Origin of the sequence: Bacillus sp. AY3-1 (genome assembly GCF_008368785.1) — a bacterium.
GTDB lineage: Bacteria > Bacillota > Bacilli > Bacillales > Bacillaceae_G > Bacillus_A > Bacillus_A wiedmannii.
Genome location: NZ_QORZ01000032.1, coordinates 1 through 57,671 on the forward strand (window position 1 = coordinate 1; position 57,671 = coordinate 57,671).

Sequence of the window (57,671 nt, forward strand, 5' to 3'; positions counted from 1 at the left end):
TAACAGGTCCAACTGGTTTAACGGGATCACCGGGAGTAACAGGCCCGACCGGTTTAACAGGATCACCGGGAGTAACAGGTGCGACTGGTTTAACAGGGGCAACGGGTCCAACTGGAGTTATTGGACCAATAACAACAACTAATTTATTATTTTACACTTTTTCAGATGGAGAAAAACTTATATATACAGATTCAGATGGGATAGCTCAATATGGTACAACACACATATTACCTCCTGATGAGGTTTCCTATATTAATTTGTTTATTAATGGAATACTTCAACCACAACCATTATATCAGGTTAGTAATGGTCAGCTAACTTTATTGGATAATCAACCACCAACGCAAGGTTCTTCAATTATTTTGCAATTCATCATTATTAATTAAAAAAGACAGATTCTTAAATAAAAAGAATCTGTCTTTTTGTTCTACATTAAAGTAGTTAAACTAAGTGACGATAAATTCGATTGTAATTGGAATTCCGCCGTCTAATGCATCTCCGCCAGGAATTGTAATAGCACCAGTAGGTCCAGTAGTAATACTGGAGTTCACACTAGGTTGAAGAATGCCGTTTACATAAAAGTTGTAATACGTAAAAGTCGGAAAAGCAGTTGCAGTAGCTGGATTTGTAAGTGCAGGTATTAATATCGTCTAACTTGTTACAATGGTTGTTTGAAATTTAAACTGACATTTGTATATAGCCCTTCCTAATTTTATTAGGAAGGGCTATATTTTATGGAAAGATTGGTGATAAATCAATTGAGAAATTACTCTTTGTTAAGTTGGTATAAAAAAATCAAAATTTATAATTTGTACTCTATTGTTTATGGAGTAAGTTATATCGTTTAAAAAATTACCAATAAACAAAAAAGATGAATTCTATTAAGAACAGAATTCATCCATTAAATAAACAGTGTACAAGGGAAGAAAGATATTTATCGTGAGCGTTGAAATATTATTGTTCAAATTAGTAATAAACTATTTGTTTTTATTACAGTTGCATCCTTTTTTCTTTACATAGCCTTGATCGGCTAAATCTCTTTGCGATTGGGAATTGGAAGATTGAGAATTGGAAGATTGAGAGGATGCTGATGAACTACTATTTTTATTATTAGAGTAGTTTTTTCGATAGTTATAATTACTCATAGTACTATCACCTCCAATTAAATATATAAATATTATATGTATGTACTCTATTAATTGTTACGAAAAAAATAGGAATGGAGGATATACAATAAAAAATCTCCTGCGTATTTTCCGCGGAGATGAATAATTGTCTTTTCAGTATATAAATTAATATCCCCAGTAAAGAGGGAAATAATATGAATCTTGGTAATATAAATTTTGTTGTGGATTAGGAGGCTGAGTTGTTGGGTTTATCGTGCCGCGGTTCTGATTACAGTTTGCTGGAGGACCAATTACTGTAGTGGATTGAATAGGGGATATCGCTTGTTTCCATTGTTGTTCATCGAGACAGTAAGTATGAGCCATCATATTAGCGGGAGTTAATCTTAAAATATCAGAACCAAAAATAACTTCTGGGGTTGGGGCATTGAAAATAGCTAATAAGTGAGTACCATCTGCTGTAGCAATTTCATAATGCCACCACGCTTGTGGAATGTTGGCAACTTGCCCTGGTTTTATCGGTAAGTTTAATATTTGGTTTGTAAAAGGATTAAGTAAGGAAATAACAGCAGATCCTGAAATACAGTAAACAAGTTCAGCTGCATTTTGATGAATATGTGGCTCTACAACATTTCCTGTACTTAAATAGATATCTAATAAAGAAGTATTTTCTAAAGTATTTAATTGTTTTATGCCAAGTACGTTTATATAATTTTGGGCATCTTTCTTAAAAAAATTACTTTTATTTAAATCATGAGTGAAATTTGTTGAGGGGGAAGTGTAGTCGATATTAGAAGTCATTTGTATTACCCGCCTTTCTTATATTTTCATGCAATTTGAATTTAGGATATGAGTCTAGTTATTGAAATGTGAAAGCGTTGCTGCTCTTCGTTTGTAAAGTGATAAAAATGTTCGTTTGAATGCACTATAATTACAAGAGTTTCATTGCGAAAAAAGGTGCTATTAATTACAATTAATGTAAAAGATAGCGCTTTTTTAATTTGGAGTACAAGGGGAGTGCAGAAAATGAACCATACTATTTTAAAAGAGTTGGAAGTTGAATTAAAAAATTACTTTCAACCGTTTTTGAATGCACCTGCAACAATAGAAGAAATTCAATATGCCGAAAGTGAAATGGGAATTGCGTTTCCAGATGAATTACGTAATCTTTATCTTGCACATAACGGTGAGGATAAATCAGGACCAGGGTTGTTTTTTGGTTTGCCATTTCTCTCGTTAGATGAAGTTTTGGATGAGTGGAGAATATGGAAAAGAATTGAAGAGGATGATTTTTTTAATTTTGATGCATTTTCAATACCAACAGAATATATTAAGGAAAGATATGTGAATCACAATTGGATACCTATTAGTAAAGATTATGGCGGTAACAATTTAGGAATAGATTTTGATCCGGATGAAAAGGGGAAAGTGGGACAAGTTATTAATTTTGGACGAGATGAAGAAGTGAAATATGTAATTGCAAATAGAATTTCAGATTTGTTACTATTTATTTTACAAACGCTAAAAAATAAAAATTTCACCATTCATCAAGAGGAAGATTATTTATATTGGAGTTATGGTGCTAATGATAATATACATTTTTTAGACGCTTTATTTAATATTGAATTACCTGTTTTACATCCTCAATTTATATTTCAATCTGAAAATAAGGTGAAAGATTGGTACGATAGTTTAGATGAGAATTGGAGAAATATAGTGGGACCATCTGAACGTGCAGACAAGTTTATTAGAGAGAAGAGATTATATTTAGGTGGAAACGGAATAGAAGATATTAGTCCATTACAGATGTGTACGGAAGTGAGAGAACTAATTTTATCTGGAAATGAAATTAAAGATTTAACAGGATTAGAACGAATGAATTCTTTAAAGAAATTATATTTAGTTAAAAATCCGGTTCAAGATTTAACGCCAATATTACATTTACGGCACTTACAAGAAATGAATATAAAGAATACGAGGGTAAATAATCTATCGGCATTTGTAGAAATGCCATCATTAAAAAAATTAGATATTTCACATACTAGTATTCAAGATTTTTCGTTACTACCGCAGTTTAAAAAGTTAGAATCGCTTACTGTACATATTTCAAATCGCGAGCAGCTCTATGCAATTTCAAAAGTAGATACTTTAAAGCATTTGTATATTTTAGGTTTAGAAAATGTTAGTGAATTGGATTTGCTTGTTTTGCAAAATTTAAATAAGTTAATAACAATTGAATTTGAAAATAGCATCATTGCTAATTTAAATTGTTTTCAACACAATGCGTCAATTCAAAATATAAAATTGACAGATACAAAGGTAAAAGATGTATCGGCATTAGGTAAAATGAAAGGGCTAAAGGAATTAGAATTAGATGGCGCAACAATTGATAACCTTGAAACGGTTTGTTGTTCTCGATCATTGGAAATATTTACAGGATCGTTTGAACAATTTTATATGTTAAAAGACTCATTTGATAGGAAAATAGATTTTTCAAAAATAATAGGGGGGATGTCTGAAGAAGAAAGAGAAATTTGGCACCAGCATGTAATTGATTAGAAAATAACATTATTATGTAAATAAGTTTGTTTGTAGAAGGTGTAACTGTTTGACAGTTGATACTGCAATAAAGTGGTTAGATGAAATAAATTATGTGTAACTGAATGTCACATCCCCCCTTAATCGTTCGTCTTGTATGTAGAACGTATAAGGAGGGATTTTATTATGAAACATTTTGATGTAGCAATTGTTGGTGGTGGGCTTGCTGGATTAACAGCATCTATATATTTAGCGAAAGCTGGAAGGAAAGTTATTGTATTAGAAAAGTCCAGTCACTTCGGTGGCCGAGGGATGACTATAAATAAAAATGGCATTTGTATGAATCTTGGTGCACATGCTTTATATAGAGGTGGAGAAGCGTTTATAACTTTTAATGAGTTAGGTATGAACCTTCCATGTGGGGTCCCATCTACAAAAGCACATGGAATATGGAAAGGGGATATTTATACCATTCCAACAGATTTTCGCTCTATTTTATCAACACCGTTACTTTCATGGTCTGCAAAAGTCCAGTTCGCTCGTCTAATGATTCATTTAGGAAACTTAGATGTAGGAAAAGTTCCGAAAATGAGCCTAACTACATGGGCAGAAAATGAAATTAAAGATCCAATGGTTCGAAACATATTTTATGCATTATGCCGAACAACAACATATACGTATGCTCCTACAATACAATTAGCATCTTCTGTACTAAAGCAAATACAGCTTTCTATGAAAGAAGGAGTACTTTATGTAGATGGCGGTTGGGAGACGATAATAACAAATTTAAGGAATATAGCAAGTACTAGTGGTGTGCAATTTCTGGCTAAAAAGCATGTTTTGAAAATAGAGCATTGTGAAGGGAAACAAAGAATACAATGTTTTGACGATGAAGTATTTGAAGCAGGTGCAGTCATTGTAACAACTCCATCGAAAGAAGCTTGTAAAATTATAAAAGGTGCGGAAGGAACAAGTTTGCATAGATGGAGTGAACAATCAGTACCGGTTACCGTTGCTGCATTAGATATTGGTTTGAGACGATTACCCAATCCTACACATCAATTTGTATTAGGCTTAGATCAATCTATATTTTTCACGAATCAATCGAGAGCAGCTAAATTAAGTGAAGATGGATCAATTGTAGTGAGTCTAATTAAATACCATAACTCTGTACTAGAGCTGAATCATATTCAAGAAGAGAAAGAACAGTTAGAAAATGCAATGGAATTGTTACATCCGAATTGGAAAAGAGAAGTTGTTGCACAGCAATATTTACCGGAAATAACGGTAGTATATGATTTTCCTCATATTGACCGTGTTGAAAAACCTGGCCCTAACATACCTGGAATGCCAGGTGTTTACGTTGCAGGAGATTGGGCTGGGCATGATGAAATATTAGCTGATGCTGCGGTGGCAAGCGGAAAACGTGCAGCGTTACACATATTAAAGCAATCCGAAAGTGAGGCAATTCACCATGGAAACGGAGCAATTATATGAAACGTATCAATTATTATTATTTTCGTTAGCATATAGAATCCTTGGGAGTGTTATGGATGCTGAAGATATCGTCCATGACGTATTTATATCACTTAATAATATGGAGGACGTTCAATCTATAGAAAATATGAGAGCCTATTTATGTAAAATGGTAACAAATCGCTCAATTGACAAATTACGTTCGGCAGCACATAAACGGAACGTATATGTCGGGATGTGGTTGCCAGAGCCATTTGTGGAAGAGGTTGATGATCCATCAGAGTCATTTGTAATGAAAGAATCAATTTCTACGGCATATTTATTACTTTTACAACAATTGTCTGAGGTAGAGAGAGTTGTGTTCATATTAAGAGAGGTTTTCAGTTATGAATACGAAGAAATCGCTTCAATTGTAGATAAGAGTAGTGCGAACTGCCGAAAAATCTTTCAACGTGCACGAAAAAGTATTTTGGATAGGCCGAAGCAGTCAACATTAAGTACGAAGAAGATGGCTGCCTATGTGGAGAAATTTGTATCATCATTGCAGTGTGGGGATGCGCAAGGTATGTTAGAAGTATTAAAAACAGATGCGATATTAAAAGCTGATGGTGGTGGTAAAGCTACAACTGCAATCCATCCAATCTATTCTGCAGATAGAATTATACGTTTATTCTTTGGAATTGGGAAGAAGTTCCCGGAAGAGTACAATGTTGATTGTAAGATGGTAAATGGTGCCCCAGGTGTTATTGTTAAAGTAAATAATAAAGTGACTTATGTACTTTCATTTATATTTGAAAATGAGAAAATCTCAAACATTTATATGATGGTTAATCCTGAAAAACTTATGCACTTAAATGTAACAGTATAAAAAAAGACGCATTTCTTTAGAAGTGCGTCTTTTTTTTATTTCTCTAACATTTCAAGAGGTACATCTTTTTCGCCTGCTACCTCAAATTTAATTTCCCCATCTTCTTCATAAATACGTGAAATAATCGGTATAGTAATCATTAATTTTTTATGCTGTTTGCGCTTTCGAGCAGCATCTAAGCTAATCACGTTCATTGTAAGCATCCTTTCTTCTAGAAATATATAAACAAAAGAAAATGCGTCCGGAAAGGGCGCTTAATTGAATTTGAAATACCGATTCATTTAATTGGGGTTTATATTTTTTAATAACTGCAATTGAATTAAAAATAGTATGAATGGAATAATTGCACGTAGAAATTAACTTTACCAAAAAACGAAACAATATGCTATAAAAAAATTCAAATCTTTGTCATATAACGAGAAAAAGGTTTTTGTTTCGCATATAATGAAAGTAGACGGGCAGCAAGAGCTTTTTCATCATATTGCTTTGGAAAGGCGATGAAAAAATGGATACGTTAGATTCATTATTATTTCAACTTGAACAATATGGAGAAGAGCATGATCGAAATAAAAAAACACGGGAAGAAAAGTTACGGAATATTACTCGTGAGATGGGGCAGTTTTTATCGATTTTAGTAAAAGGGTGTAGCGCAAAAAACATTTTAGAAATCGGAACTTCTAATGGCTATTCTACATTGTGGTTAGCTAATGCGGTAGAAGAAACAAATGGAAATGTAACAACTGTAGAGCTTTCTTCAGAACGAGTTGGAGAGGCACTTGTCAATTTTGAAAAGGCAAACCTTTTACTAAGGATTGATGTTCATAATCAAGAAGCAGGGGCATTTTTAGATGCGCAATTAGATCACTCATTTGATTTTATTTTCCTAGATTCAGAGCGTACGCAATACATGTGGTGGCTTGAGCATATAAAACGCATTTTACAACCAAAGGGTTTTCTTATTGTTGATAACGCAACCTCTCATGCAAGTGAGTTAGCCGAGTTTAGAAAAATGATTGAAGAAGATGAAATGTTTGAAACGGTGTTATTGGCATTTCAAAATGGAGCATTTGTAGCGCTTAAGAAGAGTTAGGATTGAGCCTAATGTAATTATCACATTGACAAAGGGTGTATGTCAAAAGATTGAGTACAGTAGGATGGGAAGGACGTAATTTATATACGTAACATACGAAGAATCCGCCTTCAGCATGTTGTTCTCTAGGTCTTAAGTCTGAGGAAAATAATGTTGAGAACAGGTATACTTATAGTAAGAAACAGGGAATGACTGCATAAACAGGCATTTCTAAAAAAATCGATTTCAAGCAGTTAGAATGTATATGAAATACGATATAATAGATGAAATATAGTGCATATAAATTCGCACATATAAATAAAGGAGCGATTTTGTTGACTGAACTCGAGAAAAAAGAACCTGTATCCATTGTGAAAGATAATAATGTAGAAGTAGTAGTAGATACAGTTATAAAAGATCAAGAATTAGAGGAACTGAATAAAGAAGCTGATCTTTATGTACAAAAATTAAATAGCGAGCAAAATACGGATTTATCAAAAGTATTGTCACAGCTAGGAGATTTAGGGGATAAAGAGCAACAAGCAGCAGGACAAACGTTATCAGCATTAAAACGTCCTGTAACAGCGATGATGAATGGAAAGAATGAAGAAATTCCAAATACATTGTTAGAATTACGCAAAGTGGTATCAGAGCTTGATCCGAATTCATTAAAAGCAAGTGGTATGAAGAAAATTATGTTTAAAGTATTCAAGAAAAATCCACTTGAAACATACGTGCATAAATATCAATCTATAGATAAACAAATTGAAGAGATTATAAGATCCCTTCTAATTGGTCGTGACAACTTACAAGAAGATACAGTTGGTCTTGAAATGCTTAAAGAACAATCGCACGATAAAATTCACGCTCTTGATAAACAAGTATACTTAGGAAGAAAACTCGCTGGTATGCTGGAAGCTGAGAAACAAAATCCAGAACGTCAAAGAGATATTCCATTAATTAACGATGCATTAGAAAAAATTCTAGTACGTACACGAAATATGCAGCAAGCGAAAAGTGTACTATTACAATCTATCGCATCTGTAGACATTATTAAGAAAAATAATGAAAAGTTAACAGAGGCAATTCGTAATGCAATTACGATGACGCAAAACGTTGTAACAGTTTCAGCTGCTATCCAGCTAGCGTTAACAAATCAGCGTAAAACAATTGATGCAGTGAATGCGACAAATGAAGCAATTGAATCTATGGTATTAAGTAACTCACAAGCATTAAAACAAAATACAGAAGAAACAACAAAACTTCTTGAAAATCCTGCTATTAGCATGGATAAATTACGTGAATCATTCCAAAATGTATTTGCTGCGATTGAAGCTTCTGAGAAATCATCAGAACGTATTATTGAGTCAAGTAAGAAGTTTGTAATTGAATTAGACACATTTAATGATGAAATGAAACAAAAACTCATTCAGCGTCCAAGAAAATAACAGACTTTTAGAGGAGGTGAAAAAATGAGTTTCATTCAAACAGTATTAGTACTATTGGGTACATTGCTTTTAATCGCATTTACTGTCGTTGTTTTAGTTGTATATTTCGGACGTAAACTGTATTTTTCATGGACAAAACCATATAAAAGAGCACATGATTCTTTAGATAAGTTATCGAATAAATCATTACCGTTTCTACAAGAATTTACACAACACCCACTCTTTTATCGCTGGATTCGTACGGAAGGAAAGAAAGAACAATATACATTAAACACTCTTTTCTGTGCATCGGGTCAACGTACGAGAGAGCAAGTATTCTCAATGTTACCGAAAGAAAAACAGAAAAAAGTACATGTAATGGCAAAAACAACGAAAAAACTTACAAATGAAGATATTGATATAGCGGCGATGAAAGTAAAAGATTTTTTAAGACAAGAAACGCAGCAAACAGTAAAACCATCAGACCTTTCATTTTATAAATTGTATTTTTATGATCGATATCCAGATGCATTAAATACAATTCAAACGTATAAACGATCAATAAACCCTTCATTACAAAGAACGGTTGATGAAATTACAATTTCAGTATTAAATGCCTTGCCGTATTATCAGGAGCAACGTATGTTTGAACAACAACATAAACTTGAAACGTTCTTAATGAAAGATTTAACAGCGATGCTATCGTTAGTCGTACAATTACCACCTTCACAACGACCAGAAAAAGAAGAAGAATTAAAAATCTACTTGCAAAATTTCCAAAAAGAAATGGAAGTTGTCGAGCGAGATATTCGTGACTCGATTGATCACGATTTGAATGTGAAGATGAGAGCAGCGACTGAGAAGTTTAAAAATAAATAAAAAAAGCGCCTTAAAGCTATAGTTCTTAGCTTTTAAGGCGTTTTTTTATTAGTTGTTATTTTGCTTTAACGGTTGTATGACTAGAAGCAACACTTTCATTATGCAATCGATCAACTGCAGTTACTACATACGTGTACGTTTCTCCAGAAATAGCTGTTTTATCTACATAAATTTCTCCAAGTTTTGTTTTTCTTACAGTAGTAAGTAAATGTTTCGGATTTTCTATATCCACTTCATTTTTGCCATTCACACGGTAAATGGCGTAATAAGCAGAGTCATTATCTCTATTATCAATGATACCTACTGCAATACCTTCATCTCTTGGAATAGCACCTTTTAAAGTCGGTTGTTTTGGTGGATCATGATCAAGCCAAGGCATAGGTGGGATTAATGCAGGATGTTTATATATGTCGTTTGTGAGTCTATCTTTAACCCCTAGAGGATTGTTATTCATATCTTTTAAGCTGAAATGCATACTACCTTTTATTTCAGGATATAACCGGTTTAATGTAATTTGTCTTGGATATTCTTCAGGATCAGACCAAGCGGGGACAGAATTATTATTAATTTTATAGGCTGCCTGACCGATGTATAGGTGAATCGGTTTATTATTTGTTTCTTTTACCCACCAATCTACTAATATGTCATATGCAGCTGGTGTGAAACCAATATTCCAATATATTTGCGGTGTAATGTAATCAATATAACCTTTTTGTATCCATTCACGTGTATCAGCATAAAGGTCATCATAGTTTCTTTGGCCTGCAGTTGTGTTAGAGCCAGTTGGATCGTCAGCTATATTTCGCCATACGCCGAACGGACTTATGCCAAACTTTACGTATGATTTTTCTTGTTTTATAGCAGTATTTAAACCTTTGACAAGTTCATTTACATTGTCACGTCGCCAATCCTCTATATTTGTAAATTTACCTTTATTATATGTTTCGTACGTTTTTTGATCGGGGAATTGTTCACCCGCTACTTTATATGGATAAAAATAATCATCCATATGTAATGCATCAACATCGTAATTTTGTACAATTTCTAAAGCACCTTCTGTTATAAATTTTTTCACTTCTGGAATACCAGGGTTGTAATATAATTTCCCGCCATAAGGTACAACCCAATCCGGATGCTGTTTTGCAGGGTGATTATTCGATAATCGATTTATATCGGTGTGATTCATCGTTATTCGATATGGATTAATCCATGCGTGGAATTCTATATTTCTTTTATGTGCTTCTGCAATCATAAATGCGAGTGGATCATATCCAGGGTCTTTTCCTTGTGTCCCCGTAATGTATTCAGACCAAGGACCGTAATTGGAAGGATAAAAAGCATCAGCAGTTGGTTTAATTTGTACAACGACTGCATTCATACCAGTGTTTTTTACATCGTCTAATAATCTAATAAACTCTTGTTTTTGATTTGCGATAGGTAAGCCAGTTTTTGAGGGCCAGTCAATATTAAGTACAGATGCAATCCATACAGCACGTAATTCGTGTTTTTTATACGTAGTATTTACTTCAGCGTAAGTAGAGTGAGGAGAAATGAAAGAGAAAGGAATAAAAAAGATGACGATACAACATATCACTAATAAACGTTTCATGATTATTTATACGCCTCCCTATTATATGGTTAGCTAATATGATATCCGAGGTGAGGTTGTACTTATAATTGAGAAAAATAAATATTGAAACATTAATTTAATAGGAAAAATATTTTTACTGAAATTTACTTTCAATATAACTAAATTCTTTTACTTCTTCATATGCTTGTTAGTAAAGTGAAACTTCCTTTCATCCGAAGGGGATAATTTATAAGTATAGGAGGATTAATAAATGAAGGTTTTATTCGTTTGTTCTGGAGGGATGTCCAGTGCAATTGTTGTAAACGCTTTAAAAAAAGAGGCGGAGAAAAAAGGTGTAAACATGGAAGTCCATGCCATTGGAACAAGTGAGATAGAGGAAGAAGTAAAGAATGGCTGGGACGTTGTAATGGTTGCACCTCAAGTAAGACATAGATTTGACTCTGTTAAAAAATTCGCAGAAGAGGAATCTATCCCGTGCGGTATCATACCGCCACAAGCATACACGCCGCTTGGCGGACCGACTTTATTAAAAACTGTAAATGATTTAATTCGTTAGGGGGAAGCGTTATGAATAAATTTGTCACGTTTCTTGATAGAAACTTATCTGGACCGATGGCAAGGCTTTCTGAACAGAGGCATTTACAAGCAATCCGTGATGGAGTTATTTCAGCGTTACCATTTATTATTGTAGGAAGTTTCTTTTTAATCGTAGCATTTCCACCATTACCGAAAGATAGTTTCATATCTGTTTGGGCATTAAAAAATCAAACAAGTATATTAATACCATATCGTTTAACGATGTTTATTATGTCTTTATATATAGCATTTGGAATAGGATATAATTTAGCGAAAAGTTATAAGCTAGATGCTTTATCAGGAGCACAGCTTGCAGTATGTTCATTACTATTAACATTAACGCCTGAATTAATTGATAAAAAAGGGTTTATGCTTCCGATGACAAATCTCGGGGGTCATGGATTATTCGTGACAATGATTGTTTCTATTTTATCAGTTGAGATATTAAGATTTTGTAAGACGAAAAATGTAATGATTAAAATGCCAGAACAAGTACCGCCGTCTGTTTCACGTTCGTTTGAAGCACTTATACCTGCTGCATTCGTTATTATTTTAATGAGTTTAGTAACTGTCGTTTTTAGTATTGATTTACATCATGTAGTTGATAAATTAGCGGCACCGTTAGTAAAAGCTGGTGATAGTTACTTCGGTGTAATCATTCCAGTATTTTTAATTACATTTTTTTGGTCATTCGGAATTCATGGTGTGTCGGTTGTTGGAACTGTTGCCCGGCCATTATGGGAAGTATATTTAGGGAAAAATGGTGAAGCAGTTGCTAGTGGCGCAAATCAGTTACCATTCATTTCACCAGAACCATTATACCAATGGTTTATATGGATTGGTGGTTCGGGCGCAACGCTAGGACTTGTATTAGCCATGATCGTATTTGGTAGATCGAAATATTCGAAAGCATTATCGAGAAGTTGTATTGTACCTGGTATTTTTAATATTAATGAACCTGTTATTTTTGGATTGCCAATCGTACTAAACCCAATATTAATTATCCCATTTATCATTACACCACTAGTAACAGCAACTATTGCATACTCAGCAACTGCGATGGGGTTTGTTACACCAACACATATAATGCCTCCATGGACATTACCAGCTCCAATTGGTGCATATTTAGCGACAGGTGGGGATTGGAGAGCGATTGTACTCGTATTTATAAACATAACAATATCATTCCTTATTTATTTACCATTCTTTAAAATGTACGACAAAAACATGCTTGAAATTGAGAAAAATGGTGATGGGGAATCTGTTAATCCGTAAGTTTTATATTTTATTTTTGAGTGATAGGCATTTTGTCTATCACTTCTTTCACATGAAGTCCAGAGAGGGTGAAATGGAATGAATATAAAATTTAGTTATAAAGGTGTATTTTTATTATTATTTGGAGTGATATGTGCAAATTTACTTTTTGTACCTTTATTAAGAATGCTAGATTTATCACAAATGTATAGTATATGGCTCGTTACAAGCATTGCGGCAAGTATTTTGCTTACAGTAGTTGTTTCTTTCATTGATGGATCGTTTGCATCAAAAGCTCAGTTGTTTTATAGATTTATATTATTTTCGATCGGTTGTACGTTTGTAACTTACATGATCGTTTTTTAGTAAAGGGGAGGTCATGCATGTTATGTATATTGCAGGGATAATGTCCGGTACTTCGTTAGACGGAATAGATGTAGCACTCGTTCATATAGAAGGGAGTGGTGTAGGCTCTAAAGTTGAACTCATCCATTTTATTACTGTGCCATTTTATAATGATATGAAAAATGAAATCCAGCAGGCATTATCAATAGAAAATTCAAATGTACAACTCATATGCAGTTTAAATTTCAAACTCGGTTTATGCTTCGCCAATGCTGTAAAGGAAGTTTGTAAAGAGGTCAACTTTCCTTTGAAACAATTAGATTTAATAGGTTCTCATGGACAAACGATTTATCATCAGCCAAAGCAAGATGGTAATATGATTCCTTCCACATTGCAAATTGGAGAACCAGCAGTTATAGCATATGAAACGAATACGACGGTTATTTCTAATTTTCGAACGATGGATATCGCAGCAGGGGGGCAAGGTGCACCACTTGTACCATATTCAGAAATCATTTTGTATCGTCATCCAACTAAAAATAGACTACTACAAAATATTGGCGGGATCGGTAATGTTACAGTAATACCAAGTCACCTAAGTGATAAGAACGTTATAGCTTTTGATACTGGTCCAGGTAATATGATAATTGATGAAATGTGTCAAAGGCTATTTCAGTTGTCATACGATCAAAATGGTAAGATTGCAAAACAGGGAGTAGTTGTAGATGAAATATTGACCTATTGTATGAACCATCCATTTTTGAAAATGAATCCACCGAAATCAACTGGTAGAGAACAGTTTGGAGAAGAATTTGTCAGTGAGTTGTTGAAGCAGTATGAAAAGCATAGTAAAGAAAATATATCGACGACTGTCACGATGTTTACAGCAAGTTCAATCGTTCATCAGTATAAGGAGTTTATTCTGCCGTATTATGAAATCGATGAGGTGATTTTAGGCGGTGGCGGCAGTTATAATCGTACACTTGTTGAAATGATACGGTATGGATTGAAGGATGAAAAATGCGCCATATTCATTCAAGAAGATATAGGCTATTCTTCAGAGGCGAAAGAAGCAATCGCCTTTGCCATTTTAGCAAACGAAACGTATCATCGTAATCCGAGTAATGTGCCAAGTGCAACAGGTGCAAAGCAATCTGTAGTTTTAGGGAATATAACATTCCCTCCAATCTGAAGAGAATGAGGCGAACATATGAAATATATGATTGGAGTAGACGGCGGGGGAACAAAGACAGAAGCAATTGCATTTAATCAAGACGGAAGTGAACTTGAAAGGGCTACGAGTGGTTTTGGAAATATATTAATAGATTTTGAAGAAGCACTTTTTCATATTATGGAAGCGATTGATCAATGCCAGAGAGGGTTATTAAATGGGAATTGCGTTTGTATTTGTTTAGGATTAGCGGGTGTAAGTGGAGCAAATACGAATGAGTTAACATTACGTCTAAAAAAGAAGTACGGAACACAAATTGAAGTTTTTAATGACGCAATGATTGCTCATGCAGCTGCTTTAAAAGGAAAGGATGGAATTTTAACAATTGGCGGTACAGGTGCGATTTGTATAGGAAAGAAAAGGGAAGTGTACGAGTATAGTGGGGGATGGGGACATATTTTAGGAGATGAAGGAAGTGGATATTGGATTGCATTACAATGTTTAAAGAGAATGGCAAATCAATTTGATCAAGGCGTTGCACTTTGCCCATTAAGCTTAAGAATTCAAGATGAGTTTCAACTTTTGACGTCGTCTCATATAAAAAGACTAGTTTATAGTTCATCAAAAGATAAAGTTGCAGCAATCGCACCATTCATTATTGAGGAAGCGAGAAATGGGAATGATGACGCACGTGAAATTATGGTGCAAGCGGCTACGGAATTAACGAGAATTACGTTGAATATTTACAATAAGATGCAGTTTGATTTATCAACTTCAATTGCAGTAAGTGGCAGTATATTACGTTTCGTTCCTGAAATATATGCTGAATTTAAGAAATGCTGCGAGAAAAGTATGGGAGAAGTTATATTTGTATCACCATCAGAACTAGCAGTGAAAGGAACTTATTACTTAATGAAGAATTTATATTTTAATAAATAGCTGCATGAGAATTTTTGTATGATTTGTAAAAATATGATGTTAAAATGTATAAAGGGATGTACAGTAAGAAAAGTACAATATACATAGTCATTGAATATTGTATAAGTACTCCCATGTAGAAAGTGAATGATTACATGATTAATAGTATGCAATTTTTGTATTTGGTGGCTTCTTATTTATTTGGAAACATATTGACCGCTTATATAGTGACGAAATGGAAACATAATGTTGATATTCGGCAGGAAGGAAGCGGTAATCCTGGCGCAAGAAATATGGGGCGGGTATATGGAAAAGGGTATTTCGTCGCTACATTTTTAGGTGATGCGATCAAAGGGGCAATCGTAATTTCTATTGCAAAATACCTTTTTGAAGATTCTACATTTGTAATGTTAGCTTTACTGGCTGTTTTACTTGGACATATTTACCCGATTTTATTTAAAGGCAAGGGTGGAAAAGGGATTTCAACATTTATTGGAGGATTAATTGCATTTGATTATTTGATAGCGCTTACCCTTGTTGCTGTTTTCATTATATTTTATTTAATCTTTAAAGGATTTACTAAGCCAGGACTAATTACAATCGCTTGTTTACCAGTGTGCATGATTTTGTATTCTTACTCTATTGTTACGACTATTTTAAGTGCACTTATCATTGTACTTATTTTATATGTAAATCGAGAATGAAATGAACTTTTTATAAGTGGAGTTAATCTCCACTTATAATTTTTATTAAATACATAAAGGAGAGAAGGCATGGGGTTAATTTATAAAGTTGCTGATCAAGCTTGGGAATTAGAAAGTATACATAAGTTGAATTATAAAACATTTGTAGAAGAAATTCCGCAACATGAAGAAACGAAAGAGCGTGTTCGTATAGATCGTTTCCATGAAGAAAATACATATTTAATTTGTTTACATGACGATAAGTTAGTAGGTATGGTTACATTGAGAGGAAAACGACCATTCTCGTTAGACAATAAAATTCCAAATCTAGATTATTATTTGCAAGAACATGGAGAAAATGTATATGAAATTCGTTTACTTTCAGTAGAACGTGAATATAGAAATGGAAGAGCGTTGTTAGGTTTAATTCGCTTTTTACATCGTTATTTGCTTCTAAATGGATATGAATTAGCACTCATTTCTGCTACAACACGTGAACTACCTTTATATGAGCAAATGGGATTCAAATCTTTCCATACGTTAGTTGGTACAGAAGCAGCAGCCTTCCAGCCAATGTATGTTACCCCTGCTATGTTTGAAGCATCGAGTGTTGGGGGAATTATGACGAAAGAATATACGTTTTTACCTGGTCCAGTAGATATTGAAGAAAATGTTCGAAAGGCATTTTCTACTAAGCCTATTTCGCATCGTTCTCAGTTATTTCAAGTGACGATGGACAATGTGAAAAAACGGTTACTTCACATGACAAAAGCAAAGCATGTACAACTTATGTTAGGAACAGGGACGTTAGCAAATGATGCTATTGCTTTACAGTTACGTTCTTTAAAAGGGAAAGGACTAGTATTAACAAATGGGGAATTTGGTAATAGATTAGTTGGACATGCATCACGCGCGCAATTACATTTTGATACGTATAAAAAAGAAATGGGAGAACCGTTTATTTATACCGAATTAGAAAAAATAATGGGAACTGGCAATTATGAATGGCTTTGTTTTGTTCACCATGAAACATCAACTGGAATGTTAAATGATTTAGACAAGCTAAATGTTTTAAGTAAAAAGTATAATGTGAAGCTATGTGTAGATTGTATCAGTTCGATTGGAGCAATACCGATAGACTTGAAGGATGTATATTTTGCAAGCGGTGTTAGCGGAAAGGCAATTAAATCGTTTACTGGATTATCTTTCGTTTTTTATAATCATAATGTGAAAGTAAACGAGACATTACCGGCCTATATGGACGTTGGTATGTACGAAGAAAATGAAAGTATTCCATATTCTCATTCATGGAATTTAATTTATGCACTGCAAGAAGCATTAAAGAGATTTGAAGATGCAAAAGTATTTGAAAAAATAAACGAGATGTATGCATATATTGAACAAGCTATTACTAATATGGGTCTAAATCTTGTTTCACCTAAAGAACATGCCGCGCCAATTATAGTTACCATTGAATTAAATGAAAATCAGTCTTCTAAGGTGATTGGCGATGCGTTAGCGTTACAAGGATACATTGTTCATTATGAGTCATCGTATTTACAAAAGAATAATTGGATTCAAATTGCATGTTTAAATGATTATAAAGAACGCGATACAAAGAGGATGTTAAATTGTTTGCAAATGTGTATATTACAGAGTGGGGTACATATATAAAGACTTTTTCTTAATATAGATGGTTTCGTATAAAGGAGTTGCTACATACGAAAACTTAGGAATAGACCATTGGAAGAGGTGTTAGTATGATAACTAAAAAACTACCATTACATATAGACGATATTAAAAAAGCTCAAAACATTCTGGATAGAAATGCTCGTAAAACTCCATTAGTAAAATCTTTTTATTTGACTAGTAAAACGGGTGGAGAAATTCATTTGAAATTAGAAAATATGCAATTAACAGGTTCGTTTAAATTCCGTGGTGCGTTTAATAAAATGTCACAGTTGACAGATCAAGAAAAAGAGAGAGGAGTAATTGCTTGTTCCGCCGGTAATCACGCGCAAGGAGTTGCTTTATCTGCTCATTTACTTGGTATTAAGAGTAAAATTGTGATGCCGATTTCAGCACCTCAGGCGAAAGTTGAAGCAACTAGAGGATATGGATCAGAAGTGATTTTATACGGTGAAACCTTTGATGATGCAAAGGCAAAATGTGAGGAGATAATAAGGGAAACAGGTGAAACATACTTACATCCATATGATGATGTAGAGGTAATGGCTGGTCAAGGTACAATTGGTTTGGATATTCTTGATGATATGTGGGATGTAGATACTGTCATTGTACCAATTGGTGGAGGCGGAATTATTTCTGGTATTTCTGTAGCATTGAAATCTTTTAATCCATCCATTAATATAATTGGTGTCCAAGCAGATAATGTTCATGGAATGAAGGCATCTTACGATAAAGGAGCAATCGTAGAACATTATGAGGCGCCTACTATTGCAGATGGTTGCGCAGTTAAAATACCAGGGGAATTAACATTTGAAATTGTAAAAGAATTAGTAGATGATATTGTAACTGTATCAGAAGGTGAATTAGAAGTAGCGATGAAAGACTTATTACAGCGTGGTAAAGCTGTTGTAGAAGGTGCAGGTGCATTAGCTACTGCTGCTCTACTTGCAGGGAAAGTGGATACATATATTAAAGGGAAAAAAGTAGTAGCGGTTATATCTGGTGGAAACGTAGATTTGCAGCGCATTTCAAGTGTTTGTGAGCAGTTTTTTGTAGCTAATGAAGTGAAATAGTATTTAAAAAATATATTTTTATAAATGAGGAGCTAAGAGGAATGATCTTAGCTCTTTTTAATTATGCCTGTGTTGAAGTAAATAATGTCTCCATTTTGATTTTACTCTTTTCTCGAATTTCAGCGTCTGCGTGCCTCATTACAAATTTATGCGCTATAGCAATTGCTAAAACATCATCTAATAAGCCAATCCCAATAATAGCAGCTATATCTGGAATGAAGTCGATTGTTAATACGTAATAGGATAAAGCGGCTAATATGATGAATTTCGCTTTAGTAGGTAACCCCTTTTTTCTCATTGTGTAGTACAAAATAATACTTTCATATACGCTAGATTTACCGAGGTTTGCTGAGCTTTTTTTGAATTTTTTCCAAAGTGTCTGTTTCTCCATATATACACTCCTTTTACAAAAACATCGATTTTTTAAAAGGATAGACAAAGAAGTAGGGAAATAATCAATTTTATTGTTTTTCTTATTGTATATTCCATAAAAATAGGAAATTACCTGTTCAAAATAATAGAATGTTGGTTATGTAATGATTCGCAGTGTTTCGTTACATAAGTATGTACAGTAAAATGTATGTGGATGATTTATTTATTATTAAACATTTAATAACGGGTATGGGGGGAAGAAAAATGAAGATAATAGAACTACCAATTGAATTCGAATTTAACGGGGCAAAACAATGTATTTCTCCGAGCTTAATTATAGTAAACAATGAATTAACTTTAGTAGATACAGGTTATATAAACTTTTTACCTTTAATTGAAGATGCAATTGTAAAACATGGGTATGAGATGAAAAACTTAAAAAATATAATTATTACTCATTATGATGACGATCATATAGGATCTTTATATGATTTCAAAGTGAAATATCCTCACATTAATATTATTGCTAGTGAAATAGAATCCAACTACATTAATGGTGAAATAAAATCAGAGAGACTAGTTCAAGCTGAAGAAATGTTAGAACATATGCCAATTGAAGAGAAAGAATTTGGTGAGTGGTTTATACAGCAATTAAAAAATATAAGACATATTTCCGTCGATGAAAAAGTATGTGATGGTCAAATGATTTTGAATAATGAATGTCAAATAGTAGCGACGCCAGGACATACTTCAGGGCATATTTCATTATATTTTCCAGACTTAGAATGTGTAATCACAGGGGATGCGGCCGTTCAAGATAATAATGAATTAGTAATAGCTAATCCGAATTTTTGTTTAAATATAGAAAAAGCGGAAGAATCTTTAAAGAGAATTAAAAACCTTAAAGCAGCAACGTATTATTGTTATCATGGAGGAAAGCTTACTGTATAAAATAATAAAAAACCGATCTTTCCTATATCAAAAAGATCGGTTTTTTTAATTCATAGATTCTGCAATTTGAATTAAATCCTTTACGTTATATTTTCCTTTTATATAGCGTTTGTTACCAATTGCAATTGTATATTGAAAACCATTCTGCTGAAAGATAAGCTCATATGCTGAATCAAAATGAGGATTATATAATGCTTTTATATTATTTTTTAAGCTGTAGAACTTAGCTCCCCTAAGTAAATAGAAGCATAATTTGTTTTGAACTGGTGAAACAGTGATTTTAAAAATTCCATTAATATCTTCATTGTAGTATTGGAGGTTTAAGTAATCGTTATAGATGTACCCTTGAAATTCGTGAATTTCGAACGGGAATTTTGTAGGAGTAAGTATATGTTCCTTACACTTCATTTCATATTCTTTTACAATAGTAGCTTCTTTCATAAATGGATTAGTTCCATCATAAATTTGATTAATTTGAGATATTTTATTGTTTTTTGTTATTATTTCTAAAATGTAACCGATAGTAAATTCGCCATCAGTTTCTTTGAAATAGGAAATAAGAATTGTAGTATCTTCTTTTGGAGACGGTACTATTTTAATTTCATGAATATGTTTATCTGTTTGGAAAGTAGGTAGTTCAATCCCTTCTGTTACATATGACCGCATTAATTTTTTATCATTTTTGAGTAAAGCTTGTTTAAATTCAATTATCACATTTGTTTGAGATTTTGCCATAATAATTGAGGTCGATTGAAAATATAGTAAGAAAAATATGCAAAATATCTTTATGAATGTAGTGGTCAATTTCATCACCCTGTAACTATATTTCCGTAAATTTGAAATATATATGTATAGGAGGGGAGAAGATGAGTTTATTGCTTGATATAATAATGGATATAATTTTATTTTATCCTCGAAATGATATGAAATTAAAACATCATATTGCAAAATTAAGTGAATTTGAGTGGTTTCGAAGGCTACACGAAGATACAAAGTATACAAAATTAATTTGGAGTAATAGAAAAATTAAAAAGTTCATTTTGTCTTCTACTAACATGGAAGCATTAATAAAATCTGAGAAAAAGCAAAAAGAATTTGTTCATCTAGTACAGGATGAATATAAAAAAAGAAGATAAGAATTTTTTTATTTTTCATATTTGGCGAAACAAATGGTACAATGAAAGCTAATGTGAAAAATAAGGAAAAGAAGTGGTCTATTTGAAAAACTTTTTAGAATTAGGAATTAGTGAAACTTTTAATCATACATTACGTGAAAATGGAATTACAGAAGCAACACCAATTCAAGAGAAGGCAATTCCTGTTATTATGTCAGGTAAAGATATTATTGGGCAGGCGAAAACAGGAACAGGTAAAACGTTAGCATTCGTGTTACCGATTTTAGAAAAAATCGATCCAAAGTCTAGTGATGTTCAGGCTTTAATTGTTGCACCTACAAGGGAACTAGCACTGCAAATTACAACTGAAATTAAAAAAATGCTTGTTCAAAGAGAAGATATTAATGTACTAGCGATATATGGCGGACAAGATGTAGCACAACAATTGAGAAAATTAAAAGGTAATACACATATTGTTGTAGCGACACCAGGTCGATTATTAGATCATATACGACGTGAAACAATTGATTTAAGTAATCTTTCAACGATTGTACTAGATGAAGCGGATCAAATGCTTTATTTCGGTTTCTTATATGATATTGAAGATATTTTAGATGAGACACCTGGTAGTAAACAAACGATGTTATTCTCAGCAACGATGCCAAAAGATATTAAAAAATTGGCGAAGCGTTATATGGATGAGCCGCAAATGATTCAAGTACAAAGTGAAGAAGTAACGGTAGATACAATTGAGCAGCGTGTCATTGAGACGACAGATCGTGCAAAGCCAGATGCACTTCGTTTTGTTATGGATCGTGATCAGCCATTTTTAGCAGTTATTTTCTGTCGTACAAAGGTTAGAGCAAGTAAGCTTTATGATAATTTAAAAGGACTAGGTTATAATTGTGCTGAACTTCATGGTGATATACCTCAAGCGAAACGTGAAAGAGTTATGAAGAGTTTCCGCGAAGCTAAAATTCAGTACTTAATCGCAACGGATGTAGCAGCTCGTGGACTGGATGTAGATGGTGTAACGCACGTATTTAACTTTGATATCCCTGAAGATGTAGAAAGTTATATTCACCGCATTGGCCGAACAGGACGTGCAGGTGGATCAGGTCTTGCAATTACGTTCGTTGCAGCGAAAGATGAAAAACATTTAGAAGAAATTGAAAAAACGCTTGGTGCACCAATACAAAGAGAAATAATCGAACAACCGAAGATAAAACGTGTAGATGAAAATGGAAAACCGGTACCAAAGCCGGCTCCGAAGAAATCAGGTCAAAATCGTCAAAGAGATAGCCGTGAAGGTTCAAGACGTGATTCGAGAAATAGCTCAAGAAGTGATTCAAGAAATAGTTCGAGAAATGAAAATAATCGATCATTTAATAAGCCAAGTAATAAAAAAGGTAGTACAAAACAAGGTCAGCAAAGACGTGGCCGTTAAATAGTTATTATTCAAAAAGAGTCGCAAAGTGTTGCGGCTCTTTTTTTGCTTGTATACAACAAGGGTGATGCCGAGAAAAAACGAAAATTTCATTCACCGTATTTAAAATAAGTTTTAAAACTTAAAAAAAGAATTTTATAGTCCAAAACCAGTAGGGAAAGGGACTACCATGTCGCAATTCAAAAACAAGTGTAACTTACGTATGAACAATATTTAATCGAAAAAAATCGAGAGAAAGCAATTTGTACTAGCGCCCCTGCTGATGATACGGATTATGAAAAAATCAAATGGTATAACGATACGAAAACATCTTTTGCAAACAAAGAATTGGACGATTTGGTGAAAGAAATTCGTAACACATTCAAATGGTACGGGAATGTTATGCTGCAGCAAAAAGAGAACGGAACTTATTATGTCTACTATTTCGGCAGAATACTTTGGTTGAAAGAAAAGGTAATGTAGCGAGCGAGTATTTTTATTACACATTCCGCAATTATCGAAATGGAACAAGAGAAGTTTATGAAGGATTTAACTCATATTGGCAGATGGAAAAATAAGGGCGGGCGAAGATTGAGCTTTCTTATTTACAAATGTGAAATTATCGCAACCTCCATTTTGCTTACATGGGCGAGCAAATGTAGCTGGCATGTGGGGTACGATCGTTTGGAACTGGAAAACTCATTTGTTCGTTTTGTTCGATGGAGAAATTGAAAAGCACAACTGTCATCATTTTTGGGAAATTGCTTATTACGATGATGAGGGTAATGTGGTTCGAAGCTACCAGAAGGGGGAATATGCGGTATAAGAAAAAAGGACTAGCAGTCGTATCTGCTGTCCTTTAATAGGAGAAAAATTATTCTGGATTAGAACTACGAATAACCAGAAAACGCGCTTTAAATCAGTGTTGTCAAAGATGTAATAATCTATGCAACAAAAAGCTTAGTCGGAATTCAAAACACCAAAATGGCTTGCATTGGTAACAGGCTCAAAACTAGTATATGTAAAATGAAAAATTCCATGCAAAAAGCAGACAACAATTTTGGTTGTCTGCCAGTGTGTTCAATGAGTTAGCTAATTGTGATAATTTGCATCCCCATTATGAGAAGAGTGAAGCTGCTAGTTCAAACAGCTTGTTGGTATTATTATCGATTTCTTAAAAAATATACAGAGAAAGCAGATAAGTGAAGAACCTACCTGCTTCTGCTGTAACAAAAGAAAGAAGTATTAGCCGTGGACACGGCGGCTTGAAAATAGTATGTATTTTTATTTCAAAAATATTCAAGGGGTGAAGAAACATGGGATGTTTAATAAAAGGGGTTTGTGAAATTAATCAGCTAATTAGTAAAACAAAAGAGAAAAACAATGAGTAAATATAACAATAAAAAGGTTGAGCTAGATGATTGTATCTTTGATTCAGAAGCCCAATCTAAATATTATGAGTTGTTAAAAGAAAAGCAAGGTGCAGGTGAAATACAGGCAATCGATTTGCAACCATCGTTTGTTCTACAACCTGGTTATAAAAAGAATGGCAAACGGTTTGATGCAATTACATATAAAGCAGAATTCATGATCTATTTGCCAAACGGTGATGTAAAAGGTGTAGTAACTGACACCTTTAGTATTAAAAAGAAAATGTTCGAATATTATTTCCCACATTTGTCGCTTGTTGCATCTTGATTATATAACGTTATCAGAACAAATAGTGCGAATGACAGCAATCTTAACAAGTGTTTTACGTTGCATTTATATATTTTAATTTTTTATAAATGTCTGAATTAATGTATAGGAGGAGTTACGTTATGTTCTGGTTTGGAATCATTATAGGATCCGTATTAGGTTCGTTTGCTACTTGTGGCTTACTCTATTTTGGTTTTAGAGCAGAGGAAAATAAAATAGCGGTTATGCAAAAAAATAATGATGGAAATAAAGCTTAATACAATTTGTTTATGATGTATATTAATTTTCAGATATCGGATTTGCTTAGTAACAAAAAAGTCTCTCCAATCAGATTTGAAGAGACTTTTCTTTCACATATCATAGCAATTTAGCTCGTGTTAAATTAGGATTTAAGTTCATTCTAAGATGTTTATGGCGTACCGATAGTTACTGCCAGCAATGCAGCAATTCCATCTAAAGCTTCCTGTACTGTAGTAGGCGGAAGAGGAGCCTAGTTTGCTGGATTATTAGGTGTATAAGCTAAATCGAAAGCATCATCAACTCTAATTAAAGATGTATTTGTTCCTATAAGATTTATTCGGGAACGAATAGGTAATGAATCAACTGTCGCTCTGACTCTTGTAATATCGTTATTAGCGCCGTTGACAAATAAATTTCCAGAATTAGGGCTGGAATTGAAGATGTTTTCTGTAATAGCAAAGCTGGTTAAATTTAAGGGGGCAATTGGAATATGACCAGGTAGCACATTAATAATGACATTACCATTTATTCCTCCACCAACTAAGTTGACTTGGGTATCTGTGATTGCTTGCGAATTAATAGTAATATTGCCACTAGAAACGAACGAAGCAAACATTTCCATGTTAATTCCATTTTGAGTATAACCAGCGGATAATATTGAATCACGGATATTCACTTGATTCAGAGAAGTCGATAAAGTTGTGAATATAGGAGTAGGGGTTATATTAACGCTAACAAAGAATAATTTACCTGAAACACTTTGTGCCGTTTGAAAGTTAAAATCAAGAGGCGAACTTAGTAATGTCAGATTAACAAACCCAGATCTAGGATCCTGGGAAAAGTTTAAATCAAACCAAGACGGATCATTTATATCGAAAGGAATTTGTAATCTAGTCAATAAAGTACTAGTTTCTACTAATTGAACGTTAGCTTTTAAATGAATTAATGGTTCGATATAGTTGCCAGGTCCAATAGAGATAGCATAACGTTTAGTTATATTTAAAGGATCCGGAAATGGTGCTATAGCATCTGTTATTGATGCCATTGCTGCAGTCACTGTTAAAAATGGTGCGCATTCAGAATCATCAGCAGTAGCGTCATCACCAGCTTTGTTTACATAGACGATTTGAGTGAAAGTTGGTAGGGGTTCTATACATCCTGGTCCGGTAGGCAGAGTGAATGGTGGAATAGCTGGTAAAGTAGGTCCGAGTAAATCAGGCTTTTATTAAAGCGGAAGATAATAACTCGTCCATAATAATTTCACCTCTAAAAAATTAGTATTTCTAATAATAAATGCGAAAATAGAGCAAAGTGAAATGGATAAGTGAAAAATTAGAAAACAGAATTTTCGCAAAAGTATTATTTAACTGAAAAGAGCACCGACAGAGAGTGTGGTGCTCTTGGACCAAGGACTATATTTTGTATTTTTTAAAGTTCATATAAGTGTATGGATTTTTAGAATAAACAGTAAATTTATTTTCACTAAAATTCTTATTTAAATAAAGAAGCCCTAGGATTAGGGGTTCAAACCTTGGTATATTTCACACGACATTAAAAAAAGAAAAGAACCCTCTATATAAAGAGTTATTCAAGTGATTTAATCTATTAATTGCACTCATGATAATATTCATCACACGAATCCTTATTATCGTTACAGCAAATACAAAATGTTTTTTGCACAAATAAACTAACTATACTAGTAGGACCTTCCTGTTTGGTAAAAGTAAGACTTTGAAAATCTTCAACTTGAAATATTTTTGTTTGAACGGGTTGTAATGTAGTAGTAATTGGTATGCTAGATCTTCTTGTTAGAATAGTTACTTGAACGGGTGCACTCATACCAACAACAAATAACTGGATTAATGTTTTATTGTGATTGTTTGTAAAATCCTCAAATACAGTTTGTGGAGTGGTAGTTTCAAGGAAAACAGATACAGGTATATTTCCATTTGCATTTTCTTCAGAACCTGCAATTGTATGCGTCTCAATAAAACAGTTGTTTTTTTGATTGCCCGAATGTGACTGTTTTTTATAATACTTTTTACCATCTTTATAAAAGTAATCAGCCATATGAATATAAATCTCCCTTCATTTAGATGTCTATATAGTTTATTTAAAAAGGCGAAGTAGTGCTTGTACAACATAATAAAATCCGCTCTCGTAATTACTTAAAAATGTTATTTGAAAATTAAAGAGCGCCATCCAAGGTACTCTCGGCTAAACACTGATATTGAAAAAGAATACAACATAATATCGTATGTATGCTTCTGAGGGATGTGCGGATTTAATATAAAATAGTTATTGGAATGAAATGAAATGAAGAGTAACCAATGGTTTATTAATGAATATATAGTGAGTGGAGTCATGGTTGAGGGGCCAGATTATAATGATTCCTAATATAAAAAGAGAGCTAGAAGGCCCTCTTTAATAGTTGTTGTATTCGCCAGAAAAAAGGGAATTTTCAAGCGTATTAATGTGTTAAAAATTTTGTGAACATGAAGTGCAAGGTCCACCAGTAGGTTGAAATACAACATTGTCAACAAAGGCTGTTGCGCCTTCACCACCTGTAGCAGTATTTTGGAAAGAAATACAAGCTATAGTCACAGTAGCAGGTATACACACAACAAGAACATAATGTTGGAAAAGAGATTGTGGTTGATTCATAACTGGTACAATATGTGGAATGTTTGATGGACCAAGAGTTGCAGGGGCTGGGGGACATGCTTGCCCAAGTTCTGGAAAAGATACAGAAGCTATAAGAAATGCACCATCCCTTACATCTGCAGCAAATGAAAATGTAAAACAACAACCTTCGTCAACATCAACTGTTTGATTAATACTTCCACCTGGACCAATTGATGCAGCTAAGAGACTAAATGACCCATCTGGCAGAAAACGACCACTATGAACGTTTGGAAAACCTACTTCTGAAACAGAACCGACTTGATTCCAACCTGGAACTGGATCTACTCCTACAGGTGGTATGTCAAATCCAGGGTTGTTAAGAACATTATTACATGGACAACATCCTACAGCAGTTGGTCCAGTCGCTCCGGTCGGCCCAGTCGGCCCAGTCGGCCCAGTCGGCCCAGTCGGTCCAGTCGGTCCAACTTGAGGTGGGGGTACAGGGGGGAGAAAACAATCACATGGAATATGAAATTTCTTTTTAAATTCACTCATTTTTACACCATCCTTATCATTCATTCACCCACTTACACACTACAACTTATGAATTGGTTAACACACAAGTATAAGAAAAAGGCCCTTGAAAATTAAAATAAATAAAAAATTAAGCCCTTATGTCACAAATATAAACTCATTACATAATATATAAGGAACATGGGTTCACTCCAAAAAGCTTTTAATATATATGGAGTCCGCTTCCTAAATCAATACCGTTGAACCTGTTGCTTCTGTTGCTTCTGTTGGTAAAGTGAATGACGAAAAATAGATAGGAGTGTTGAATCGATTAAACTTGATTTAACCGCAGTTCCATGTAAAACAATATTTTCTTCATTCATACCTTCATCTCCTATAATTGCTCGTCATAGGAGGTGAAGGTAGCAAAAAGTAAATCATGAAGTTGGAAAGCAATTATATAAAAGGGCAAGGATTGTTAAGGGGAATTAAAGAATGTATCGTAGTGAATGGAAAATACAAGAAGAATTATACGATTATAATGGTTGGATAATATACGATGGTGAATGGGTTGAAGTGGACAAGCGTTTTTATTTTATAAATTAAACAAAAATTTCATTTAATAAGTATTCAAAAATCAAAAAAGAGCACTCAATAAAGTGCTCTCGTGACGAGATTCATTTTGTAATGACTATTTCAAATTATAAAGAAAGGAACACAGAATATTATATGTGCGTGTAGTCAATTGAGTTCGTTTTTTACAAACAAAGAGCAGCTAGAAAAAACTAACTGCTCAATACAAGGAGATACAGGGAAAACTACTTTAAATGAGATTTGGCATACAGCCTACATACAGTATTGACCGAATATTTATTTTAAATCCAATTTATTTAAAGTAAACATCCCAACAGATAAAATGGCTGCACCTGCTGCAGAACCTAACCAGTCTCTCCAGCCTAATGAATTTAAAGGCGTATCTGTTAAATCCATAATTAAGAAGATAGCAAACATTAATACACCAAATGCTAAGCATCCCCAAAATGTTTGCAAATATTTAATCATCTTCTTTCGGAACTTGCTCATATAAATCACCCTTATTAATAATCTATATTTTTATAAATAAATTATCGCATGTGCAAAAATTAAAAGTATGAAATATGCAAAATTACATATTGGAACTTAACAAAATAATCCATTCATAAGTAAATAGATCGAACAGAGGGGAACCGTATCGTATGAATCAATTGTCATTTTTTGAAGTCATCGATGAAAAGGAGATGCGTAGACTTGTGGTAAAGGAGCTGAAAAAATACAAAGTATTGTGCGTCTGAATGAAGAATCAAGAAAAATAGGATCAAGCGGGGGCATCGTTCTTTTCCTAAAATGAAAGGTGACGATAAGAAACATGAGATACGTTTTAAACAAATTGAACGGAAGTTAAAAAATAAAAATTTATAAAGGAAATAGAAAGAAGAATGTTGTATATAAACAATAATAGGAAACTTTTTACTAACTAAACATATAATTTAAATAGACCGACAGTCGGTCTGGTGGGAAGGGGAACGTGAATGCGAATAGTAAAGGAGTATGAGGAGCGTAGAAAGGAAATTTTAGAAACTGCTGAACGTTTATTTGTTACGAAAGGTTATACGAAAACAACAGTAAATGACATTTTAAAAGAGATAGGGATAGCAAAGGGGACATTTTATCACTATTTTAAGTCGAAAGAAGAAGTAATGGATGAGATCATTATAAGGATCATTAAAGATGATGTTGCTAAAGCGAAAGTAATTGTCTCTAATCCAAATATCCCGGTATTAGAAAAATTATTTCGAGTTTTAATGGAGCAATCGCCAAAATCAGGGGATGTTAAAGATAAAATGATTGAACAATTTCATCAACCAAATAATGCAGAAATGCATCAAAAAAGTATAGTGCAATCCATTATTCATTTATCTCCTGTTTTAGCAGAGATTTTAGAACAAGGAATCGATGAAGGCATATTTTCTACACCATACCCACAAGAAACGATTGAACTATTACTCTCTTCAGCACAAGTCATATTTGATGAAGGTTTATTCCAGTGGAAACCGGAAGAAATGATCAGAAGAGCTAAAGCTTATATTAAAATGATGGAAGTATCTGTTGGAGCGAAAGAAGGATCCTTTAATTATATGGTTGAGGTTTTAATTAAACAGAAATCATGATTTCTGTTTAATTATTACAGACCGACAGTCGGTCTAAATTAAATGAAGGGTGTGATGAGGATGCCAGCAAGTATAAAATCTTCTATGAAAGATTTTCACTTAATGGTAAGTGGGCAAATTATTACTATTTTAGGTTCAACACTTTTACGTTTTGCTCTGTCTTTATATGTATTAGATATAACAGGGCGTGCTGATATATTCGCAGGACTATATGCGGTTACGAGTATTCCGTTTTTGCTAGCTCCTCTTGGCGGAGCGATAGCAGATCGTTTCAATCGCCGTAATTTAATGGTTATATTTGATTTTATAAACGCTGCGATTGTGTTAAGCTTTATAGTTTTGTTATTTACTGGATCTGTATCTATTCTATTGATCGGAACAATTATGTTTTTACTAGCGATCATTAGTGCAATGTACTCACCGGTAGTAATGGCGAGTATTCCGCAATTAGTTCCAGAGAAAAAGTTAGAACAAGCGAACGGTATCGTAAATGGTGTGCAAGCATTATCTAATATAGTTGCTCCTGTATTAGGAGGAATATTGTACGGCATAATTGGTTTGAAAATGCTCGTAATAATAAGTTGCTTCGCTTTCTTTTTATCTACGATTTTGGAAATGTTTATTACAATACCTTTTATAAAAAGAACGCAAGAAAGCCATATAATACCGACAATTGTAAAGGATATGAAAGAAGGGTTTATATTCGTTTTAAAACAACAATTTATTTTGAAATCAATGCTTTTAGCCGCATTACTAAATTTAATATTAACACCGCTATTTGTTGTTTGTGCTCCAATTATTATACGAGTAACAATGGGAAGTAGCCACACGTTATACGGAATTGGAATGGGATTGATCGATTTTGCTACTATTATAGGTGCATTATCAATAGGTTTTTTTGCGAAAAAGCTACAGATGAAAACATTGTATTATTGGATGATTTTAATAGCTTTATTAGTAATACCAATGGCACTATCAGTTACACCATTTATTCTTAATTTAGGATACTATCCACCATTTATCCTCTTTATACTTTCTTCTATTCTAATTGCAATGATCATGACAATTGTATCCATCTATGTGATTACTGTAGTTCAAAAGAAAACACCAAATGAGCACTTAGGAAAAGTAATGGCAATTATAACAGCGGTATCCCAATGTATGGCACCGATTGGGCAAGTCATTTATGGTTTTATGTTTGAAGAATTCAGTATGAAAATTTATTTACCTATATTAGTTATTAGTTTCATAATGATATTAATAGCGGTTGTGATGAAGAAAATACTATTGAATGAAGGGAACTAGCTTTATATGATTAGGAGAATGTTAAAAAGAGATTTCTCTCAAAATAAAATGATAATTACCATTTTATTTATGTTTATCATGTTATCAAGTCTTTTAATGGCTAGTGCTTCAAGTAATGTTATAAATCTATTGAACTCAATGGATCAATTGGTTAAAGTATCAAACGCACCGCATTTCGTACAAATGCATGCCAGAGAAGTAAATCAAAAGTCAATTGATTCCTTTGTAGAAAAAATTCCGTTTGTAAAAAAACAGCAAACGGCTGAGATGGTTCAAATAAATGGATCTAACATTTTTATAAAGAAGAAAAGTCAAGCGGAACATAATAGTGTAATGGACATAAGCTTAGTTAAACAAAATAGTAAGTTTGATTTTTTATTAAATTTAAATAATGAAGTGGTCGATGTTAGGAAAGGAGAAATAGGTGTACCAATTTATTATATGCAAAAATATAATTTGCGTATTGGAGATAAAATATGGGTTGATAAAAATAAGAATGAACTAGAATTTACTATTTCAGCATTTGTTCGTGATGTTCAAATGAATCCATCAATTATTAGTTCAAAACGATTCGTAATAAGCAATGAAGATTTCGAAAGAATAAAAAGGAATTTTGGAGAAAGCGAATATCTTATTGAATTCCAGCTAACAGATGTAAATAAAATAAATGAATTTGAAAATCTATACGAGTCATCGAACTTACCTCAAAAAGGTCCCTCTATTACGTATTCACTCTTTAAAACACTCAATTCATTAACAGATGGAATTATAGCTGCAGTGCTTATTATAATAAGTGCATTATTAATGTTAATCGCAAGTTTATGTATTAGATTTACGATTATGACTTCAATGGAAGAAGAATATCGGGAAATAGGTGTTATGAAAGCTATCGGTATTACAAGTAAAGATATTCAAAAACTATATGTAACAAAATATGTTGTTATTTCAGCTGGTGGATGTATATGTGGATATATACTTTCACTATTTGTTACAAAAATATTCACTTCGAATATCACACTTTATATGGGGGCGGCAGATAAAAGTATTTTACACAATGTTGTGCCATTAATAATTACAACATTGTTATTTTTAGTCGTTATCCTGTTCTGTCGCATCATTTTGCGGGATTTTAGGGGAATTACAGCAATAGACGCTTTACAATCAAGAGATAAACTAGGGAAAAGAAAGATTAGAAACTCTTTTTCACTCAATCAATCTAAATTTAAAAATGTAAATATATTTATTGGTATACAAGATGTTATAAAAAGATTTAAGTTATATCGCGTATTAAGTATCGTATTAATAATAGCTGTGTTTATGATTGTTGTACCTGTTAACTTTTTGTATACGATTCAGTCACCGAAGTTTGTTAATTATATGGGAACAGGAAAAAGTGATATTCGAATAGATTTACAGCAAACTGAAAATATAGAGAAACGATTTAAGGACGTTATATCATATTTACGAAATGATGATGAAGTAGAAAAATATGCAGCATTTGTAACGATTACATTTAAAATAGTGAATGCTGATGGCATACATGAAAATTTAAATGTAGAAGTAGGAGACTTCACTCAATTCCCATTAGACAATATTCAAGGTATGGCACCAAAAAATAAAAATGAAATTGCTCTTTCTTATATGAACGCAAATGAATTGAAAAAGAATGTAGGGGATAAAATCATTTTATTTGCAGAAGGAAAAGAGAACGTACTAACTATTAGTGGTATATATCAAGATGTAACGAATGGCGGGAAAACAGCTAAAGTGAGCTTCTCTTATAATGATGAAAATATATTATGGTATGTAGTAAATGTAGATATGAAGCCTACTGTGAATTTAAAAGAAAAAGTGAAGGAGTATAAACATAATTTTAGTTCTGTAAAAATAACAGATACGGATGATTATTTAACACAAACTTTAGGAGAGACAATTAAACAATTAAGACTCGTGACTCAAGTGGCTATTTTGATTGCTATATTGATATCAGTTTTAATCACTGCAATGTTTTTTAAAATGTTATTGGCAAAAGACTCTTCGCAAATATTAATTATGAAAAGTATAGGGTTTTCATACAAAGATATTCGTATACAGTATATAATACGTTCTATCGTCATTGTATTATTAGGCATTGTGACTGGGACATGTATAGCTGCTATGTTTGGTGAAATGTTAGTAAGTTGGTTAGGCTCATTTATGGGAGCAGCTCACATAAAGTTTGTCGTAAATCCTATCGTTTCTTATGTAATATGTCCAGCTATATTATTTATATCTGTGACTACAGCAACACTTTTCATTAGTTTTACTATAAAGCAAACAAACGATGTAAAGCCAAATGGGGAGTAGGGGTGTATAACTTGAAAAAAATTTTAGAAGTAAAGGAATTAAACAAAAAATATTCAATAGATGGAAATGCCAATTATCACGTGTTAAAAAATATAGATTTAGAGATTTATGAGGGAGAATTTGTATCGGTTATGGGACCTTCTGGTTCCGGAAAATCGACGTTACTTTATACTATTAGCGGAATGGATCAAATATCATCTGGAAGTGTGAAAGTTGATAGTAAAGAATTATCATGTATGAAAGAAGAAGCGTTAGCCAAATTGCGCCTTACTGAAATAGGATTTATTTTTCAGCAGAGCAACCTTCTGAGAAACTTGAATCTATTTGATAATATCATTTTGTCAGCATATTTAGCGAAATGTGAGAGTAAGAAAATAGTAAATAAACGTGCTCTGGAGCTAATGGGGAAAATGGGGATAAGTGATATAGCGTCGCATTATATAACCGAAGCATCTGGAGGGCAATTACAAAGGGTCTCTATATGTAGAGCGCTCATTAATAATCCAAATATTATTTTTGCTGATGAGCCAACGGGTGCTCTAAATTTAAAATCAACAGAAGAAGTAATGCAAATCTTATTAAATATTAATCGTGATGGAACTACAATTATGTTAGTAACTCATGATGTAAAGGTAGCAGCGAAAACAGAAAGAGTTCTTTTTATGGCAGACGGAGAAATTGTGAGTGAAATACAGTTAGGCAAGCTTAGGAACGATGATTTAAAAGCGCGAGAAGAGAAGTTGTTAAAATGGTTGGCTGTACTTGGATTTTAAAGACAAAAACTCCTATTGAATATAGGAGTTTTTTCTTTGTTTGAAAGTTCAAAAAGATATATAATAATTTTCTGACTATTAAATTTGGAGGGGTACAAATGAAAAATGAAACGTTGCATACTCAAGAAGATATTATTGAAATGCTTGATTCATTATTAAGACCGGCAGAACTGTTTTGGAATGAATTTTATGCGAACAGAGAAAAAGATGTTCCGTTTTTTGAAAATATTCCAGATGAGAACCTAGTTTCCTATATACAAAAAGAATGGATCTCCAAAGGGAAAGTGTTGGAGCTTGGATGTGGTCCAGGAAGAAATGCAATTTATTTGGCGAATGAAGGATTTGAAGTAAAAGCAGTGGATTTATCTATAGAGGGCATTAATTGGGCGAAAGAGAGGGCGTTAGCAAAAGGAATAGAAATTGATTTTATTTGTGATTCGATTTTTAATTTAGAGGCTCAAAATGAATTTGATTTTGTGTACGATTCAGGCTGTTTACATCATATTCCACCACATAGAAGAATAAATTATGTGAATTTAATTAAAAACTCATTGAAACCGGGTGGTTATTTTGGATTAACATGTTTTGCAGCAGGCGATTTAGATGAGCGAAATGGATCAGAAATAACTGATTGGGACGTATATAGAGGATGGAGTTTACAAGGTGGTCTTGCATATTCTGAAGAAAAATTGAGAGATATATTTAAAGAATTTGAAGTGATCGAAATTAGAAAGATGAAGCAAATTGACCAACCAAATACTATGTTTGGAGAATCATTTCTTTGGACAGCATTATTTAAGAAGAAATAAGAAATTAGATAATTGACAAACTCATCGTTTTTATAGACAATACATTTATAAGAATACATGTTCGGTTTTTATTGGCCGATGTATGTTTTACATAAATACATAACAAGGGGCTGTCTCAATATGAGTAACACAAATCAAAAAATTACGACGTTTTTAATGTTTGAGGGCAAAGCTGAGGAAGCGATGAATTTTTACACGTCGCTATTCGATCAATCAGAAATTGTAAATATCTCTCGCTACGATGAAAATGGACCTGGTAAAGAGGGAACTGTAATTCATGCAACTTTTACGCTAAATGGACAAGAGTTCATGTGTATTGATAGTTATGTAAAGCATGGTTTTACATTTACACCATCTATGTCTCTTTATGTAACTTGTGAGACGGAAGAAGAAATTGAAACGGTCTTTCATAAACTAGCACAGGATGGATCTGTACTAATGCCTTTAGGTTCTTATCCATTTAGTAAAAAATTTGGCTGGTTAAATGATAAGTATGGTGTGTCTTGGCAGTTAACGCTTGCGGAATAAAAATTTAATAAGAAAAAGCGTAGCCAAACTATAGCTACGCTTTTTCTTATTAAGAATTTTGCTTGCCAAATCTTTCCCCAAGTGTAGCTAACAATTCAGGCTGATCCCCTTGACTCATTACAACTTCAATAAAGATAAGTTGATTCTTATTTAAAGTTATATTCGTTAAGACTGCTGCTAACTCTGTTTCATTTTCCACTTTACATGTTAGACTTTTTTCCTCTGATCCGAATACATTTGCTAGTTTCGTGTAATCCCACATTTGAATATCATTATATGGTTCGTTTTGGCCGTGAATTGCACGTTCAACAGTGTATCCATTGTTATTGACTAAAAATATAATCGGTTTTAAATTTTGACGAAGTATAGTCGATAACTCTTGGACAGTTAATTGGAAAGAACCATCACCAATAATTAAAATATTACGTCGCGATAAATCAGCGAGCTGTGTACCGAGTAGAGCAGGTAATGTATAACCAATCGAGCCCCATAATGGTTGTGCTACATATGTAGTGTTATTTGGTAAAGGGATAGCGGCACTACCGAAGAAAGGTGTTCCTTGCTCTGCAATTAAAACATCGTTTTCTTGTAAGAAATGGTATATTTGTTGCCAAAAACGTTTTTGTGTAACCATTTGAGCTTTTGGATTGAACTCTTCTGTCATAGATAGTGATTCTGAAATAAAGGGCTTAATTTCAAGTGTTTTCTCTATGCTATGTTCGATTAAATCACTTAATTGTTCTAAAACATCTTTCATTACAACGGGTCCATATTTTCTATCTATAATTTTTACAGTATAGGGATGGATTTCTATTACTTGCTCTTTCATAAAGCCTTGTGTAAAGCCGCCAGTAATAGTATCAGTTAATTTAACGCCAATACTAATAATACAGTCGGATTCATCAATTCTTTTTCGTAAGTATGGAGAACTAACATCACCAGTATAAATTCCTATAAATTGTGGGTGTTTTTCAGGGAATATTCCTTTCCCCATACTTAATGTTGCGATAGGAAACCCAGTTTTTTCTACGAATTGATGCAAATATTCTTCCGCATGAAAACGAGCCACTTCAAAATCAGCTAAAATAACTGGTTTTTTGGCACTGTTTATTTTTGAAGTCGCATGTAGAAGCATTTTATCCAGCGCATCTTTATTACTTAGAACTGGTTTATGTAAAATTGGTTCCGTAGGTTTATTAATTGGTTTATTATACACATCAATCGGTAATTGAATATGAACAGGGCGTTTCTCACTCCAACATGAACGTAACACACGATCGATTTCTTCAGCGGCATGCTCAGGTGTTAATTTTGATTGTGCCACCGTGATTTCTCTATACATATTGGAAAAATGATCGAACTTTCCATCACCTAACGTATGATGAACGAGTGCTCCATTTTCCATTACAGTTGTTGGTGGTGTCCCCGTGATTTTTATAACAGGTACGTTTTCTGCGTATGACCCAGCAACACCGTTAAGGGCGCTTAATTCTCCAACGCCAAAGGTCGTAATAAGAGCTGCAATTCCTTTTATGCGAGCGTATCCACTGCAGCATATGCCGCATTTAATTCATTACAATTGCCAATCCACTTTAGCTTTTCATGTGCGAGTACATCATCTAAAAAAGCTAAATTATAATCACCAGGAACACCAAATATATGTTCAATTCCTAATTCGCATAGTCGATCTAATAAATATGTACTTACAGTATATTGCGTTTTCAAATGAATCATCTCCTAATTGTGCAATGTATATTTCAATAAATTAAAGAAGTTCCAATGCGTTGATTAAAATATTGATTACTGGATTGTGGTATAATTTACATACAGGGGGAAAGTAGATGACACAACATAAAGAAGAACAGATGAATGAAGCATTAGCATTATTTTACTTTGCATATAAAACATTTACTGAAAAGCCAGATGAAATTATAAAAGAGTATGGCATACAACGAGTACATCACCGAATTTTATTTTTTATCGCACGATTTCCAGGGATAAGTGTAAATGAGTTATTATCACTGCTAGAAATAAGTAAACAAGCTCTTCACGGACCACTGCGACAACTTGTGGAAAAGGGCTTAATTGAGAGTAATGAAGCTACACATGATCGCCGTGTGAAACAGTTATCTTTAACAGAAATAGGTGTAGATTTAGAGAAAAAATTGAGCGATGTTCAAAGACAACAGATGAGTGCTATTTTTTCAAAATTTGGTGAATCGTGTGAAGAAAATTGGCATCAAGTTATGAATGAAATGGCAAATAGTCGATCAGGTTTTGATGCTTGGATATCAAAACGAGAAGTTGTAATCGATCAAAAATAATAAGAAATATATCTGTTTTTATAGTTTGAAAAAGAACAAATTTTATCCATACATTTGGCAACTATGGATTGGTCATAGAGTGAATGGATAAAAAGATACATTACTAGATACTTTATACGTGTACGCAATGGAACAATAAAATTCACATTTCCGAGAGGGGAATTATTATGATAAAACTTGTACTTATTCGTCACGGACAAAGTTTATGGAATCTTGAAAATCGCTTTACAGGATGGACAGATGTAGATTTATCAGAGAATGGATTAAGTGAAGGGAGAGAAGCAGGAACGATATTAAAGAAAAATGGATATACTTTTGATGTAGCTTATACATCTGTATTAAAACGAGCAATCCGGACGTTATGGATTGTACTTCATGAGATGGATCTTGCTTGGGTACCAGTACATAAATCTTGGAAGCTAAATGAAAGACATTACGGTGCATTGCAAGGGTTGAATAAAGATGAAACTGCGAAAAAGTATGGTGAGGAGCAAGTTCATATTTGGAGAAGAAGTATTGATGTAAGACCACCTGCTCTTACTGAGGATGATTCTAGATATGAAATGAATGATCCAAAATATAAAGCACTTAAAAAAGGTGAGTTTCCATTGACTGAATGTTTAGTGGATACGGAGAAAAGAGTACTTGATTATTGGCATTCAGAAATTGCACCGTCATTAAAAAGTGGTGAAAAGGTAATTATTTCATCACACGGTAATACGATTCGTTCGCTAGTGAAATACTTAGATAACCTTTCAAGCGATGGTGTTGTTTCATTAAATATTCCAACGAGCATTCCACTCGTTTATGAATTAGACGATGATTTACGTCCGATTCGTCATTATTACTTAAGTATGGACGGAGAAGTACCAGAAGGGGAAATTCCGAAACATATTTCTTTTTAACATGAAAATTTGAAACGCATGCTTGTCTACATATACAATGTAGATTCAAGATAAAAGACGTGGTACCTTCTAATGTATATGCGATATTGCTAAATTTAGAAGCTTGTCCACGTCTTTTGTCATAAAGAGAGCTGCTTGTGCATGTAATGATATCGTGAGTAGTTTTTGAATGGAGGGTGATGTCATTGGTGATCTCTAACATTCGAATCGGCTTATTTATTTTAGCAATCGTTTTTCTAGTTCTTGTTTTCTTTTACTGGAGAAATGAAGAGCTCTACGAGGAGAAGAAGCAACGAATTAGAAAGACTTGGTATGGGTTGTTTATAATATCAGTCACCGTGTATTTCATGATAAAAGGAATTGATTTAACCCTCTGGAAAAATCTTTTAATGTTCACTGCAATGGTTATTTTCGTTGATATCGCATTTATTTTAACACCAAATATTTCAGAAATATGGGGAGCGAAATTTAGCGATATCGGCAAGACTGTTCAATCGATAAAACGGTCATTAATTGCTTCTAAAGCAAGAGGAGAAATATACACAACAATTATTCAAAATGTGAATCCAGCAGTATTCGGTACGATGGAATGGCATACGGAAGAAGACTATACAAAAAGTTTAAACGCATTTTTAGATTCATACGGGGAAAAGATTGGAGCGAAAATTGTTGTATTTGAAGCGGCAAAAGAATTAAATACAAACTTTCGCGGTATCCGCTCACAATTTAGTATTATCGTTCCGTTTGAACACATTGAGCAATTGAATGAGCAGAAAGCGGTACAAGTAGAAAATGTCGGCATTATACCAGCAAAAACTGTGAGTGATGTTTTCATTGTTATTGATGGGAAGAAAAATAATCTGCAAGATCGAGATTTTGAAAATGTATATAATTTAACAATACATCATAGTTATTTTAGTAAATAAGGACAGGATTTTCTTCTGTCCTTTTCACTTATACATAAAGGTAAAGCAAATTTAGACAAACTTGTATAAAATCGGACAATCATTCCTACACTAGCACGTAGAGGTGATTGTAGTGATAAAAAATTATGACAATGATTTTTTTAAAGAAGATAATGAAGATACAACAGATTTCTCGTTAATAAAAGGAGATACATTACAGCAAGTAGAAGAATTAGAAGAAGAATTAAAAAGAACATGATACGTGTACACGCTGTCTACATTTGCGATATAATATAAATGGAAGATTGTATCTTTTTGAAAAGGGGGAGAAGAGATGGCTGAAGTAAACGTACAAAAGTCTTCATTTTTTAAAGAAAAAAAAGAAGAACCAAATACAGATTTCTCTCTTGTGAAAGGTGCATTAACGGAAAATATAAATCGGTTAGAGAAATTAATGAATAATGGTACTTCAAAATATATGAGAGCAAAAAAAACGAAAGAAAATGCATAGTGCATTTTCTTTCGTTTTTTTATACGATTAAATATTTCACAAGTGGATTATAAAGTATGAAATAGAAAGGGAAAGTAACGAATCATGGTATAATGATAGCAGACTTACATATTATTTTGTCATTTTGAGAGGAGCTTAAAAATGTATTCTACTTTAGAACAATTAACAAAGCACCCTGTATTTTATCATTTTGCAGAAATTTCAAAGATTCCTAGAGGATCTGGTAATGAAAAGGAAATTAGTGATTATTTAGTTGGTTTTGCAAAAGAGCGTAACTTAGAAGTGATTCAAGATGAAGCAATGAATGTCATTATTAAAAAAGACGCAACTACTGGCTATGAAAATGTACCAGCTATTATCATTCAAGGCCATATGGATATGGTATGTGAAAAAAATCAAGCAACCGTACATGATTTTGAAAAAGATCCAATTGAATTACGAATCATTGGGGACATGTTATATGCAAATCAAACGACTTTAGGAGCGGATAATGGTATTGCAGTTGCGTATGCAATGGCTTTATTAGATGCATCAGACATTTCGCATCCAGCACTTGAAGTAGTTATTACTACTGAAGAAGAAACAACAATGGGCGGGGCTTTCGCTGTTGATGCAAATCACTTTGAAGGAAAGATTTTTATAAATATCGATTCTGAAGAAGATCATAAATTACTTGTAAGTAGCGCAGGTGGTGCGAAAGCTGTAGAAACAATTCCAGTAATATGGGATGAAGCGCCAGTGAATACGGATGCATACCGTCTATATGTTGGTGGTTTAAAAGGCGGGCATTCTGGTATGGAAATTGATAAACAACGTGGTAATGCGAACAAAGTATTAGGACGAGTATTACGTGATTTATCAGCAAATATTCAATTTGAAATAAGTGAAGTTCACGGCGGATTAAAAACAAATGCAATTCCGCGTGAAAGTGTAGCTACAATTGTATTAGCTACAGAAGATGTAGAGAAAGTAGAAGAAAAACTAGAATCATGGACAAGAGTATTACAAGAAGAAATGCGTGCTGTTGATCCAGATGTTCATGTAACACTTACAAAATTGGATGAGAAAGTAGAAAAAGTATTTGCTAAAGAGACACAAAAGCAACTTATTTCATCATTATTCTTAATTCCGAATGGCATTCAAAGTATGAGCATGGATATTAAAGGTCTAGTAGAAAGTTCAACAAATTTAGGCGTTATTGAAACGTTGCAAGATGAAATTAAATTACGTAACGAAGTGAGAAGTTCTGTCAGTAGTTTAAAACAACATATTGCAAATGAAATTAAATGTATTGCCGAATTAGTTGGTGCAACATTTGAAATAGAGTCAGAATATCCAGAATGGCCATACAATCCGAATTCACAAATTCGTAATTTGTTTGAAAAAGTGCATCAAGAAAAATACAACAAGGATGCTGAAATATTCGCTGTACATGCAGGTATTGAATGTAGTGCATTCGTTCAAAAGATGCCTGACTTAGATGCAATTTCATTTGGTCCAGACATTTTTAACGTTCATACACCAGATGAACATATTAGTATTTCTTCTGTTGTGAATAACTGGGGATTCTTCGTTGATGTAATGAAGGGTACGAAAGAATTAGCTAAATAATATGGATGAAATGAAAAGTAGCCTATAAAACTTTATAGGCTACTTTTTTGTATAGAGTTTTATTAGAAATTTTTTTACGTTAGTATTTAATTTTTACTTTTATTTCTAGAGGATATTGTACCAAAGATTGCTCCGGATACTGCTCCGATTAAAGTCATAAAAAATGCACTCCATGCTGCAAATGACATTATTACACCTCCAAATAATAAATTATTGTTTCTTAGCCTTTTGAATAGAAATGATAATTGCAACAAATATTAAGAAAATAAGAGGGACCAAGAATAGAAAGACATGTAATATTCTCCTTCCAATACTAATTTTAAATATTTTTATAAACAAATTATCGCATTTTTAAAGAGTGAACATATAGAATATGCAATATTGCATATTGAATTGTAGAACTTAAAGACGTGGAAACAGTTGTTGAATAAAAATGCTAATTTATAAAGAAAGTAAGGATTTTTTCTAATCTTAAAAAGGGCAGACAATCAAAAAGCTCCTCTACCTTATATAGGGCAGAAAAGCTTTTAAAATAGTTTTTGTCTAATAACAATAGTATTCAATATATATTTACTGGTCAGATATACGCAAATTATTTTGAGATTTTAAAGCTGCCCCCATAATAATAATTTTCTCCAAGTTTCATAACGGCTACATATGTTCCTGGATTATAAACCTTAGTAATAGGTGTTACAAATCTACCATAATTATGTTTCAAACCCGAGTCATAAATGGTTTTATATCTATGCAAGTTTATTTCATCATGTTCATTTCCACTCAATTGATATATTTTTACAATACCAGTATCTTTACCACCAGTATATATAGTAACATCGAATGTATCTCCATGTTTTAAGTCACCAACTGCTAACTCTTCTATAAAATCTGCATTATGATGTAATAAAAAATAGCTTTGCCACCGCCAATTATCTAAAATTCGTGATTCTTTTTGTGTAAGTTGCGATTCAGCAGACACAGGTGTGATTGTACTAATTGTATTCGAAAATAAAAATCCTCCAACAGTCAATGCACCAATAATTGTTGATTGCCTTAAAAGTTTCATGTTCTAAACCTCCTATTTACTTAAGGATTCAGAAATCGTTTTTGTGAAAAACTAGCTGTGAAATCTAATGGATGATAATATCTTCTATAATCATATTGAAATTTATTGATTTATCAGACAAATTAATAAATAATAAAACTATATCGAGGGAGTTAATGCTAATATAAGAAAGAAGTTAGATGTATAGATAAGAAATCTTTATTATATGTAATTGGGACTTTGTTATTTGAAAACTCGATTGTTTTAATGCTGAAATTTCAATTCATACTTCAAGTTTCAGTACATAATTTTACAATTTGACTTATATAATTTATCACGATATGATTCCTTTATAATAAAAGAAAGGCTTGAAGACAATGATTCGTCGTTTGAGAAAGCTAAAAAATGTAGCAGTCGTAGTAAGCTTCTAAGTAAATAGCAAAATATATAATACTTAGAAGCGAGGAATAAAGTTATGAAGCATCCATTATTTAATCATTGGTCAGAAACAAAGTATTTAAAAGATATAGTAACAAATTCACTCATTGAGGTAGGAGAGTACTCCTATTATTCAGGTTATTATGGTCATCAAAATTTTGAAGATGGCTGTGTAAGGTATTTGTGGGGGGATGCTAAGTCCCGAGCGCTGTTCAATCCAATTGAACAGATGGGATGGCATCTTGATAAACTCATTATTGGGAACTATGTTTGTATTGCGAGTGGAGTAGTCATTTTAATGGGTGGTAATCATAATCATCACTCAGAATGGATTACAGTATATCCATTCGCTGAACAAATTGAACATTCATATGAACCGAAGGGCGATACAGTCATTAAAAGTGATGCTTGGATTGGAATGAATGCTATTATTATGCCTGGCGTTATAATCGGTGAAGGTGCAATCGTTGCAGCGGGATCTGTCGTAAGTAAAGATGTTCCGCCGTATACAATAGTTGGTGGAAATCCTGCTAAGGAAATAAAGAAACGATTCACTGATACAGAAATGAAAATGCTAATGGAAATGCGTTGGTTTGATTGGGATAGAGAATTAGTTGAGAAGGCAATGCCGCTTTTATCTAGTTCATCTATTGAATTATTATATGATTTTTATAACAAGGAAGTAAAAAATAGATAGATCTGTGAGGGAAACTACATTCTATATAGGATGTAGTTTTTTTATTATAAAAAATTAATAGTCTAGACTAAGGAAAATTCATCTCTGGTATGAGTATAGTAAATAGCTGAATTAAATAATTAAAATCCTTGATAGCTAATAAAACCAGTGTGTCTCGATATTTAATCGGGATACACTGGTTTTATTTTTTGTAAATATGGAACAAACGCATTATTTAGATTGTCTATTCATTGTAATCCTAAAAAATATATTGGAGGTAAGAGGATTGAAAGGTATGTTTTACAAAAAATTCATTGTAATAGTAACAGTGCTTACACTATTTTGTAGCATAATTGTTACATCTGGAAGAGCAACAGCGGAAACAGTCCCTGTTTTAGATGTAGAAGCAGGATCAGCAATTTTAGTAGAAGCGAATTCCGGAAAAATTTTATATCAAAAAAATGCGGATGAATCACTAGCAATTGCTAGTATGACAAAAATGATGAGTGAATATTTAGTTCATGAAGCGGTGGATAAAGGAAAACTTAAATGGGATCAAAAAGTTAAAATCTCTGAATATGCACATAAGATTTCACAAGATCGCTCATTATCAAACGTTCCATTAGAAAATGGTGGCTCTTATACAGTAAAAGAGTTATATGAGGCAATGGCAATTTACTCTGCAAATGGTGCAACAATTGCTTTAGTTGAAGAAATTGCTGGAAAAGAAGCCGATTTCGTGAAAATGATGAATGATAAGTCAAAAGAGTTTGGAATGAAAAATTATAAATTTGTAAACTCTACAGGCTTAACAAACTATGATTTAAAAGGATATCACCCAGAAGGGACAACTCCAGACGAGAAAAATAAAATGTCCGCAAGAGATTGTGCGATTTTAGCACAACGTCTTATTCAAGATTTTCCAAAAATGTTAGATACAGCGAAAATTCCTAAAAAAACATTCCAAAAGGGTGGCAAGTATCCAATTGATATGGTGAATTTTAACATGATGTTAAAAGGTTTAATTAAGCAATACGAAGGTGTAGATGGGTTGAAAACAGGAACTACTCCAGAAGCCGGTGATTGCTTCACTGGTACAGTAGAAAGAAACGGTATGCGTCTAATATCTGTAGTGATAAAAGCAAACTCCCATACAGCACGTTTTGATGAGACGAAGAAATTATATGATTACGGATTTGCGAATTTTGAAATGAAGAAGGTCCATGGAAAAGATTCAGTAGTAAAAGGACATGAAACAGTGCGTGTAGCAAATGCGAAAGACAAAGATGTAGTTGTTCAAACGAAGCAAGCTGTTTCACTTCCAATGCCGAAGGGTAACAAAGACGTTTATAAAAAAGAATTTAAAGTATCGAATAATGAACAAGAAGCGCCTATTAAAAAAGGTTTAACAATTAGTAAAATGATTATCTCGCCTAAAGATAATACAGATCCTGGGTTCTTATCAGGTAAATCATTACAAGTAGACCTTGTAACAAAATCAGATGTAGAACAAGCAAATTGGTTTACACGTTTTATGCGTAACATCGGATCTTTTTTTAGCGGTATGTGGGATAGTACGGTTGATATAGTAAAAAGCTAATTTTATAGTCTGAAACAAAAAAGTTTCAAAGTATTATAGATTTTTATGTGGACGGCTTGGAATTGAAGATGGTATTAATTTTCAAATTGGATTCCTCGTAACCTTTGTTATTGCAATCAAGCTAAAATAAATTTGTATTCATATAATCAAAAAACGCTATGCTTTTTGTAGAAATATACAGAAAGGATGGCGTTTATTATGAATTCTTTGATTCAAAGCATTCTAGTACAGGGTTAATTTAATAAAGGTACATGAAGAAAAACCATGCATTATTTCATCAAATGACAATAAAAAATTAATATCAGATACTTATTTCTGTAATTAGATTTTATGAAAATTTAATAAAATCTTTTCTTTGTATTAAATATTTTGTTTTAAATTATTTATATAAGGAAATGGAGACCAGAAAACAGATGCATAGATTGACTTTGAACTGCTTATATTAGGGATTTAAAGAGACATTATGTACAATTCTCCCACTACACTAGTATAGCGGCCTTTATGAACAGCAAAATCTACAATTTACAAGGAGAACATTTTATGAGTAAGAGAATAAAAGAATTAGATTCCATACGAGGGTTAGCAGCACTTACTGTGGTATTTGGACATTTTTGTTTAATGTTACCATCGTTGCCTAATTCTATTAAATTTTCCCCGCTGAGATTTTTATGGGCGGGTGGGGAAGCTGTTATCGTTTTTTATGTACTAAGTGGTTTTGTGTTATCTATGGCACTTTATCATTCAAAAACAAATTATTGGGGATATTTAATTAAGAGATTTGTAAGAATCTATATTCCTTATTATTTTTGGATAATCATTACCTTTGCTTTATTTATTTTGTTTTCGCCGTATGAAGTGGTAGGGCTACGGGATTGGTTCTATGATAGGTGGCAAGGGTCTATAACGAAATTAGATATTTTAAACCACTTTGTGCTTCTTAATAACTTTTTTACGGAAAATTATAATCCAGTTATCTGGTCATTGGCTCAAGAAATGCGTATATCTATTGTGTTTCCTTTGTTATTCCTTCTTTTTTATAAACTGAATTGGAAGAAAACGATACTATTTGCTTTGAGCTTTTCTTTAATTAGTGTTTTTCTTAATATGTTGCATATTGGGAAAGCTGAAGGATTTTATAATGGTTATGCCGATACACTGCATTTTACATCTATGTTTATGGTTGGAATGTTACTTTTTAAGCATCAGGAAAAACTTATCTACTCATATAGGAATATGAAAAAATTTAAAAAAGGATTTCTTATTGCATTAGGGATTATTTTATATTTATATTCCATTTTAATTTATGGTTTTTCCCGTAATGATACTACTTTCTTATTAAAAGATTGGGGTGTCGTAATGGGGGTTAGTATATTTATTATAATGGCTATGAGTAACCTAAAAGTAAAAGTATTTTTAAATAAGAGTGTGTTTGTATATTTAGGAGAAATTTCATACAGTATCTATTTGTGCCACTTTCCAATCATGATGGTACTATTTAAACTTTTGTATACAAAGATACCTATCTTTTTCCTTCTTATTTTGTGCATTACAATGACACTACTTTTTTCTATAGTTTCGTATCATTTAATCGAAAAGAAATGTATCAACTGGGCAAAACAAAGAACGACAAATTTTTTGAAAAAAGTATAATTCCTAAGGAGATTTTATTTCTTTAGTAAATATACGAATATGACCGATTCCTAAGTATACTTAGGAATCGGTCAATTTGGGTTCTAAATGTAAACATACTAAAGTGGAATGTAATTGAAATCGAAAACCACTTAGAAATAACAATTAAGGTGTGAGCTATTGTATAGTATAGATATGGTTAATAATAAAGGGGGAATACATATGTGGAAGCGATTTGTAGCAATTGGTGATAGTTTTACAGAGGGGATAGGGGATGAAGTTGAGGGAATTGCATTAAAAAGCTGGGTAGATCATTTGGTTCAACTGTGTGAAAAAGATATAGAATATGCCAATTTTGCAAAGCGTGGGTTAGTAACTAAAGAAATTCGCTCGCAGCAATTGGAAAAGGCATTAACTTTTAATCCAGATTTGGTTAGTCTCATTGCAGGGGCAAACGATGTTTTAAAAGGACGTTGGAATCATGATGCATATAAGAACGATATGGAATTTATGATAGATACATTAAGTAAAGCAGGGGCGGATATTATTATAGCAAACCTTCCCGATTTTACAGTTAGGCTTCCTTTTGCTTCTGAAAAAAAACAAGTAATAAAAGAACAATTATTAGAGGCAAATGAAGTTATACATTCACTGAGCAGAGAGTATAAGCTTCATCATGTTGATTTTTGGAATCATCATTTAGTTAATGACAATACGCTTTGGTCTAAGGATTTAATTCATCCAAACTCAAAAGGATATGTAAAAGTTACTGAATTGATTTTTAGTAGTTTGCCTGTACAGAAGACAAAATAATTGTTTGCAATTTAACAAATATGATATTAATTGTATTAAGCTATGTTTTTTAATAAATGGAAAGAACTAAAAATTTAGCAAATAAAGTGTATCTACGATATATTTCTACAGTAGTGAACAAATGCAGTATCACAAGAAAAGATCACCTACGGAAATAGGTGATCTTTAAACATTCTTATACCTAAATTAATATATTATATTACTAAATAAATTCGTACTACATAAAAATTAAGTTCTTTTATAGAAAAACTGATGTTACATTACCTTAAAATATATTATATTTTATAAGAGATTCATAACGATATTATATAATAACATAGTCAAATCATATTTTGGGGATTTATCCCGATTGCGTATAATGTGTAATTTTTTTGAAGCAGTAATGTCCAATAAGTTAAATAGGTAGTAAATGTAAAAAAATCAATACTATATATTATTCAATCTTTGTTATGAGTGCATTAGTAATTGTTAGTATTATATTTTTAATATCTATTTTAGTTATTGAGATTAATTTGAATAGAAAATATGTAGGATAGGGAAAGGTACATATACTTTATTGTATATGTACCTTTTTATTTAGTAGGATTTATAGTCTCTATAAACTATTATGTTAATAAAATTAAAAAACTTAATTCTTAATATTCTTATGGTTAAAGCTATCTATAAAATGAAAATATAACTAAATAATAGTTTGTTATAATTTGTGGATTTGGTTTTTTATCCGAATTTTCTGATTCAAATATTTCAACTTTATGAATATAGTAGGTGAAATATTTGTGTGATAGTATTTGAGATAGAAAAAAGCCAACTTTAAAAAGGATGTGAATTGAATGTGCAACAACTGTAAATGGTTATATTAAGTTAATGTTTAACTGTTTTTAGTGTAAGGTAAAGGGCTATTTTGTAAAAGTTGATATAAAGACGAAGAAATAGGTGCACTTAAATTTATCTGACTATTTAAAATACGCTAAACCTTGAGATTAGTCTAGGTTTTGACGAAGTTAAATTCTAGGTGAAATCTTTATAATGATTAATTAGGTTTAATAAAGGGGTACCTTATACACAAAGGTGTTTATATTAGTAACCTAAGGAGCTTGCTTTTATGAAAACTATTGATTCAAAAGGCCTATTAGGAAATAGGGTTTATTTACAAGTTTTCTCTGCCTATTCATTGCTTATGCTTGGTGTTTTTATTGATATGTTAGCGATTATGACTATAGTTGGGTTTGAATGGGAAGTAGATCCTACTATGATTGGATTGATTCCTGTTGCATATGCACTTCCAGGAATTATTTTTGGCTCATGGGCGGGTGTTATTGCAGATCGTTTTAGAAAAATTCCAATTATGATGTTCTGTAATCTAATGGTTGGTCTAATAACGATTGCTCTTTTATTTGTACAAGATATCCACTGGCTCTTAGTGGCATTAATGATTCGTTCCATTTTTATTGTTTTCTATTATCCTGCACAGCAAACACTAACAAGACAGATTGTCTCTCCGGATTTGCTTACTAAAGCAGTAAGTATCAACGGAATAGTAGAGCAGGGTACCAAAATAGTGGGCCCACTTATAGGGGGCATGTTGCTGAGCTGGTTTCAACCAGAGTTCTGCCTCATTATAAGAGCTATAAGTTGTTTATTAGCTACCTTAGTTCTGATACCCACAATAAAATTTAAAGAAACTATATCGAAAGAATTTGTTGAAAAGCAAAAACAAAGTACTTGGACCGCTTGGGTACAAGGGTGGGGTTATGTGTTATCTAATCGGATAATATTATCAACTATGATTTTCGTTACAATAGCCATGGCAGTATTACAATTAGTAGACTCACAATTCCCAACTTTATTTAAGAGCTTATTCCCACATGATAAAAGTAAAATGGGATATATCATTTCTATTATTGGTCTTGGCGGAATACTTGGTGCATTACTAACTCAGAAATTAAAACAATTTCAATATGGCTGGGTAGTATGTGGAGGTATGGTTTTAATGGGAATTGGTTTTGGGGGGATTGGTTTGATAACGCCCGGTACGGTCTTCGTTTTGGCCTATTTAATTAGTTTTATCGCTGGTATTGGAAGTGGGCTGATGCTTGTATCTAATCAAGTCATTTTACAAATAGAATCCGATCAAGATCAAGTAGGAAGAGTATTTGGTATTCAAAGCAGTTTAACAAACGCAGTTTTAATTATTTCTCCTGCTATGAGTGGCCCATTAGTGCATTTGTTCGGAGTAACTCAACTCTATGTTTATGGAGGGATTGGGCTTGTTATCATTGGAGTAATTGGAGTTTCACTGCAGAAATATTTATGGGCTAAACATAAACACGAACCTATAAGAGCAAATAATTTTTGAAGGGAAGATTTTTATGACCAATGAGGAATGTTATTCATTAAGCCATCCGCAGCGAAGAATATGGTATACAGAAGTTATTCATTCTGATAAAGGAATATGTAATTTAAGATTTTTATTTAAACTTCATCGAAAAATAAATTATTCAAAATTAAACCAAGTTGTGAATCGAGTCATTAGTGAAAATGATGGTCTGTGCATTAGGTTAAAAGAAAATGGGCATCAGGAACCGAAACAATATTTTATTAAACATGAAGAACAAGAATTTGAGTTTTTTGATTTCAGTAATGTGGAGAATACAAATTTGCTTGAGGAATGGATTGAGCAGAAAACAAAAGAAACGTTTACATTATTTAATTCAAATTTATACTATTTCGCTTTAATAAAATTAAACGATAACGAATGTGCAGTCTTTGGAAATGTTCATCATATTATTATGGATGGTTTATCAATTCAAATATTTACTGAGCAGATTGCAAAATATTATTATGAAATGTATAACGAGAATGAGGAAGGTGAAAGTGAAAATTCATATGTTCAATTTCTGACTAATGAACAAACATACTTGAATAGTAGTCGCTTTCAAAAAGATCAAAAATTCTGGTTAGAGGAATTTAAAACACTGCCATCTGTGACTGGATTGAAGCCCTATAATACGTACCAAGCTAGTACCAAAGCATCACGTGAGACATTTATATTAACGGAGCATTTGAAGAGAAAGATAGAGAAATTTTCTGAAGATTACAAAATTAGTTTATACACTTTTTTTGTTGCTGCTTTCTCGTTGTCCATGTATCGGTGGACCTCATCGCTTGATATTGGTTTAGGAATGGCTTACGGCAATCGTATGACTAAAATGGAGCGAAAATTGATTGGAATGATGGTGAGTACAGTTCCTTTAAGAATGGATATTGATCCGGAAGAAGAAGTACTTTCATTTATTAGTAGGGTATCCAGAAAACAAAGCAAATTATTGAGACACCAGAAATATCCATTTGATTTGTTATTAAAGCAGATTAATAAAGAGAATAATAGTAATGTGAGACTTTTCGGAACTACGATTGATTATAGGGATCGTGATGAAAGTGGTGACTCACTATGGATTCCAAACCATGAAGAGGTGCAAGATTTTGCAGTGCATATTGAAAATCTAATTGATATTGACTCTTTACATGTACATATTGATTATCGTGAGGAGCTATTTTCTAAGGAAGAGATAAAACGTTTTTTTAACGTGATGTTAGCGATAATGGAAAACACTTTTGAAAAACCAAAGCAGAAGGTAGCTGAAATCGAAATCATTTCTGATGAAGATAAAAGAAGAAGTTTAGTTGAGTTCAACAATCCTAAGCTGGATTTCCCATCTCAAGTAACTATTCATGAATTGTTCGAACAGCAAGCGTTGAACTATCCACGCGATATTGCAGTTACGTATGGAAAAGAAAAAGTTACTTATAGAGAGCTTAATGAACGCGCAAATCAGTTAGCTCATTATTTGCAGAAAAAGGGAGTAAGACCTGATACTTTAGTGGGACTGTGCGTTGAACGTTCCCTCGAAATGATTGTAGGTATTTTAGGGATTTTGAAGGCTGGTGGGGCTTATGTTCCACTTGATTCAACATATCCAGAGCAGCGACTTCAATATATTTTAGAAGATGCTAGCATTCAGTTATTCGTAACGCAAGAAAGTTTAAAAGAATTGAAATGTTTACCAGAAAATGTTGAGTCGATTTGCCTGGATCGTGATCAAGATGAGATTGGGAAAGAAAGTAAGACTTTACCGGTTTCTGATGTCAGTTCCCAAAATTTAGCATACGTGATCTATACTTCGGGATCAACGGGGAATCCAAAGGGTGTTATGATAGAGCATCACAATGTCATTCGGTTATTTAAATCAACGGATTGTTGGTATCAGTTTAATGAAAAAGATACTTGGACGCTTTTTCATTCTTATGCATTTGATTTCTCAGTATGGGAAATTTGGGGAGCATTATTATATGGTGGAAAATTAGTTGTTGTTCCGTACTGGATTAGTCGATCACCTAAGGATTTTTATCAATTATTGGTGGAGGAAGAAGTCACAGTTCTAAATCAGACACCTTCCGCATTTCGACAATTAATACAAGTGTGTGAACAAGAAGATATGAATAAAAATTTGCAACTGCGTTATGTCATATTTGGCGGAGAAGCGTTAGAACCTACTAGCTTGTTACCGTGGTTTCAAAGGTATGGGGATAAAAAACCACAGTTAATTAATATGTATGGAATTACAGAAACTACCGTTCATGTTACATATTATCCAATTACTCTAGAAGATGTGCAGCATGCTTCAAGAAGTAATATTGGCAAGCGGATTCCCGATTTAGAAGTGTATATACTGGACGCTTATCAACAACCTGTTCCTATAGGTGTTGATGGTGAACTTTATATTGGTGGGGCAGGACTGGCACGTGGGTATTTAAAGAGACCTGAATTAACAGCAGAGCGTTTTATATCTCATCCATTTAGTAGTGATCCGAAAGCGAGATTATACCGGACAGGAGACTTAGCGAGGTATTTGCCAGATGGAAATCTGGATTATCGTGGAAGAATTGATCATCAGGTTAAAATACGTGGTTTCCGAATTGAGATTGGGGAGATTGAGTCTACTTTACATACATATGCATCTGTAAAAGAGGCAGTTGTAATTGTAAGAGAAGATCAGCCAGGCGATAAAAGATTAGTAGCATATGTTGTAGGAGATGGAAATGTAGATGCGTGGAGAGAGTATCTTAAAGCGAAACTACCAAGTTATATGGTTCCTTCGGGATTTGTGGTGATGGAAGCTATTCCACTTACAGCTAACGGTAAAGTTGATCGTGAGGCCTTACCTATGCCGGAGGAAAAGCAGATTAATAGTGAATCTGTTGGCCCTCGGAATAGTAACGAACAGATACTGACTACCATTTGGAAGCAAGTATTAGGTGTTAAAAAGGTGGGAATCTATGATAATTTCTTTGAAATTGGTGGCGACTCGATTCTCAGTATTCAAATCATATCTCAAGCAAGTCAAGTGGGGTTAAAACTTACTCCAAAGCAAATGTTTGAATGCCCAACTATCGCTGAACTGGCACAAGTGGCTATAAAAACGCAGGGAGTACAAGCGGAGCAGGGAATTGTGATAGGTGATGTGTCTCTTACTCCAATTCAGTGTTGGTTCTTCGAGCAAGAACATCCACATCTGGAGCATTGGAATCAATCAATGCTATTAAGAGTAAAAGAAAGATTGGATGTGAAGTTACTAGAGGGAGCGATAGTAACTTTACTCAAACATCATGATGCTTTACGTTTCCGGTACAAACAGTTACCAAACGGAACGTGGAGGCAGAGAAATGAAGGGACTGATGAGCTGTCAGTACTCCATGTTGTAAAACGGAATCAAGTTAATGAAAAAGAGTGGAATACAATAATACAAGAAGAGATGAACATTAATCAAGCTAGTTTCAATCTAGTTACTGGTCCGTTAATGAGGATAGTGTACTTTGAGGATAACTTGACTGGAAATGATCGAATATTCTGGGTGATTCATCATTTAGTAGTAGATGGAGTATCATGGAGGATTCTATTGGAAGATTTACAGACGGTATATAACCAGATGAAACAAGGTCAAGAAGTTCGCTTACCTGCGAAAAGTACTTCTTTTAAAGAATGGTCTGAACGACTCCAGACGTACAGTGATTCGGGTATTTCGAAAGAAGTACAAGATTATTGGAATGAACAAGTAGAAAAAGAAACGATGAAAATTCCAATGGACTATCCAATACAAAAAACAACAGAAGAATCGATTGATCAAGTGACAGGGACTTTAGGAATAGAAGAAACACATGAATTGTTACACGAAGTTCCAGTAACTCATAAGACAAGGATTGATGAGGTACTATTAACGGCATTAGGACAAGCTATCGTCGATTGTACAAATCAGCAAACGGTTTCTATTCATCTAGAAGGACACGGAAGAGAAGAGGTAATTGAAGGTATTGATTTATCAAGGACAGTGGGCTGGTTCACGAGTATTTATCCCGTTCATCTCAATTTTCAAGGAACTCAAACACCTATTGAAGGGTTAAAGGCTGTCAAAGAACAATTGCGTCGAATTCCGAATCGTGGAGTTGACTATGGTATTTTACGTTACTTGAATAAAGGATTACTTCCGTTTTATCAGCAAAAGCCTTCAATAAGTTTTAACTATTTGGGCCAATTTGATCAGGTTTTCTCAAGGGAATCTTTGTTTATGCAAGAGACAGGATTTACATTTTTAGATCATGCTCCAGATTCCAAACCATCTCATCTAATTGATGTTATTGGAATGGTGAAAGATGAAAAGTTACATTTTGTTTGGTTGTATAGTAGAGAACAGTTTTCTAAATTAAAAATTCAATTGATAGCAGATGGTATGTTGAGGCACCTTCGTCAACTTATAAATAAACCAACAACAGAGTCTGCTTTTACGGTATCAGATTTTGCTGATGCAGAGGATCTTACGGAAGAAAGCTTGAGCAAAGTATTACTTAAATTAACAAAGAAAAGGGTGTAAAAATGGGAGACGTTATTGATATATATGGTTTATCACCTTTGCAAAAAGGAATACTGTTTCATACTTTATACGATCAAGATGATGAACATTCATTTTCCTATATTGTACAAGTAGGTTTCTTGCTCGGGGGGCAATTGGATATTGCTACTTTTGAAAAGGCCTGGGAATATGTTATTCATCGACATGAGGTTTTACGTTCAGTATTTGTGTGGGAGGAAGTAGAAAAACCACTACAAGCGGTTTACCAACGTCTTCCTTTTATTATTCATCAAGAGGATTGGAGCGCCCATTCACACAAGGAAAGGGCGAAAAAATTACAACAGTTTTTAAATGCAGATCGTAGAAAAGGATTTTTATTAGATGAAGCACCATTGATGAGAGTCACTGCGATTAAAGAGGCAAATGAGGAAACGAGGATTATTTGGACACATCATCATATTTTGCTAGATGGATGGAGTGTGTCATTGGTCTTTAGTGAAGTGATGGAAGTTTATCTCAAGATGATAAGGGGAGAATTATTGAATCTTCCTAACTCTCTTCCTTATAAAAAATATATCCAGTGGATAAATAAACAAGATCAAAGTCAAGCAGAGGAATTTTGGAAAGAAGAATTAAAAGGGTTCTATGCACCTACGCCATTAGCAATGGAAAGAAAGAACCAAGGACAAGAGAAGGGCTATGGAGAGTGTGTTTATCAAGTATCTGAGGAACTTACTGAGAATTTACAAGAGTGGGTACGAAATAGTCGATTAACGTTGAATACGTTAGTACAAGGTGCATGGGCTTATTTGATGAGTAGGTATAGCGGTGAAAGTGACATCGTATTTGGCGTAACTAGCTCTGGACGTCCTACTGATTTAATGGGAGCAGAGAATATGGTGGGGTTATTTATTAACACCTTACCTACTAGAATTCGATTAACGGATAATACATCAGTAGTAGATTGGCTTCGTAAAATACAAATGAAAGAAATGGAACGAAGACAATATGAGTATAATTCGTTGATAGATATTCAAGGATGGAGTGAGGTTCCACGAAATAGTTCCTTGTTTCATACCTTGTATGTGTTTGAAAATTATCCAATTCAAGGTGAGAGAAATGAAGATTTAAGATTATTAGATGTTAAAAGCGCGGAACAAACCAATTATCCTTTAACACTCATTGTAATGCCCGGTAAGAAAATTACTTTAAAGTTAATGTATGATCGAAGCTATTTTAATGAAGGAACAATAAATCGGATTCAGAATCACTTATTGCAAATACTAATTCAGATGACGAAGAACCTAGATTCAAAACTCTTTGAAATTACTCATTTAACAGCGGAAGAACAGATACTGTTACTAGAGGAATGGAATCATACTCAAGTAAATTATTCGGCTGAAGGCATGATTCATACGATATTTGAGGAGCAAGTAAAAAAAACACCGGAAGCAATCGCGGCTATTTACGAAAATGAACAAATTACCTATAAAGAGTTAGAGAAGCGTGCGAATCAACTAGCTCATTATTTACAAAAGCATGGTGTAGGCCCAGAGTCTCTAGTTGGGGTATATATGGAACGTTCATTACAAATGATGATAGCGTTATTAGGGATTCTAAAATCAGGAGCAGCGTATGTTCCACTCGACCCTACTTATCCAGAGAGTCGGCTTCGATATATATTAGAGGATGCTGGAATCGAAGTACTAGTGACGGAAGAAAATTCTAAAAATTTGTTTGTATCTGAAAATATTAAAACGATTTGTATGAATAAAGATTACACTGCAATTGAAAAAGAAAAATCAACTCCATGTATAAGTGGTGTAACAGGAGAAAGTTTAGCGTATGTTATGTATACTTCAGGATCTACAGGGAATCCAAAGGGAGTAATGATTGAGCACCATTCAGTAATCAATTATCTAGAATGGATGCAACATAAATATCCACTTTCTGAAAAGGATGTGGTCTTGCAGAAAACGCCATTCTCATTTGATGTCTCTGTTTGGGAGTTGTTTTGGGGTATTCACGTTGGTGCAAGTGTATCTTTCCTACCTCCAGGTGGAGAAAAAGATCCTTCTATTATAGCTGAAGTGATTAAAAAACATCAGGTTACTATAGTTCAATTTGTACCTTCGATGTTATCAGTTTTCTTAGATCACTTCAATCGTATCGAATTGAACATGAATTGTTCGTCCATACGCCATGTATTTTCTGGTGGGGAAGAACTAAGTTCAGGGTTAGTTAGACGATTTCAGCAAAAATGGAATTATAGTGGACAAGTGAAATTAACCAACTTTTATGGACCAACTGAAGCCACTATTTATGTGAATGCATTTGATATTCAGCCTAATCAAGAATTTGTTTCTATTGGGCGGCCAATACAGAACACGCAATTATATGTATTAGACCAAAATCAACGTCTGCAATCAATAGGAATTGAGGGTGAGTTATATATTGGTGGTGCTGGTTTAGCGCGTGGATACTTAAATCGTCCGAATCTTACTGCTGAAAAATTCGTTTCACATCCATTTCGATTGGGGGAACGACTATATCGAACAGGAGATTCAGTAAGATATTTAACTGATGGAAATATAGAATTTATAGGTCGAATGGACCATCAAGTCAAAATGCGTGGTTTTAGGATTGAATTAGGAGAAATTGAAGCGACTTTAGAAAAATGTTCGTTTATTAAAGAGGCTGTTGTATTAGTTAGAGAAGATCGT

At 33.2% G+C, this 57,671-nt stretch carries 49 protein-coding genes and 3 pseudogenes (1 of these 52 running past the window's edge); 39 read left to right on the forward strand and 13 right to left on the reverse strand.

The window, feature by feature from the left end:
* Positions 1-386, forward strand: a 386-nt coding sequence (locus tag DN389_RS29095) for a DUF4183 domain-containing protein (protein WP_149237757.1), incomplete at its 5' end; no start/stop codon positions are given.
* 60 nt (positions 387-446) lie between these two features.
* Here the strand turns inward: DN389_RS29095 and DN389_RS26210 are convergent.
* Both DN389_RS26210 and DN389_RS26215 read right to left on the reverse strand, forming a co-directional pair.
* A pseudogene (locus DN389_RS26210) lies at positions 447-617 on the reverse strand (DUF4183 domain-containing protein); the annotation flags it as partial.
* A 675-nt stretch (positions 618-1,292) separates the two neighbouring features.
* A complete protein-coding gene (locus DN389_RS26215; protein ID WP_097994434.1) occupies positions 1,293-1,925 on the reverse strand; it encodes a cupin domain-containing protein in 633 nt (210 codons plus the stop codon).
* Positions 1,926-2,150: 225 nt separating this feature from the next.
* Here DN389_RS26215 and DN389_RS26220 point away from each other — a divergent pair, with 225 nt between their 5' ends.
* The 3 genes from DN389_RS26220 to DN389_RS26230 all read left to right on the forward strand — a co-directional run bounded on the left by DN389_RS26220 (position 2,151) and on the right by DN389_RS26230 (position 6,006).
* Positions 2,151-3,683 carry an SMI1/KNR4 family protein gene (locus DN389_RS26220; RefSeq protein WP_097918438.1) on the forward strand — a complete coding sequence of 511 codons (1,533 nt, stop codon included), beginning with the start codon at positions 2,151-2,153 and terminating at the stop codon, positions 3,681-3,683.
* Positions 3,684-3,848: 165 nt separating this feature from the next.
* Entirely contained in the window at positions 3,849-5,159 is a 1,311-nt protein-coding gene (locus DN389_RS26225; RefSeq protein ID WP_097994433.1) for a phytoene desaturase family protein, read from the forward strand.
* Positions 5,137-6,006, forward strand: a complete 870-nt coding sequence (locus DN389_RS26230; protein ID WP_097918440.1) for a sigma-70 family RNA polymerase sigma factor — start codon at positions 5,137-5,139, stop codon at positions 6,004-6,006. The genes DN389_RS26225 and DN389_RS26230 overlap by 23 nt, the downstream gene beginning before the upstream one ends.
* Positions 6,007-6,041: 35 nt before the next feature.
* On the opposite strand, the gene DN389_RS28560 is transcribed toward DN389_RS26230, so the two are convergent.
* Entirely contained in the window at positions 6,042-6,200 is a 159-nt protein-coding gene (locus DN389_RS28560) for a hypothetical protein (protein WP_001100983.1), read from the reverse strand.
* Between the two features lie 311 nt (positions 6,201-6,511).
* On the opposite strand from DN389_RS28560, the gene DN389_RS26235 reads away from it, so the two are divergent.
* The 3 genes from DN389_RS26235 to DN389_RS26245 all read left to right on the forward strand — a co-directional run bounded on the left by DN389_RS26235 (position 6,512) and on the right by DN389_RS26245 (position 9,381).
* Positions 6,512-7,096 carry an O-methyltransferase gene (locus DN389_RS26235; RefSeq protein ID WP_087986200.1) on the forward strand — a complete coding sequence of 195 codons (585 nt, stop codon included), beginning with the start codon at positions 6,512-6,514 and terminating at the stop codon, positions 7,094-7,096.
* 314 nt (positions 7,097-7,410) lie between these two features.
* Positions 7,411-8,523, forward strand: a complete 1,113-nt coding sequence (locus DN389_RS26240; RefSeq protein WP_000137410.1) for a toxic anion resistance protein — start codon at positions 7,411-7,413, stop codon at positions 8,521-8,523.
* 24 nt (positions 8,524-8,547) lie between these two features.
* The gene (locus DN389_RS26245; protein ID WP_088080021.1) at positions 8,548-9,381 is read left to right on the forward strand and encodes a DUF3974 domain-containing protein; all 834 of its coding nucleotides are present in this window, start codon (positions 8,548-8,550) and stop codon (positions 9,379-9,381) included.
* A 55-nt stretch (positions 9,382-9,436) separates the two neighbouring features.
* Here the strand turns inward: DN389_RS26245 and DN389_RS26250 are convergent, their stop codons facing one another.
* Positions 9,437-10,996 carry a glycoside hydrolase family 10-like protein gene (locus tag DN389_RS26250; protein ID WP_098190464.1) on the reverse strand — a complete coding sequence of 520 codons (1,560 nt, stop codon included), beginning with the start codon at positions 10,994-10,996 and terminating at the stop codon, positions 9,437-9,439.
* 226 nt (positions 10,997-11,222) lie between these two features.
* On the opposite strand from DN389_RS26250, the gene DN389_RS26255 reads away from it, so the two are divergent.
* The 8 genes from DN389_RS26255 to tdcB all read left to right on the forward strand — a co-directional run bounded on the left by DN389_RS26255 (position 11,223) and on the right by tdcB (position 18,681).
* Positions 11,223-11,528, forward strand: coding sequence for a PTS sugar transporter subunit IIB (locus DN389_RS26255; protein ID WP_000865894.1), 306 nt, complete (start codon positions 11,223-11,225; stop codon positions 11,526-11,528).
* An 11-nt stretch (positions 11,529-11,539) separates the two neighbouring features.
* Positions 11,540-12,823, forward strand: coding sequence for a PTS sugar transporter subunit IIC (locus tag DN389_RS26260; protein ID WP_048546835.1), 1,284 nt, complete (start codon positions 11,540-11,542; stop codon positions 12,821-12,823).
* A 78-nt stretch (positions 12,824-12,901) separates the two neighbouring features.
* Entirely contained in the window at positions 12,902-13,168 is a 267-nt protein-coding gene (locus DN389_RS26265) for a hypothetical protein (protein ID WP_001021967.1), read from the forward strand.
* 22 nt (positions 13,169-13,190) lie between these two features.
* Positions 13,191-14,339 (forward strand): anhydro-N-acetylmuramic acid kinase AnmK, encoded by a 1,149-nt coding sequence (anmK, locus tag DN389_RS26270; RefSeq protein WP_098802116.1) that lies wholly within the window; start codon positions 13,191-13,193, stop codon positions 14,337-14,339.
* 18 nt (positions 14,340-14,357) lie between these two features.
* The gene (locus tag DN389_RS26275) at positions 14,358-15,257 is read left to right on the forward strand and encodes a BadF/BadG/BcrA/BcrD ATPase family protein (RefSeq protein ID WP_098190465.1); all 900 of its coding nucleotides are present in this window, start codon (positions 14,358-14,360) and stop codon (positions 15,255-15,257) included.
* Between the two features lie 134 nt (positions 15,258-15,391).
* On the forward strand, positions 15,392-15,940 hold the full coding sequence (plsY, locus tag DN389_RS26280) for a glycerol-3-phosphate 1-O-acyltransferase PlsY (RefSeq protein ID WP_087986194.1): 549 nt from the start codon (positions 15,392-15,394) through the stop codon (positions 15,938-15,940).
* Positions 15,941-16,009: 69 nt separating this feature from the next.
* On the forward strand, positions 16,010-17,593 hold the full coding sequence (locus DN389_RS26285) for an aminotransferase class V-fold PLP-dependent enzyme (RefSeq protein WP_149237758.1): 1,584 nt from the start codon (positions 16,010-16,012) through the stop codon (positions 17,591-17,593).
* 86 nt (positions 17,594-17,679) lie between these two features.
* Positions 17,680-18,681, forward strand: coding sequence for a bifunctional threonine ammonia-lyase/L-serine ammonia-lyase TdcB (tdcB, locus tag DN389_RS26290; protein ID WP_098190467.1), 1,002 nt, complete (start codon positions 17,680-17,682; stop codon positions 18,679-18,681).
* Positions 18,682-18,742: 61 nt separating this feature from the next.
* On the opposite strand, the gene DN389_RS26295 is transcribed toward tdcB, so the two are convergent.
* Positions 18,743-19,072 (reverse strand): YkvA family protein, encoded by a 330-nt coding sequence (locus tag DN389_RS26295; protein ID WP_000415075.1) that lies wholly within the window; start codon positions 19,070-19,072, stop codon positions 18,743-18,745.
* 245 nt (positions 19,073-19,317) lie between these two features.
* Here DN389_RS26295 and DN389_RS26300 point away from each other — a divergent pair, with 245 nt between their 5' ends.
* Positions 19,318-20,004: an MBL fold metallo-hydrolase gene (locus DN389_RS26300; protein WP_097857205.1), complete on the forward strand. Its 687-nt coding sequence runs from the start codon at positions 19,318-19,320 to the stop codon at positions 20,002-20,004.
* A 45-nt stretch (positions 20,005-20,049) separates the two neighbouring features.
* Here the strand turns inward: DN389_RS26300 and DN389_RS26305 are convergent, their stop codons facing one another.
* A complete protein-coding gene (locus DN389_RS26305; RefSeq protein ID WP_088080034.1) occupies positions 20,050-20,814 on the reverse strand; it encodes a hypothetical protein in 765 nt (254 codons plus the stop codon).
* A gap of 56 nt (positions 20,815-20,870) precedes the next feature.
* Between DN389_RS26305 and DN389_RS26310 the strand changes: the two genes are divergently transcribed.
* The 4 genes from DN389_RS26310 to DN389_RS29010 all read left to right on the forward strand — a co-directional run bounded on the left by DN389_RS26310 (position 20,871) and on the right by DN389_RS29010 (position 24,500).
* Positions 20,871-21,140 (forward strand): hypothetical protein, encoded by a 270-nt coding sequence (locus DN389_RS26310; RefSeq protein ID WP_000054887.1) that lies wholly within the window; start codon positions 20,871-20,873, stop codon positions 21,138-21,140.
* A 73-nt stretch (positions 21,141-21,213) separates the two neighbouring features.
* Entirely contained in the window at positions 21,214-22,566 is a 1,353-nt protein-coding gene (locus DN389_RS26315) for a DEAD/DEAH box helicase (RefSeq protein WP_060488805.1), read from the forward strand.
* A 1,362-nt stretch (positions 22,567-23,928) separates the two neighbouring features.
* Positions 23,929-24,243 carry a DUF1064 domain-containing protein gene (locus DN389_RS26325; RefSeq protein ID WP_098190470.1) on the forward strand — a complete coding sequence of 105 codons (315 nt, stop codon included), beginning with the start codon at positions 23,929-23,931 and terminating at the stop codon, positions 24,241-24,243.
* Positions 24,244-24,365: 122 nt separating this feature from the next.
* Positions 24,366-24,500 carry a hypothetical protein gene (locus DN389_RS29010; RefSeq protein WP_254980973.1) on the forward strand — a complete coding sequence of 45 codons (135 nt, stop codon included), beginning with the start codon at positions 24,366-24,368 and terminating at the stop codon, positions 24,498-24,500.
* Between the two features lie 152 nt (positions 24,501-24,652).
* Here DN389_RS29010 and DN389_RS26330 read toward each other — a convergent pair.
* The 5 genes and pseudogenes from DN389_RS26330 to DN389_RS26345 all read right to left on the reverse strand — a co-directional run.
* Positions 24,653-25,663 (reverse strand): annotated as a pseudogene (locus DN389_RS26330) (exosporium leader peptide); the annotation flags it as partial.
* A 425-nt stretch (positions 25,664-26,088) separates the two neighbouring features.
* Entirely contained in the window at positions 26,089-26,553 is a 465-nt protein-coding gene (locus DN389_RS26335; protein WP_097860307.1) for an exosporium protein D, read from the reverse strand.
* 408 nt (positions 26,554-26,961) lie between these two features.
* Positions 26,962-27,663 carry a collagen-like protein gene (locus tag DN389_RS26340; RefSeq protein WP_149237759.1) on the reverse strand — a complete coding sequence of 234 codons (702 nt, stop codon included), beginning with the start codon at positions 27,661-27,663 and terminating at the stop codon, positions 26,962-26,964.
* A gap of 209 nt (positions 27,664-27,872) precedes the next feature.
* Positions 27,873-28,004, reverse strand: a complete 132-nt coding sequence (locus tag DN389_RS29015; RefSeq protein ID WP_254980976.1) for a hypothetical protein — start codon at positions 28,002-28,004, stop codon at positions 27,873-27,875.
* A gap of 487 nt (positions 28,005-28,491) precedes the next feature.
* Complete coding sequence (locus DN389_RS26345; protein ID WP_000033155.1) at positions 28,492-28,704, reverse strand: hypothetical protein; 213 nt, start codon at positions 28,702-28,704, stop codon at positions 28,492-28,494.
* Between the two features lie 485 nt (positions 28,705-29,189).
* On the opposite strand from DN389_RS26345, the gene DN389_RS26350 reads away from it, so the two are divergent.
* From DN389_RS26350 to DN389_RS26375, 6 genes are all read left to right on the forward strand, one after another.
* Positions 29,190-29,828 (forward strand): TetR/AcrR family transcriptional regulator, encoded by a 639-nt coding sequence (locus DN389_RS26350; protein WP_070168820.1) that lies wholly within the window; start codon positions 29,190-29,192, stop codon positions 29,826-29,828.
* A gap of 42 nt (positions 29,829-29,870) precedes the next feature.
* Positions 29,871-31,133 carry an MFS transporter gene (locus DN389_RS26355; RefSeq protein WP_254980977.1) on the forward strand — a complete coding sequence of 421 codons (1,263 nt, stop codon included), beginning with the start codon at positions 29,871-29,873 and terminating at the stop codon, positions 31,131-31,133.
* A gap of 6 nt (positions 31,134-31,139) precedes the next feature.
* A complete protein-coding gene (locus DN389_RS26360) occupies positions 31,140-33,479 on the forward strand; it encodes an ABC transporter permease (RefSeq protein ID WP_149237760.1) in 2,340 nt (779 codons plus the stop codon).
* An 11-nt stretch (positions 33,480-33,490) separates the two neighbouring features.
* On the forward strand, positions 33,491-34,252 hold the full coding sequence (locus DN389_RS26365; protein ID WP_117616459.1) for an ABC transporter ATP-binding protein: 762 nt from the start codon (positions 33,491-33,493) through the stop codon (positions 34,250-34,252).
* Between the two features lie 98 nt (positions 34,253-34,350).
* Positions 34,351-35,061, forward strand: coding sequence for a class I SAM-dependent methyltransferase (locus tag DN389_RS26370; protein WP_098190474.1), 711 nt, complete (start codon positions 34,351-34,353; stop codon positions 35,059-35,061).
* Between the two features lie 120 nt (positions 35,062-35,181).
* Entirely contained in the window at positions 35,182-35,589 is a 408-nt protein-coding gene (locus DN389_RS26375) for a VOC family protein (protein ID WP_064474156.1), read from the forward strand.
* A 49-nt stretch (positions 35,590-35,638) separates the two neighbouring features.
* On the opposite strand, the pseudogene DN389_RS26380 reads toward DN389_RS26375, so the two are convergent.
* Positions 35,639-37,323, reverse strand: a pseudogene (locus DN389_RS26380) (alpha-keto acid decarboxylase family protein).
* Positions 37,324-37,430: 107 nt separating this feature from the next.
* Here DN389_RS26380 and DN389_RS26385 point away from each other — a divergent pair.
* From DN389_RS26385 to pepD, 6 genes are all read left to right on the forward strand, one after another.
* Positions 37,431-37,913 carry a MarR family winged helix-turn-helix transcriptional regulator gene (locus tag DN389_RS26385; RefSeq protein WP_088080043.1) on the forward strand — a complete coding sequence of 161 codons (483 nt, stop codon included), beginning with the start codon at positions 37,431-37,433 and terminating at the stop codon, positions 37,911-37,913.
* Between the two features lie 167 nt (positions 37,914-38,080).
* Complete coding sequence (gene gpmA, locus DN389_RS26390) at positions 38,081-38,818, forward strand: 2,3-diphosphoglycerate-dependent phosphoglycerate mutase (RefSeq protein ID WP_088080044.1); 738 nt, start codon at positions 38,081-38,083, stop codon at positions 38,816-38,818.
* Positions 38,819-39,006: 188 nt separating this feature from the next.
* On the forward strand, positions 39,007-39,744 hold the full coding sequence (locus DN389_RS26395; protein ID WP_140160316.1) for a type II toxin-antitoxin system SpoIISA family toxin: 738 nt from the start codon (positions 39,007-39,009) through the stop codon (positions 39,742-39,744).
* A 112-nt stretch (positions 39,745-39,856) separates the two neighbouring features.
* Complete coding sequence (locus DN389_RS26400; RefSeq protein WP_149237761.1) at positions 39,857-39,982, forward strand: D-alanyl-D-alanine carboxypeptidase; 126 nt, start codon at positions 39,857-39,859, stop codon at positions 39,980-39,982.
* 75 nt (positions 39,983-40,057) lie between these two features.
* On the forward strand, positions 40,058-40,234 hold the full coding sequence (gene spoIISB, locus DN389_RS28565; RefSeq protein ID WP_000852619.1) for a stage II sporulation protein SB: 177 nt from the start codon (positions 40,058-40,060) through the stop codon (positions 40,232-40,234).
* 141 nt (positions 40,235-40,375) lie between these two features.
* Positions 40,376-41,845 (forward strand): beta-Ala-His dipeptidase, encoded by a 1,470-nt coding sequence (gene pepD / locus DN389_RS26405; RefSeq protein ID WP_000287560.1) that lies wholly within the window; start codon positions 40,376-40,378, stop codon positions 41,843-41,845.
* Between the two features lie 592 nt (positions 41,846-42,437).
* Here pepD and DN389_RS26410 read toward each other — a convergent pair.
* Positions 42,438-42,908 (reverse strand): DUF5065 family protein, encoded by a 471-nt coding sequence (locus DN389_RS26410; protein WP_149237762.1) that lies wholly within the window; start codon positions 42,906-42,908, stop codon positions 42,438-42,440.
* 454 nt (positions 42,909-43,362) lie between these two features.
* Between DN389_RS26410 and DN389_RS26415 the strand changes: the two genes are divergently transcribed.
* The 7 genes from DN389_RS26415 to DN389_RS26445 form a co-directional block, all read left to right on the forward strand.
* Entirely contained in the window at positions 43,363-44,022 is a 660-nt protein-coding gene (locus DN389_RS26415) for a CatB-related O-acetyltransferase (RefSeq protein ID WP_000682543.1), read from the forward strand.
* Positions 44,023-44,287: 265 nt separating this feature from the next.
* Positions 44,288-45,601, forward strand: a complete 1,314-nt coding sequence (locus DN389_RS26420) for a D-alanyl-D-alanine carboxypeptidase family protein (protein WP_098190480.1) — start codon at positions 44,288-44,290, stop codon at positions 45,599-45,601.
* A gap of 501 nt (positions 45,602-46,102) precedes the next feature.
* Complete coding sequence (locus tag DN389_RS26425) at positions 46,103-47,251, forward strand: acyltransferase family protein (RefSeq protein ID WP_098190481.1); 1,149 nt, start codon at positions 46,103-46,105, stop codon at positions 47,249-47,251.
* A gap of 201 nt (positions 47,252-47,452) precedes the next feature.
* Complete coding sequence (locus tag DN389_RS26430) at positions 47,453-48,043, forward strand: SGNH/GDSL hydrolase family protein (RefSeq protein ID WP_142343520.1); 591 nt, start codon at positions 47,453-47,455, stop codon at positions 48,041-48,043.
* Positions 48,044-49,145: 1,102 nt separating this feature from the next.
* Positions 49,146-50,399 carry an MFS transporter gene (locus DN389_RS26435; protein WP_000848289.1) on the forward strand — a complete coding sequence of 418 codons (1,254 nt, stop codon included), beginning with the start codon at positions 49,146-49,148 and terminating at the stop codon, positions 50,397-50,399.
* A 13-nt stretch (positions 50,400-50,412) separates the two neighbouring features.
* Positions 50,413-54,969: a non-ribosomal peptide synthetase gene (locus DN389_RS26440; RefSeq protein ID WP_149237763.1), complete on the forward strand. Its 4,557-nt coding sequence runs from the start codon at positions 50,413-50,415 to the stop codon at positions 54,967-54,969.
* 2 nt (positions 54,970-54,971) lie between these two features.
* Positions 54,972-57,671: the 5' end (the start) of a non-ribosomal peptide synthetase gene (locus DN389_RS26445; RefSeq protein WP_149237764.1), read on the forward strand. It continues 3,771 nt past the right edge of the window; only the first 2,700 of its 6,471 coding nucleotides appear in the window; its start codon is at positions 54,972-54,974; its stop codon lies beyond the right edge, outside the window.

Bases quoted from the DNA above. Each gene is read 5' to 3' on its own strand.
- DN389_RS26265 (WP_001021967.1), top strand. From the start codon at position 12,902: ATGAATATAAAATTTAGTTATAAAGGTGTATTTTTATTATTATTTGGA.
- DN389_RS26335 (WP_097860307.1), bottom strand. From the start codon at position 26,553: ATGGCTGATTACTTTTATAAAGATGGTAAAAAGTATTATAAAAAACAG.
- DN389_RS26310 (WP_000054887.1), top strand. From the start codon at position 20,871: ATGAGTTTATTGCTTGATATAATAATGGATATAATTTTATTTTATCCT.
- anmK (WP_098802116.1), top strand. From the start codon at position 13,191: ATGTATATTGCAGGGATAATGTCCGGTACTTCGTTAGACGGAATAGAT.
- DN389_RS26295 (WP_000415075.1), bottom strand. From the start codon at position 19,072: ATGGAGAAACAGACACTTTGGAAAAAATTCAAAAAAAGCTCAGCAAAC.
- DN389_RS26325 (WP_098190470.1), top strand. From the start codon at position 23,929: ATGAGTAAATATAACAATAAAAAGGTTGAGCTAGATGATTGTATCTTT.
- DN389_RS26345 (WP_000033155.1), bottom strand. From the start codon at position 28,704: ATGAGCAAGTTCCGAAAGAAGATGATTAAATATTTGCAAACATTTTGG.
- DN389_RS26220 (WP_097918438.1), top strand. From the start codon at position 2,151: ATGAACCATACTATTTTAAAAGAGTTGGAAGTTGAATTAAAAAATTAC.
- DN389_RS26305 (WP_088080034.1), bottom strand. From the start codon at position 20,814: ATGAAATTGACCACTACATTCATAAAGATATTTTGCATATTTTTCTTA.
- DN389_RS26355 (WP_254980977.1), top strand. From the start codon at position 29,871: ATGAAGGGTGTGATGAGGATGCCAGCAAGTATAAAATCTTCTATGAAA.
- DN389_RS26375 (WP_064474156.1), top strand. From the start codon at position 35,182: ATGAGTAACACAAATCAAAAAATTACGACGTTTTTAATGTTTGAGGGC.
- DN389_RS26410 (WP_149237762.1), bottom strand. From the start codon at position 42,908: ATGAAACTTTTAAGGCAATCAACAATTATTGGTGCATTGACTGTTGGA.
- DN389_RS26255 (WP_000865894.1), top strand. From the start codon at position 11,223: ATGAAGGTTTTATTCGTTTGTTCTGGAGGGATGTCCAGTGCAATTGTT.
- DN389_RS26275 (WP_098190465.1), top strand. From the start codon at position 14,358: ATGAAATATATGATTGGAGTAGACGGCGGGGGAACAAAGACAGAAGCA.
- DN389_RS26260 (WP_048546835.1), top strand. From the start codon at position 11,540: ATGAATAAATTTGTCACGTTTCTTGATAGAAACTTATCTGGACCGATG.
- DN389_RS26425 (WP_098190481.1), top strand. From the start codon at position 46,103: ATGAACAGCAAAATCTACAATTTACAAGGAGAACATTTTATGAGTAAG.
- DN389_RS26360 (WP_149237760.1), top strand. From the start codon at position 31,140: ATGATTAGGAGAATGTTAAAAAGAGATTTCTCTCAAAATAAAATGATA.
- DN389_RS26415 (WP_000682543.1), top strand. From the start codon at position 43,363: ATGAAGCATCCATTATTTAATCATTGGTCAGAAACAAAGTATTTAAAA.
- DN389_RS26385 (WP_088080043.1), top strand. From the start codon at position 37,431: ATGACACAACATAAAGAAGAACAGATGAATGAAGCATTAGCATTATTT.
- DN389_RS26370 (WP_098190474.1), top strand. From the start codon at position 34,351: ATGAAAAATGAAACGTTGCATACTCAAGAAGATATTATTGAAATGCTT.
- DN389_RS26350 (WP_070168820.1), top strand. From the start codon at position 29,190: ATGCGAATAGTAAAGGAGTATGAGGAGCGTAGAAAGGAAATTTTAGAA.
- DN389_RS26285 (WP_149237758.1), top strand. From the start codon at position 16,010: ATGGGGTTAATTTATAAAGTTGCTGATCAAGCTTGGGAATTAGAAAGT.
- gpmA (WP_088080044.1), top strand. From the start codon at position 38,081: ATGATAAAACTTGTACTTATTCGTCACGGACAAAGTTTATGGAATCTT.
- DN389_RS26235 (WP_087986200.1), top strand. From the start codon at position 6,512: ATGGATACGTTAGATTCATTATTATTTCAACTTGAACAATATGGAGAA.
- tdcB (WP_098190467.1), top strand. From the start codon at position 17,680: ATGATAACTAAAAAACTACCATTACATATAGACGATATTAAAAAAGCT.
- DN389_RS26215 (WP_097994434.1), bottom strand. From the start codon at position 1,925: ATGACTTCTAATATCGACTACACTTCCCCCTCAACAAATTTCACTCAT.
- DN389_RS28560 (WP_001100983.1), bottom strand. From the start codon at position 6,200: ATGAACGTGATTAGCTTAGATGCTGCTCGAAAGCGCAAACAGCATAAA.
- DN389_RS26245 (WP_088080021.1), top strand. From the start codon at position 8,548: ATGAGTTTCATTCAAACAGTATTAGTACTATTGGGTACATTGCTTTTA.
- plsY (WP_087986194.1), top strand. From the start codon at position 15,392: ATGATTAATAGTATGCAATTTTTGTATTTGGTGGCTTCTTATTTATTT.
- DN389_RS26430 (WP_142343520.1), top strand. From the start codon at position 47,453: ATGTGGAAGCGATTTGTAGCAATTGGTGATAGTTTTACAGAGGGGATA.
- DN389_RS26440 (WP_149237763.1), top strand. From the start codon at position 50,413: ATGACCAATGAGGAATGTTATTCATTAAGCCATCCGCAGCGAAGAATA.
- pepD (WP_000287560.1), top strand. From the start codon at position 40,376: ATGTATTCTACTTTAGAACAATTAACAAAGCACCCTGTATTTTATCAT.
- spoIISB (WP_000852619.1), top strand. From the start codon at position 40,058: ATGGCTGAAGTAAACGTACAAAAGTCTTCATTTTTTAAAGAAAAAAAA.
- DN389_RS29015 (WP_254980976.1), bottom strand. From the start codon at position 28,004: ATGAATGAAGAAAATATTGTTTTACATGGAACTGCGGTTAAATCAAGT.
- DN389_RS26340 (WP_149237759.1), bottom strand. From the start codon at position 27,663: ATGAGTGAATTTAAAAAGAAATTTCATATTCCATGTGATTGTTTTCTC.
- DN389_RS26225 (WP_097994433.1), top strand. From the start codon at position 3,849: ATGAAACATTTTGATGTAGCAATTGTTGGTGGTGGGCTTGCTGGATTA.
- DN389_RS26300 (WP_097857205.1), top strand. From the start codon at position 19,318: ATGAAGATAATAGAACTACCAATTGAATTCGAATTTAACGGGGCAAAA.
- DN389_RS26435 (WP_000848289.1), top strand. From the start codon at position 49,146: ATGAAAACTATTGATTCAAAAGGCCTATTAGGAAATAGGGTTTATTTA.
- DN389_RS26230 (WP_097918440.1), top strand. From the start codon at position 5,137: ATGGAAACGGAGCAATTATATGAAACGTATCAATTATTATTATTTTCG.
- DN389_RS29010 (WP_254980973.1), top strand. From the start codon at position 24,366: ATGTTCTGGTTTGGAATCATTATAGGATCCGTATTAGGTTCGTTTGCT.